General features: G+C 70.2%; 34 protein-coding genes, 2 tRNA genes and 1 pseudogene. 22 read left to right on the top strand and 15 right to left on the bottom strand.

Annotated elements, in window-relative coordinates; translation table 11 throughout:
• Positions 1-156: 156 nt before the first annotated feature.
• A complete protein-coding gene (locus tag AB0M48_RS45080; protein WP_363855396.1) occupies positions 157-1,500 on the top strand; it encodes an SLC13 family permease in 1,344 nt (447 codons plus the stop codon).
• An 8-nt stretch (positions 1,501-1,508) separates the two neighbouring features.
• Complete coding sequence (locus AB0M48_RS45075; RefSeq protein ID WP_363855393.1) at positions 1,509-2,645, top strand: glycerate kinase; 1,137 nt, start codon at positions 1,509-1,511, stop codon at positions 2,643-2,645.
• Here AB0M48_RS45075 and AB0M48_RS45070 read toward each other — a convergent pair.
• The gene (locus AB0M48_RS45070; RefSeq protein WP_363855390.1) at positions 2,635-3,246 is read right to left on the bottom strand and encodes a hypothetical protein; all 612 of its coding nucleotides are present in this window, start codon (positions 3,244-3,246) and stop codon (positions 2,635-2,637) included. The genes AB0M48_RS45075 and AB0M48_RS45070 overlap by 11 nt on opposite strands.
• Positions 3,247-3,265: 19 nt before the next feature.
• Here AB0M48_RS45070 and AB0M48_RS45065 point away from each other — a divergent pair, with 19 nt between their 5' ends.
• The 8 genes from AB0M48_RS45065 to AB0M48_RS45030 all read left to right on the top strand — a co-directional run bounded on the left by AB0M48_RS45065 (position 3,266) and on the right by AB0M48_RS45030 (position 8,680).
• Positions 3,266-3,430: a hypothetical protein gene (locus tag AB0M48_RS45065; protein ID WP_363855387.1), complete on the top strand. Its 165-nt coding sequence runs from the start codon at positions 3,266-3,268 to the stop codon at positions 3,428-3,430.
• A gap of 508 nt (positions 3,431-3,938) precedes the next feature.
• Positions 3,939-4,412 carry a response regulator transcription factor gene (locus AB0M48_RS45060; protein ID WP_363855384.1) on the top strand — a complete coding sequence of 158 codons (474 nt, stop codon included), beginning with the start codon at positions 3,939-3,941 and terminating at the stop codon, positions 4,410-4,412.
• A gap of 322 nt (positions 4,413-4,734) precedes the next feature.
• Complete coding sequence (locus AB0M48_RS45055) at positions 4,735-5,490, top strand: lysozyme (protein WP_363855381.1); 756 nt, start codon at positions 4,735-4,737, stop codon at positions 5,488-5,490.
• Positions 5,487-6,662: a putative glycoside hydrolase gene (locus AB0M48_RS45050; protein ID WP_363855379.1), complete on the top strand. Its 1,176-nt coding sequence runs from the start codon at positions 5,487-5,489 to the stop codon at positions 6,660-6,662. Before AB0M48_RS45055 ends, AB0M48_RS45050 begins: the two co-directional genes overlap by 4 nt.
• Positions 6,663-6,806: 144 nt before the next feature.
• Entirely contained in the window at positions 6,807-7,376 is a 570-nt protein-coding gene (locus AB0M48_RS45045) for a hypothetical protein (RefSeq protein ID WP_363855377.1), read from the top strand.
• A 229-nt stretch (positions 7,377-7,605) separates the two neighbouring features.
• Positions 7,606-7,842: a hypothetical protein gene (locus AB0M48_RS45040; RefSeq protein WP_363855374.1), complete on the top strand. Its 237-nt coding sequence runs from the start codon at positions 7,606-7,608 to the stop codon at positions 7,840-7,842.
• Between the two features lie 131 nt (positions 7,843-7,973).
• On the top strand, positions 7,974-8,321 hold the full coding sequence (locus AB0M48_RS45035; RefSeq protein ID WP_363855371.1) for a hypothetical protein: 348 nt from the start codon (positions 7,974-7,976) through the stop codon (positions 8,319-8,321).
• Between the two features lie 188 nt (positions 8,322-8,509).
• Entirely contained in the window at positions 8,510-8,680 is a 171-nt protein-coding gene (locus AB0M48_RS45030; protein WP_363855368.1) for a CsbD family protein, read from the top strand.
• A gap of 104 nt (positions 8,681-8,784) precedes the next feature.
• Here AB0M48_RS45030 and AB0M48_RS45025 read toward each other — a convergent pair.
• Positions 8,785-9,251: pseudogene (locus AB0M48_RS45025) on the bottom strand (response regulator transcription factor).
• 337 nt (positions 9,252-9,588) lie between these two features.
• On the opposite strand from AB0M48_RS45025, the gene AB0M48_RS45020 reads away from it, so the two are divergent.
• The 3 genes from AB0M48_RS45020 to AB0M48_RS45010 all read left to right on the top strand — a co-directional run bounded on the left by AB0M48_RS45020 (position 9,589) and on the right by AB0M48_RS45010 (position 11,598).
• On the top strand, positions 9,589-10,728 hold the full coding sequence (locus AB0M48_RS45020; protein WP_363855365.1) for a DUF4386 family protein: 1,140 nt from the start codon (positions 9,589-9,591) through the stop codon (positions 10,726-10,728).
• A complete protein-coding gene (locus AB0M48_RS45015; protein ID WP_363855362.1) occupies positions 10,725-10,859 on the top strand; it encodes a hypothetical protein in 135 nt (44 codons plus the stop codon). The genes AB0M48_RS45020 and AB0M48_RS45015 overlap by 4 nt, the downstream gene beginning before the upstream one ends.
• A gap of 229 nt (positions 10,860-11,088) precedes the next feature.
• Positions 11,089-11,598, top strand: a complete 510-nt coding sequence (locus AB0M48_RS45010; protein WP_363855359.1) for a hypothetical protein — start codon at positions 11,089-11,091, stop codon at positions 11,596-11,598.
• Positions 11,599-11,679: 81 nt separating this feature from the next.
• On the opposite strand, the gene AB0M48_RS45005 is transcribed toward AB0M48_RS45010, so the two are convergent.
• Entirely contained in the window at positions 11,680-11,880 is a 201-nt protein-coding gene (locus tag AB0M48_RS45005) for a hypothetical protein (RefSeq protein ID WP_363855357.1), read from the bottom strand.
• A 401-nt stretch (positions 11,881-12,281) separates the two neighbouring features.
• Here AB0M48_RS45005 and AB0M48_RS45000 point away from each other — a divergent pair, with 401 nt between their 5' ends.
• The 3 genes from AB0M48_RS45000 to AB0M48_RS44990 all read left to right on the top strand — a co-directional run bounded on the left by AB0M48_RS45000 (position 12,282) and on the right by AB0M48_RS44990 (position 15,128).
• Positions 12,282-12,836 carry a TetR/AcrR family transcriptional regulator gene (locus AB0M48_RS45000; protein WP_363855354.1) on the top strand — a complete coding sequence of 185 codons (555 nt, stop codon included), beginning with the start codon at positions 12,282-12,284 and terminating at the stop codon, positions 12,834-12,836.
• A 137-nt stretch (positions 12,837-12,973) separates the two neighbouring features.
• Complete coding sequence (locus AB0M48_RS44995) at positions 12,974-13,852, top strand: ArsR family transcriptional regulator (protein ID WP_363855352.1); 879 nt, start codon at positions 12,974-12,976, stop codon at positions 13,850-13,852.
• Positions 13,853-13,868: 16 nt separating this feature from the next.
• Positions 13,869-15,128, top strand: a complete 1,260-nt coding sequence (locus tag AB0M48_RS44990) for a tetratricopeptide repeat protein (protein ID WP_363855349.1) — start codon at positions 13,869-13,871, stop codon at positions 15,126-15,128.
• A 161-nt stretch (positions 15,129-15,289) separates the two neighbouring features.
• Here AB0M48_RS44990 and AB0M48_RS44985 read toward each other — a convergent pair whose 3' ends face one another.
• The 8 genes from AB0M48_RS44985 to AB0M48_RS44950 all read right to left on the bottom strand — a co-directional run bounded on the left by AB0M48_RS44985 (position 15,290) and on the right by AB0M48_RS44950 (position 33,920).
• Positions 15,290-17,095 carry a hypothetical protein gene (locus AB0M48_RS44985; protein ID WP_363855346.1) on the bottom strand — a complete coding sequence of 602 codons (1,806 nt, stop codon included), beginning with the start codon at positions 17,093-17,095 and terminating at the stop codon, positions 15,290-15,292.
• Positions 17,092-18,195 carry a VWA domain-containing protein gene (locus AB0M48_RS44980; RefSeq protein WP_363855343.1) on the bottom strand — a complete coding sequence of 368 codons (1,104 nt, stop codon included), beginning with the start codon at positions 18,193-18,195 and terminating at the stop codon, positions 17,092-17,094. The genes AB0M48_RS44985 and AB0M48_RS44980 overlap by 4 nt, the downstream gene beginning before the upstream one ends.
• The gene (locus tag AB0M48_RS44975) at positions 18,192-20,435 is read right to left on the bottom strand and encodes a DUF5682 family protein (RefSeq protein WP_363855340.1); all 2,244 of its coding nucleotides are present in this window, start codon (positions 20,433-20,435) and stop codon (positions 18,192-18,194) included. Before AB0M48_RS44975 ends, AB0M48_RS44980 begins: the two co-directional genes overlap by 4 nt.
• Positions 20,393-21,463 carry an AAA family ATPase gene (locus tag AB0M48_RS44970; RefSeq protein ID WP_363855338.1) on the bottom strand — a complete coding sequence of 357 codons (1,071 nt, stop codon included), beginning with the start codon at positions 21,461-21,463 and terminating at the stop codon, positions 20,393-20,395. Before AB0M48_RS44970 ends, AB0M48_RS44975 begins: the two co-directional genes overlap by 43 nt.
• Positions 21,460-25,026 carry a DUF4132 domain-containing protein gene (locus tag AB0M48_RS44965; protein WP_363855335.1) on the bottom strand — a complete coding sequence of 1,189 codons (3,567 nt, stop codon included), beginning with the start codon at positions 25,024-25,026 and terminating at the stop codon, positions 21,460-21,462. The genes AB0M48_RS44970 and AB0M48_RS44965 overlap by 4 nt, the downstream gene beginning before the upstream one ends.
• 114 nt (positions 25,027-25,140) lie before the next feature.
• Entirely contained in the window at positions 25,141-28,707 is a 3,567-nt protein-coding gene (locus AB0M48_RS44960; protein ID WP_363855332.1) for a DUF4132 domain-containing protein, read from the bottom strand.
• 88 nt (positions 28,708-28,795) lie between these two features.
• Positions 28,796-32,287 carry a DUF4132 domain-containing protein gene (locus AB0M48_RS44955; RefSeq protein WP_363855330.1) on the bottom strand — a complete coding sequence of 1,164 codons (3,492 nt, stop codon included), beginning with the start codon at positions 32,285-32,287 and terminating at the stop codon, positions 28,796-28,798.
• A 91-nt stretch (positions 32,288-32,378) separates the two neighbouring features.
• Positions 32,379-33,920: a glycoside hydrolase family 13 protein gene (locus AB0M48_RS44950; RefSeq protein ID WP_363855327.1), complete on the bottom strand. Its 1,542-nt coding sequence runs from the start codon at positions 33,918-33,920 to the stop codon at positions 32,379-32,381.
• Positions 33,921-34,220: 300 nt separating this feature from the next.
• Here AB0M48_RS44950 and AB0M48_RS44945 point away from each other — a divergent pair.
• Both AB0M48_RS44945 and AB0M48_RS44940 read left to right on the top strand, forming a co-directional pair.
• Positions 34,221-34,293 (top strand) — tRNA-Gln (locus tag AB0M48_RS44945).
• 80 nt (positions 34,294-34,373) lie between these two features.
• Positions 34,374-34,445: transfer RNA gene (locus AB0M48_RS44940), tRNA-Ile, on the top strand.
• Here the strand turns inward: AB0M48_RS44940 and AB0M48_RS44935 are convergent.
• Complete coding sequence (locus tag AB0M48_RS44935) at positions 34,402-35,130, bottom strand: inositol monophosphatase family protein (protein ID WP_363855402.1); 729 nt, start codon at positions 35,128-35,130, stop codon at positions 34,402-34,404. The genes AB0M48_RS44940 and AB0M48_RS44935 overlap by 44 nt on opposite strands.
• Positions 35,131-35,199: 69 nt before the next feature.
• On the opposite strand from AB0M48_RS44935, the gene AB0M48_RS44930 reads away from it, so the two are divergent.
• Positions 35,200-36,174 (top strand): DUF5937 family protein, encoded by a 975-nt coding sequence (locus AB0M48_RS44930; RefSeq protein ID WP_363855399.1) that lies wholly within the window; start codon positions 35,200-35,202, stop codon positions 36,172-36,174.
• Entirely contained in the window at positions 36,171-36,911 is a 741-nt protein-coding gene (locus AB0M48_RS44925; RefSeq protein ID WP_363855325.1) for a DUF1684 domain-containing protein, read from the top strand. The genes AB0M48_RS44930 and AB0M48_RS44925 overlap by 4 nt, the downstream gene beginning before the upstream one ends.
• Here AB0M48_RS44925 and AB0M48_RS44920 read toward each other — a convergent pair.
• Positions 36,908-37,606: an aminoglycoside 3'-phosphotransferase gene (locus tag AB0M48_RS44920; RefSeq protein WP_363855322.1), complete on the bottom strand. Its 699-nt coding sequence runs from the start codon at positions 37,604-37,606 to the stop codon at positions 36,908-36,910. The genes AB0M48_RS44925 and AB0M48_RS44920 overlap by 4 nt on opposite strands.
• A 120-nt stretch (positions 37,607-37,726) precedes the next feature.
• Between AB0M48_RS44920 and AB0M48_RS44915 the strand changes: the two genes are divergently transcribed.
• A complete protein-coding gene (locus AB0M48_RS44915) occupies positions 37,727-38,071 on the top strand; it encodes a peptidase inhibitor family I36 protein (protein ID WP_363855319.1) in 345 nt (114 codons plus the stop codon).
• Positions 38,072-38,074: 3 nt separating this feature from the next.
• Here the strand turns inward: AB0M48_RS44915 and AB0M48_RS44910 are convergent, their stop codons facing one another.
• Both AB0M48_RS44910 and AB0M48_RS44905 read right to left on the bottom strand, forming a co-directional pair.
• The gene (locus tag AB0M48_RS44910) at positions 38,075-38,962 is read right to left on the bottom strand and encodes a hypothetical protein (protein WP_363855316.1); all 888 of its coding nucleotides are present in this window, start codon (positions 38,960-38,962) and stop codon (positions 38,075-38,077) included.
• 161 nt (positions 38,963-39,123) lie between these two features.
• Positions 39,124-40,140, bottom strand: a complete 1,017-nt coding sequence (locus tag AB0M48_RS44905) for a LacI family DNA-binding transcriptional regulator (protein ID WP_363855313.1) — start codon at positions 40,138-40,140, stop codon at positions 39,124-39,126.
• A 29-nt stretch (positions 40,141-40,169) separates the two neighbouring features.
• Here AB0M48_RS44905 and AB0M48_RS44900 point away from each other — a divergent pair, with 29 nt between their 5' ends.
• Complete coding sequence (locus AB0M48_RS44900) at positions 40,170-43,007, top strand: BTAD domain-containing putative transcriptional regulator (protein ID WP_363855311.1); 2,838 nt, start codon at positions 40,170-40,172, stop codon at positions 43,005-43,007.
• Positions 43,008-43,092: the final 85 nt, after the last annotated feature.

The raw sequence follows: 43,092 nt of genomic DNA, 5'->3' as shown, positions 1-43,092 counted from the left end.
CCATCACCAGCACCAACAAACAGAAACCCCAGCACGGCAACAAGAAGAAGTCCACCAACCCGAGACCCCGCCGAACAGGTTAAAACTCAAGCTAGATGAAGACTCCTTCATCCGGGCCTCACCTGTGGATCAGGGTGGCCGCGCACGATCGTTCTCGTGATCCTGACGCTGGTGGTCTTCGCGGTGGCGGTGGTGCTGTGGACGTGCACCCCGCTGGACGACACGTTCGTCGCCCTGGCCGCCGTCGTGGCCCTGCTGCTGTTCGGCGTCCTGCCCGCCTCGGCCCTGGCGGTGCTGGGCGGGTCGACGACGTGGCTGCTCATCGCGGCCTTCGTGCTGGCCGGCGGGGTCTCGGCGTCGGGGCTGCCCGCGCGCCTGGCGACCTCGCTGGTGGGGCGTGCCCGCTCGGTGCGCGGGCTGATGCACCTGACGGCGTTCGCCTTGCTGCTCACGGCTTTCTTCGTGCCGTCCACCTCAGGCCGTGCCGCCCTGACGCTGCCGGTGCACCGGGCACTACGGGTGAACGAGCGGGTGTCGCGGGCGCTCGGCGTGCTGTTCCCGTCGGTGATCCTGCTGACCGCGGTGGCGACCCTGGTGGGGGCGGGGGCGCACCTGATCACCAGCGCGTTGCTGGAACAGGCCACCGGGGAGGGGATCGGGTTCGGGCAGTGGATGCTGCTCGGGCTCCCGCTCGCGGTGGTCAGCGCGCACGTGACGGCCGAAGTGGTGTTGTGGCTGTTCACGAGCCGTGCGGACCGCGCGGAGCCGTTGACCGGCCACGCGGAGCCGCTGGACCCGAGCGACGAGCCCACGGTCGTGCTCGCAGCGCGGAGCGAGGGTCCCCTCCCAGGGGTCCCCTGTTCTAATTCTCCCAGACAGCACCGACAGTTTTCGGCGCTCACGAGGCCCGAGATCACCTCGCTGGTCATCGTCGGCATCGTCTCGGCGGGGTGGCTCACCGAGTCCTGGCACCACGTCCCGCCCGAGGTCACCGCCCTTGCCGGCGCCGTCGCCATCACCGCGCCCCGACTCGGCACCACGACGCTCAAAGCCGCGTTCGCCGAGATCCCGTGGTCGCTCCTGCTCTTCATGGCCGCGACCACGATGCTCGGCTCGGCCCTGGTCAGCTCCGGCGCGGCGCACACCATCGCCACCCTCATCAGCCCGTCGCACCTGCTGCCGACCGTGATCGCGGTGAGCCTCCTCGCGCACCTCCTCATCCAGTCCCGCTCGGCCCGCTCCTCGGTGCTGGTCCCGATCGTCATCCCGCTCGCCGCGGCCGCCGGCATGAACCCCGCCGCGCTGGCGTTCGCCTCCACCGCGGCCGCCGGCTTCTGCCACACCACCACGGCGTCCGCGAAACCGGTCGCCCTCTTCGCCGGCGCCTACAGCCCGCGGGACCTGCTCAAGCTCTCGGCGGTTCTGGCGCCGATCACCGGCGCGCTCGTCCTCGCGTGCGCCGTTCTCCTCTGGCCGCACCTCGGCCTGCCACTGAAATGAGGTCACCGATGCGTTTCCTGGTAGCTCCCAGCGGTTTCAAGGAGTCTCTGGACGCGTGCGACGTCGCCGACGCGATCGCACGCGGCATCTACCGCGTGGTGCCCGGCGCGATCGTGGACAAGGCACCGCTCGTGGACGGCGGCGAAGGCTCGGCCCGAGCACTCGCCGAAGCCACGAACGGCACGCTCGTCCCCGCGCTCGTCACCGGACCGGTCGGTGAGCAGATCCCGTCCCACTTCGCGTTGCTGGGCGGCCCCGGCCCTCGCGCGGCCGTGGTCGAGATGGCCGCGGCGGCAGGGCTGAGGCTCGTCCCCAAGCACCACCGCGACCCGGCGACGACCACCACGTACGGCGTCGGTGAGCTCATCCGCGCCGCGCTGGACCTCGGCGTCGACCGCATCCTGGTCGGCTGCGGCGACTCCGGCACGTCGGACGGCGGCGCGGGCGCGCTGCAGGCGTTGGGAGCCCGCATCACCGACGCGCACGGCCGCGAGATCGGACGCGGCGGAGCGGCCCTGGCCCGCGCCACCGCGCTCGACCTGTCCGAAGTGGACCCGAGGCTGGACAAGGCCGAGATCACCGTGGCCTGCAACCAGCACAACGTCCTGTGCGGCGATCGGGGCGTGGCGAGGGTGTTCGGCCCGCAGAAGGGCGCGACCCCGGCCCAGGTCGACCTGCTCAGCGCCGCTCTGGACAACTGGGCCGACCTGCTCGGCCCCGGCGTCCGCACCATGCCGGGCGGTGGCGCGTCCGGAGGGCTCGGCGCCGGCCTGCACGCGCTGGGCGCCACCCTGCTGCCGCGCTTCGACGTCGTCCTGGAGCACTCCGACCTCGACGCCCGCCTGCCCGAGGCCGACCTGGTGATCACCGCGGAAGGCGCCATCGACGGCCAGACCCCGCACGGCAAGGTGCCCGCGGAGGTGGCGCGCCGGGCCAAGAAGCACGGCAAGCCCGTCATCGCGCTCGCCGGCACGATCGGGGAGAACGCCCGCGCCAACCACGACGCCGGCATCGACGCCTACGCCAGCATCATCGCCGCACCCGTCACGCTCGACACCGCGATGGCCACCACGGCAGAGCTCCTCACCGACGCCACGGAGCGCACCCTGCGACTGCTCCTGGTCGGCGCGGCCCTCACACGATGATCTCGACCTCCTTGCGGAGCTCGGCGCCGTCCAGCAGTTCGAGGTCGTCGCCGCTCCAGAACCGGCCGGGGTCGTACCAGTTGGGCCTGCGCTTGGGCAGCAGCCCCATCTCCTCGTACGTCACGGCCACGATCTCCGCGCAGAACGCGCTCTCGATGCTCGCGTCACCTCTGGGCCCCAACGGAACCCGCCCGCGCAACCACCGCGAGGCGAGCTTCGCGGTCGAGGGGAACGGCGTGCCGTCGAGCCGCGCCACCGTCCGCAGCGCCGCGTCCTCCATCTCGCGCGTCACCTCGTGGTCGAGCTGCCGCAGCCAGGCCCGCTGCTTGTACTTGTCGTGCCACGTCACGACCGCGTCGCGCAGGTCGTGCAACTGGGCGCCGCGCTGGTGCGTACCGCTCCACATGTCCTTGAGGGACTTGCCGAGCTCGGCGTGCCACATCAACGGCGGCATGTCGTCGATCACGATCGCCATGCCGACGTGGTTGACGGGGCTGTTCGTCATGGCCTGGATCGCCCGGTCCGCCGCACTGCGCCCCCGGAACACCCACACGTCACCGGTGCGGGTCATCTCGACGGCTTTGTCCAGTGTTGTCGCCATGGCCCAGTAGCCTAGGCACATGAAGCTGTGGAAGGTGATCGGTATGGCCGCTTTCGCGGGTGTCGCGGCGAGCGGCGTGGTCGTCGCCCGCAACCAGCGCCGCCGCGCCGCCTACACCCCGGACCAGATCAGGGAACGTCTGCACCAGCGGCTGGCCGAGGCGTCCGCTCCCCGTTCGGAATGAGCCGGTAGGCACAAAGGACGCCACGAGCGCCGTCCCCAGCGTCGCCTCGGTGAAGGTGCCCGCGCGTGTCCACGCCGACAGCACGGTCCCGAGCACCGCGATGCCCAGCGCCGCGCCCGGTTCGCAGGCGCCACCGCGAGGGCGGGGCAACCCGGCAGCGGCACCGTGAACGCCAGTTGCCGCCCGGTCGGCGACCACTCGTGGCGCAGTACTTTCGCTTGGTGCGGTGGGACCACGGCGCCCCGCAGCGCGCGGGCTCCGCCCACCGGGATCGCCGGCCCCGGAGCTGCGAACAGCCGCTGCGCCCGGCCGGCACGGGCAGGCACGGTCCACACCTCGTCGGCACCGTCCCGCGAGGCGGGGTAGGTCAGCGAACGGCCGTCCGGACGCCAGCGCAGGTCGGTGATCCGCTCGGCGCCACCGGAGACCGAGACCACCTCCCGCGCCATCTCCGGCGCGGCCACATCCATCACCAGCACCCTGCTGGTGACCTCGTTCCCTGCCCACCATGGACGGCATCGAGGTCACCCGGCGCATCCTCGCCGCCGACGGCGCCACCCAGGTGCTCGTGCTCACCACCTACGACACCGACGCCCACGTGTACGAAGCGCTGCGTGCCGGCGCCAGCGGGTTCCTGGTCAAGGACGCACCACCGGAGCCGGTGATAGAGGCCATCCGTGCGGTCGCCACCGGGGACGCACTGCTTTCGCCGTCGGTGACCCGGCGACTGCTGAACACCGTCGCCGCCACCCTGCCCCGCAGCAACAGTTCGCACTTCGCTGGGCTGTCCACACAGGACGCGGAGTTGCTGAGGCTGATCTCGCGGGGCCGCACCAACGCCGAGATCGCCGGCCAGTTGAACCTCACGGCAGCGACGGTGAAGACGTACGTCTCCCGGCTGCTCACCAGGATCAACGCACGAGACCGGAGACATGCTGTCGTTCTCGCCTACGAGCACGGCCTGATCCGACCAGGCCAGTGAACACCCTGCTCGACCACGCCACCCCCGACACCCGCACCTCCAGGCGGCGCGAACGAGATCGAACTCGGGACGGAGGGGTCCCGATTGTGCGTGCCGCCGGATATGTGATCGACGGATCTGGGCGGGGCCGCCCATTTGGTTACCAGAAGTGCCTGAACACAACTGCGCTCACTCACTCGTGTCAACAAAGTGAGGTTCGGTTTTTCTCTTTTGGACACGGGTAGCTGGTTCTCAGGGCCATCGACGCACCTGGAGGTATCCGATGTTGTCCCAAGCACGTGCTTGTCGGCGCGTCGCAGGCGCTGCTGCGATCGCGGTGGTCATGAGCGTTCTGGTTCCGGTGGCCGCACACGCGGAGGAAGGTGCGGAGGACCACGCCGCAGGGTCGCAGATCGCCAAGCACGAAGGCACCGCTGAAATGCCCATGACACCACCGGATCTCGGGGTCGACAACGTGGGGCGGGTGGACGGCATCGACGTCAGCAGCCATCAGGGCGCCGTCGACTGGGGACACTGGTGGCGGGCGGGCAAGCGGTTCGTCTACATGAAGGCGACCGAGGGCACCGGCTACCGCAATCCCAAGTTCACCCAGCAGTACAACGGTTCCGCGGCCGTCGGCATGATCCGGGGCTCGTACCACTTCGCGCTGCCGAACCGTTCCGACGGCGCGACGCAGGCGCGGTTCTTCGTGCAGAACGGCGGCGGCTGGTCGCGGGACGGGCGAACCCTTCCGGGCACCCTCGACATCGAGTACAACCCGTACGGCGGCGACACGTGCTACGGCCTGAGCCCTGCCGCGATGGTGAACTGGATCCGCAGCTTCAGCGACACCTACCACGCACTGACCAAGCGCTGGCCGGTGATCTACACGTCCACGCAGTGGTGGGACAAGTGCACAGGACGCAGCGGCGACTTCAGCTCCACCAACCCGTTGTGGCTCGCCAGGTACGCGGCCACGGTCGGCCCCATGCCCCACAAGTGGCCGGTGCACACGATCTGGCAGTACACCTCGGCGCCGATCGATCAGAACGTGTTCAGCGGTGGGGTCGACCGGCTCACCGCGCTGGCTACGGGATGAACGTTCCACCGCGGAAGTTGGGACTCGTCCTGCTCGTTTTCCTCACCGCGGTGTCGTTCACCGTCGTGGCTTCTGCGTTGCACCTCAAGCGATTCGGGCTCGCCGTCGAAGGGCTTGAACATGGTGCGGTCTTGAAGGCGGCGGCCGTGCGCGAGGTGAGTGTCACCGCTGAGGACCCGCGCGGATTGGACAAGGTGGACGTGTTCGTCGACGACGAGCCCGTTCCGACTCGTCGTGACGGGGACAGGCTTCGGCTCGACGGCTTCGAACTGGTTGAAGGCATGCACACGCTGCGTGCTCGGGTCCGCGATGCCTCAATGCTATGGCTGGACGCCGAGATCGAGCACAGCTTCACGATCGACGACACCGCGCCATCGCTCACCATCGACCGGACCGAGGTGGCCGATCCGCGCACCTCCATCACTGTGCGCGGAACGACCGATGAAGCGGTGCTCGTACGGGTCGGTCAGAACTCCGCGCGACTGCTCGGCGGGACGTTCGAAGTGACCGTGCCGTCGGCGGCGACCGTGTTCGTGGAAGCACGCGATGCGGCGGGAAACGCGACGGGACAGCACGTGACGGTACCGGTCGTGTGCCCCGCGATGCGGGTGGCGCATCTCGACCCGGGGGAGTGGACGTCACCGCACTCACGCCGGGCGGTGTTCGCGATGGCCCGCAAGGACGAGATCGACACGGTCGTGCTCGACGTGAAGGACGAGACCGGTCAGATCCCTTACCTCTCGAACGTCGTGCTGGCCGGCCAGATCAATGCTGTGAGCGACCGCTACGACCCGCGAGCAGCCGTCGACCAGCTCCACCGGGCAGGGTTGCGTGCCGTGGCACGAGTGGTGCCGTTCCGCGACCCGCTGTTCGCGAAAGCGGCGTGGCACGCTGGATTGCGGAGCCACGTCGCTCACAACGGCGCCCTTGTCTTCACCGACTCGAGTCATCCCGAGGTGCGCGGGTACGTCGTGGCGCTCGCCCGTGAGGCGGCATCACTCGGCTTCGACGACGTCCTGCTCGACCACGGCGGAGACGAGCTGCCGGCGAGCTTCCTCGCTGAGGCGCGAGAGGGCGTGCGTGCTGCGGGCGCTCGCCTTGGAGTTGTTGCGACACAAGGCATCGCGGACGCGTCAGCCGACGTTGACTTCGTGGTGCAGCCTTTCGGCTGAGGCCGATGGCGAGCCCTCGGTGGTGACATTCGTCGAGCTGTGTCACCAGAGAGGGCGGTTGCCCGGTCAGAACCGGTTGCAAAGTCCTTCTGCGGGTACTTCGCCAGCACAGCGGCAATCGCGCACGTTCAGGAAGGACCGGCAATGACCATCGAAGACCTCCTGGACGGCGGAGAAGCCCTCACAGGCGAAGAACGGCCGACATTCCGCGCGCGATGGTTCGGCTATGACCGTGACCAGGTGCACGAGGAACTGGCCCGGCGTGAGGCCCAGGTAGCTCTCATCCGCGCCGACCGGGATTCGGCTCTCGCCATGGCCGAGGACCTCACCCGGTACCTCGAAGGAGCCCGGCTGGAACTCGGCGAGCACCGGACCCATCACGCCGGATACGCCAAGGGTGACGCCGTCTCGGGGTGCATCCGCTACCTGCTGCACACCAGGAGCCGCGTCGCCGGGGAAGCCGCTGATCAGCGGGTGCAGCTACCGAATGAGGCCGGACGGGAGTCCCAGCGCAGGCTCGCTGAAACCGGCGCACACGCCTGCGACATCGTCGGACGCGCTCTGCGGGAATCGCGTGCCACGCTCGACGATCTCTTCGAACGGCACCGTGCGCTGGAAGACTGGTACTCCTCCGCTGCGCACGCCCTGAAGTTGCCATTGCAGCCGTCTCGGACGTACGCCGAAGCATGCGCGGGGGACAGCTTCACCCGATAGCGGGATGCGAACGAGGCTTCAGCCTGTTTGGCCTGATCATCAAGCGAAACAAGTCCAAACGCCGGGACCAAACGCCACTCGAAGGTGTGATTCGAGTGGGCTCGACCAGGTCGAAGCATGATTGATGATTTGGTGTCCCTTGATCGTTTGGCTATGGTCTTGCCGGACTTGCGGAAGGTGCGCAATGCCGACACTTTCCTTTCTGAAGGATTCAACAGAGGAGATTTTCGTGCTGAAGAAGGCAGGGGCGGCCGTCGCTATCGCGGGCGCTTTTCTCGGTTTCGGTTCCACCGCGATGGCTGACGCCCCCGAGCTGGACCTGTCGCACCAGGTCGGCGGTGTCAACCTGGAGGACTCCGAGGTGCTCAGCGATCTGAACGCCTGCTTCATCGACGTCAACGTCATCGCGGTGCCGGTGCTGTCGGACAACGACAGCGGCCTGTGCGCCAACCCCGACGACAAGTGACGTGAGACGGCGCCCGTAATGACGACGCGCCGTCCTCGGACTGGGGAACGGAGCCTTGGCAGGGGTGCCTGGTTCCGTTCCCCACTCGTAGCACGCGCAGATCGAACGACGGTTCATGAGGAGAAATCATCATGCTGAGGAAGGCTTTCGCCGCAGCCGCTGTGGGCGCGGGTTTTCTGATGATGGGCACGCCCGCGTTCGCGACGCAAAGTGGCGCGATGGACGACCTGACGGACCTCGTCCCGAAGCACGACCACCAGGTGAGCCTGATCAACATGCAGGACGCCGAACTGCTCAGTGACATCAACGTCTGCCACGTCGACGCGAACGTCATCGCGGTGCCGGCCTTCTCCGGCAACGACGGCGAACCCTGCGTGGACCTCGACTTCGAGGATGAGCGCTCCCACGGGGAGCGACTCGGAACGCTGGCCCACGCCACAGCACGTCACGCCGTCGGCGCACTGACTCCTACCGGCTGACCACTTCTGTGGCCCGAGGCGACTACTCCACGATCGCCGGCTTGTCCTCATCCTTCTCGGGCGAATCCTGACGTTGTGGGTGCGGCGGGGTGGGCCCCGAGGCTGTGACGTGTTCGAAGATTCATGTCTGCCTGTGCTGGGCATCCGAAGCCACGTAATCCTGAGAATCAGGCGTTGAGGAGGACCGCATGGGCACCGACGACAAGATCGACGCCAAGGCCGACCAGCTCAAGGGCAAGGTCAAGGAAGGCGTCGGCGCCGCGACCGACGACGAGGCCCTGAAGGCCGAGGGACAGGCCGACCAGACGAAGGGTCACCTGAAGGAAGCGGTCGAAAAGGTCAAGGACGCCTTCAAGTAGGACTGACTCACTCACCACTTCGCATGAGCGTGCATCCTCGATGCACGCTCATGGCGTTTCTCCCGATCTGCAGTTCGGGTCGGCACCCGTCCCTCCCACGGCCCTCACCAGGACGCCGGTTCGGCGTCGTGCACGTACCGGGCGACCTGGACGCGGTTGGTGACCTCCAGCTTCGCGAACACGCTGCCGACGTGCGTCTTGACGGTGGCCAGGCCGAGGTGCAGCGATTCGGCGATCTCGGCGTTGGACAACCCCTCGGCGACCCCGGTGGCGACCTCGCGTTCACGGTCCGTCAAGCGGGCGAGCAACGCGCGGGCCGTGCGTTGCCGCGAGCCGTCGCCCTGCCTGGTGGCCACGGCGATGAGCCGGCTGGTGACGCTCGGCGACAGCATCGGCTCACCGAGCGCGACGCGGCGCACGGCGGCGACGATGTCGGCGGGCCGTCCATCCGGGGCATCCGGATGTCCATCAGGACGACGTCCGGTCGTTCGCGCGCGATCACGCCGATGGCGTCCCGCCCGTCGGCCGCCTCGCCGACGACGTCGATGTCGTCGGCGCCGCCCATGATCATCCGCAGGCCTGCTCGTACCAGCGGGTCGTCGTCGACGATGAGCGTCACCGCGCCGAACACGAGGTCGAGCACCAGCACCAGCACCGCGCCCACGACGTCCTGCTGCGCCGCGGTCAGTGGCCTGGACAGCACTACCGCGGTCATGGCGCCCCACGCCACCACGGCCGACGGCTGCCGCGAGCAGGGAGCGCCAGACGCGGGACCACGCACGCAGCAGTTCCGGCATGGCCGAACCCTAGAGGGCGCGAGGTACTTCGCGGGGAGTCGCTCGAGGCTCCGGCAGGACAGCGTTGGTGTCGTCATCACCGCTACCGGCGTTGCGCCACAAGGAGAAGCCATGACCAAGCCCACGACGCTCGCGAGAACAGCCGGTCTGTTGTACCTGGCTCTCGTCGTCCTCGGCACATGGGCGGAACTGGTCGTGCGCGACAGCGTGCCCGTGCCTGGCGATCCCGTCACCACCGCGGCCAACATCGTGGCCCACGAAGCGCTCTTCCGCTGGAGTCTCGCGGCGGACGTGCTGATGGCGGTGGTGTTCGTCTTCCTCGGACTGGCGCTGCAACGCCTGTTGCACCACGTCGACGAACGCGCCGCGACAGCGCTCCTGGTCTTCGTGTCGGTCGGCGCGGGCTCGATCCTGCTCAACCTCGCGTTCCACTACGGGGCACTGCGAGTCGCCACCGACCCCGCGCACGCCGACGGACTCGCGTTGCTGCTGCTCGACCTGCACGGGTACGGGTACACCCTCGGCGGCGTGTTCTTCGGCCTGTGGCTGCTGCCCATGGGCTATCTCGCCCTGCGCTTCACCCTGTTCCCGAAGCCGCTCGGCGTGCTGCTCGTCGTCGGCGGCTTCGCGTGGATCGCCGACCCGGTGATCGCGTTCGTCCTGCCCGGCGCCCCCGGCCTCGTCCGCGACCTCGTGTCGGTTTCCACGTCGCTCGCGGAGTTCGGCCTGATGCTCTACCTGCTCATCCGAGGGCGTCCGATCCCCGGTACCGGCCGTTTCCGTCAGGCCGCGAGGATGAACGAGAGGAAGAAGCCCCCAGCCGTGGCGAAGGCGTTGAGCGGCCGGCCGTGCTCGAACGCCTCGGGCATGAGCGTGTCGGCCAGCGATGCGATCACCGCCCCGCCGGCGAACGACAGCGCGACAGCCAGCACGGCGTCGCTCAGCCCGCCCGCGACCAGTCTGCCGAGCACCACCGCTGCTGCCAGCAGCAGGGCGCAGACCGCCCACGTCAGGATCACGGTTCGCTTGCTCTGGCCCGACTCGCGCATGGCGACGGCACCGACCAGCGACTCCGGAAGGTTGGAGAAGAAGATCGCCACGAGCAACGTCAACGAGACCCCGCTGGCCAGCGACACCCCGAGCGCCAGGTTCTCCGGCACCCCGTCCAGGGTCACCGCGGCCAGCAGCGCGAAGCCCACGCCACCGCGCGCGCCGGCCTTCGTCACCTCCCGCTGCTCGGGCCCGGAGTGACCGGTGACGTAGCGGTCCAGAGCGGAATCCACCAGCACGAACGTGGCCGCACCGGCCAGCAGGCCGAGCCCGGACCGCACCGCGCCACCGAGGTGGAACGCCTCCTCGAACAGCTCGAAGGCCAGCGCTGAGATCAACGCCCCACTGGCGAAGGCCAGCAGGACGCCGGTCAACCACCGCGGCGGCCGCCACAGTGAACCGGCGATCGACCCGACCACCAACGCACTCGATGCGGCCAGGCCGTACAGCACCGCCGTCAGCATGCCCATCAGATACCCCTCGGGGCTACCGGAAGAAACCCCGACACCGGCTACGTGAACGAACGCAGCGGTCACCGACATGGCTATGTAGGTTGAATCCGTGGTTCAGGTCTTCATCCAGCCCTCCTACGGGACTCCGGAGGCGCGCAGGCACTGGTCGCAAACCTTGGCGACACCAGTGTCGTTCGGGTCCACCGGTTTCGCCGAGCTGTTGGACCCGGTGGACCTTGCCCGGTTGAACGCCGTGCATCCCAGCGGCCGCGCGCGGTTCTGGGGCGCCACGGCGAGGCACGACAAGCGGATGGACAGCCTGGCCACCGGCGATGTAGTTCTGCTCACCGGTCAGAAACACGTGCTGGCCATCGGGGAGGTCGGCCACGGGTTCCGCAACCCCGCGTTCGCGCGGAGCCTGTGGCGTCCTGACCCTGCGAAGTGCTTGTGGAGCAACGTGTACAGCCTCCGTCGGCACTGGTTCGTGCGGATGCCCTACGAGGAGATCTGGGCGTTGCCTGGCTTCACCGTCGGCGACAACTTCATGGGGCTTCGTTTTCTCTCCCCGGACAAGGCCACTGTCGTCCTGGCCCACACCGCCTCGATCCGCGATCGGTGACGAGCTCGGACTTCCTGCCCGGCCGTCACCGCTTCATGCGCTCCAGGTGGCGAAGGGCGCGGCCGGCGGCGTGGTATCCGCTCATGCCGTGCACTCCGGCACCAGAAGGGGTGGCGGCGGAGCACAGGTACACGCCGGCAGGCCGGTGTCGTAGGGGTGGAAGGTCGGGCAGGGCCGGAACACCAGCTGGAACGGGTCGTTGGCTCCGGTGAGGATGTTGCCGCCGACGTAGTTCGGGTTGCTCCGAGCCGGCTCACCGGGATTCTTGGTGGAGGAGGCCACGACCTTCTCCGTGCCTGTGCCGGATTCACGTCACTGGGCACGTGAGCCGATGCTTCGGCCAGCTCTGCGCCGAGGCGGCGGACAACTCCGGCTGGTGACCTCGTAGCGTCCGGCGAGTTGTCGGTACTGCGCCCAGACGGACATGGCGGCCTTGCCTCGAAGGTTTCAGATGCCTTCTGAAGATCCGTTCCTGGTGGTGGTGAGTCGTTCCGTTCCTGCTCTGTTCCAGCACGTGCAGCCGCGCCAGCGACAAACACCCGCACCCCAGCTCGGAACTTCCCGCGCTTCTTGGCGTCGCGCAGCCGGGAGACCGGCATGACGAACGCGCTTAGCCGACCGAATGGTCTGTAAGTTGACGTACCGTCCAGGCGGTCGGCTGGGCAGGCGATAGGTTGATCACCATGCCCGGAGAGCAGCGCAACGCGCCCCGCACCCGCCGTGAGGTGCTCGCAGCCGCCGCGCGCGCGTTGATCGAGCAAGGCCCGAACGTCAGCCTCGACGCCGTGGCCAAGGAGGCGGGCGTCTCGAAGGGCGGCCTGCTGCACCACTTCCGCAACAAGCAGGCGTTGATCGTTGGACTGATCGAGGAGTGGTTCGACCACTACGACGCGACGGTCGAGAGCCTGCTCGAACCGGAGGACACACCCGGCCGCTGGACGCGCGCGCACATCAAGGCGACCTTCGCGGTGGACGACCTGTGGTCTCACCCGTCTGTCGTAACGGCGTTGCTCGGCGTCCCGGAACTGCAGCAGCGCCTGGACGTTGCCGCGACCCGGTGGAGGCAGCAAACCGATTCAGACGGCCTGCACCCACAACGTGCTGACCTCATTTCCCGTGCACTCGATGGAGTGACGCTGGCTGACCTGCTGTGGCGCGGCCAAGAGCCCGATGAAGAGCGCGAGCGCACCCGTGACCTGCTGTTGAAGCTCACCGAGCAGTCCGGGCCGCTTGTTTGAGTTTGTCCACCGAACGTTGTCAAGTGGAACGGCGCTGACACCGGACAACGAAGTCTGCGTACCTTCGGAAGTGGTTGCACTCCGGGGGGAAGCACATGCCGATCGTCATGTCCGAATCCGTGCCCAAGGGGCGCGGATTGACCATTCTCTTCGAGTTGGAAGATCTCGCGCGAACGCGGTTCGCGTCGGCTCCGCTGCCGATGTACGAGCTGGTGTTCACGGTGCACAGCGGTGACTGGGACCGCCTGCTGCTGCCGCAGATCCGCCCGCTGGCCGAACTGGTCAGGCCCGGACGGTTCATCCCCGACTTCTTCAACTCGGCGAAGCCCGACTTCGACCAGGCCGTGTGCCAGGTGCTGGAGGTGCCCTCCACGCGGGTGCGCGACCAGATCGCGAGCATGCTGGGCACCACGTCGCCGTGGCTGCGGTCGTTCGCGGCCGGCACTCCGGCCGCGCGCCAGGAGCTGAGATCGGCGTTCCGGTCGGGCTTCCGCGACCTGCTCGGGCCGAACTGGTCGCAGACGCGCCAGACGTTCGAGGCCGAGGTGCGGCTGCGGTCGTCGCAGGCGGTGACGCGCGGACTGGGGGACCTGCTCGGCCACCTGCACCCGTCGATCTCGTGGACCTCACCGGCCCTGCACGTCGAACTGGGCTGGGACACCGAGATCTCGTTGCGGGGCACGGGAATGCTGATCGTGCCGGTGCTCAACGGACTGACCCGCCCGGCGGTGGCGATGTTCGCCGAACCGCAGCCGCTGCTCTTCTACCCGGTCACGGCACCCCAGCCGAGCGGTGCCAGTCTCGAACTGGCACTGGGACGCACCCGCACGCTCGTGCTGCGGGCGCTCACCTCCGAACGCACCACCACCGAACTCGCCAAGCACGTGGGCATCAGCCTGCCCACGGCGTCGCAGCACGCGACGGCCCTGCGCACCGCGGGTTTCGTGTCGACCCACCGCAACGGACGGTCGGTCCGCCACCGCCTGACCCGCCGCGGCTGGGAACTGCTGAACTGACACCAGGGAGGCCAGCATGACCGCGATGCCGCGGTACCGCACCGACCCGAGTCCCCGCGCGCTGGCGACCCGGCTGCGCGCGCTCTGCACCGCCCGCGTCCCCGTCGCCTGTCGCGTCTACGCCGGACTTTCCGCCCCCGTGCGCGCTTCCGCGTTGCACGCGCGCATCACCCACGCCGTGGCTTCGGCGTTCGTGGCAGGCGCGTCGGCGAGCGTGCCCCGCTTCGAACCGCCACCCTCCGCCCAGCTCCGCCTGCTGACCGCCGCCAGCTGGGGCCGCCTCGACGGCGCGGGCCCGGACATGACGACGTTCCCGGTCGACCTGGCCTCCGAACTGTGGTGGCGCGTGCACGAACGCGCACTCGGCTCGCTGCGCCCGGCCGAACGCCGCGTCGCCGGCGACCTGCTGCTGCGCCTGGGATATCCGCAGCACGCGGCCACGGTGATCGGCCTGAGCGTCATCGACCCGCGCAAACAGGTCCTCTCGCCCGATCTGGCCCTCGAACAACTCGCCGTCCTGCGCTGCCACCTCCCGGCCTCCGCCGTGGAGGCGATGGCGTTGCACGGAGCCAGATCCGGCCTCCCGCCCGAGACGCGGCGCGACCTGGCCCTGTTCGTGGTGTTCCGCAACGCCGCCCGCGGCGCCGACTCCACCTCGATGCGCGCCGCTGCCGCACTGGCGACCAAGGCCTCGTCCGAACTGCCCCAGCAGGGCTTCTCCGGCCAGCTGGGGCGAGCACGCCTGCACCGCGCGATCGCCGCGGTCCCGTTCGTGCGCCGCGACATCGCCGAGACGCACCGCCTCCTGGGCCGGGCGCTGGAATCGCTGACGTCGATCACCCCGGCCACCGAGATGGAGCGCCTGGCCTGGGCGGACGAGGCCTACGCCCTGTACTCGTTCCTCGTGCGGACCCACCTCACCGTGGGCCTGAGCCAGCGCGCCGCCGGGTACGCCGCCGAGCTGGTCGAGCTCAGCCCGGGCGACGACAGGACGTGGGCCTTGCAGGGCGACGCGCTCGCCGCGTGTGGTCAGCTGGAGGATGCCCTTGATGCCTACGGCCGGGGGATCGCGCTCGGGGGCTGGGGCGCGGCCCGTGCTGCCCATCTCCGGGCCTTCGTGCTGGAACGGCTCGGGCGGGTGGGCGAGGCGGCCGAGGACTACGTGCTGTCCCAGCGGATCGATCCGACCTCGTCGGTGGTGGCCGGGCAGGTGGCGGGGGAAGTGGCGGGGCAGGTCGAACGGCCCGTGCCTGGCACTAGATATGCAGTGGGCTGACGCAGATATGCAGTGGGCTGACGCGGTGCCCACTGCTCCTCCGCGCGATTCCTCCTGACGCAACGCGCGAACCCCGGATTTGGTTCCCGCTCTGTCCACAGGCTTCGTCGGTTGTCCACAGGCCTTGTCGGCGAGAGCGGCCGCCAGTGGCTCGGGGCGGGTCAGCGGGCGTCGGCCGTCACTAGTAATCGCAGGTGTGCCGCGAGCCAGGTGGTCGCGGCCGGGGCGTCGGCGAACGCCGTGACGTGGGCTGCGGCTGTGCGCAGGCCTGCTTTGTGCAGGTGTGCGCCTACCTCTCGTGCACGGGTGAGCAGGCTGTCCGTCAGGTGGTCCAGGCCTCGGTGGGCGGCCTCGGCCAGCACTGTCAGGGCGCTGTCGACCGTCGCGCTCAGCGAGTCGGAGGCCGTGGTGCCCGGTGACAGGGGTTGTGGTGTCGTGTCCGTCGCCAAGTCGAGGACGACCACGCCTGTGGGGGTGAGGACGGCCAGGGGGTCGACCACCAGTGTGCCGCGGTGCCTGCGGACTGTGCCGGTGATCGTGGTCGGACCTGCTCGCAGTGCCATTGTCAGTGCGTCCAGTGCTTGTGGTGCTACCGCTCGGTGGTTTGACTCCAGCAGGCACGTTGTGCCGGTGGGGCCGTGCAGGGTTGCGGTCAGGCGTTGCGCGGCCGGGTCGTAGGCGAGGTCGGACACCTCGGCCACCCGGATCGCGCGGACCAGTTCGGCCTCGACCCTCGCGCGGACCTGGCGGGGCGGTAACTCGGCGAGGTGTGCGGCGGCCGCTTCGTAGTCGTCGATCACCAGGGCCTGCGGGAGGTGGTCCCAGGCCGTGCCGACCGGGGTCAGCGAGGTCTTGGCGACTCGGCTGGTCTTGAGCGTCACCGCGCGGCTCGCGCTGCGCGTTGCCGACTCGGACACCACGTTCGACGCCGCCAGCCGCTGGCCGGTGCGCAGGGGGGTGTCGCGCTGCACCAGCACGACGTCGCCCGACGCGAAGTAGACGTCGGCCGCGTTCTCCGCGCGCAGGCGGGCGCCGAGCGCGGTCAGCCGGACTCGCTTGAGCGGGGTCTCCGCGGGCTCGTCCGGGCCGAGGATCTCGGCACGGGGCCCGGTGGCGGTCGTGCGCGCGTGCAGTTCCGTCAGCAGGGCGGCGAACCGCTCCGCCTCGTAGTCGGCGCTGCGGCCGCGGTACGCGGCCAGCTGCGCGAGCAGGTCGGTGATCACGGCGGCGGGCCAGTGCAGGCGTTGCGCGGTCAGGTCGCGGTGCAGGCGCTGCCACGCGACGTCGAGCACCTCGCTCGCGTTCGTCGCGCCGTCGAGCAGCAACTGGTCGAGCAGGTCGGTCACGGCGGTCAGATCCGTTGCCGTGGTGGGAGATCCGCCCACGTCCACCGTGTCGGTGCCCTGCTCGTCCGCCTCCCGGAAGGCCCACACCGCGAGCGCTGTCGCCTCGTCCTTGTTCACCGCGTCCGTGTGGACGTAGGACAGGTCGCCGGGCACGAGGAACGTGACCGTGCAGGTCGGGAGTTCCGCCTGCGCCGTCTGGTCCTGGGCGGTCGGGCGGCGGAGCTTCGCGCGGTAGCCGGCCTGGTGCGCCCTGCGGGCGCGGCGCAGCGTGCGTTCGCCCATCAACGCCACCAGATCGGCGTCCGGCACCGAGCCCGGCGACCACAGCTCGGCAGGCGCGCTCGCCTCCTGCGTGCGCTGGTAGGCGAGGACTACGGCGATGCGGTGGCGGCAGACGCCCGCGGCTCCGCAGCTGCACCCGGCCGCGTCCAGCGCGACGCCCGGCGGCAGCGTGGTCGTGGTGCCGTCCGGGAACTTGCCCTGGACCGCACCGGCGGCATCGGTGTCGAGCACCGGGACGACGCCCGCGTCGAGTTCCTTGACGGCACGTTTCACCAGACCGCGGTTGGCCAGCGCCGCGAGCGCGTCCGGGGTCAGTGCCAGCAGGTCGGGTCTGGTCACTTCAGTTTCTCCGCAACGAATTCCGCGAGCTGGCCAGGGGTCATCGCGCCGACGTGGGCGCCGACGTTCGCGAGGCGCTGGCCCAGCGCCCTGTCGTAGTCCGGGTTCGCCTCGTCGTCCAGCGCGGCCAGGCACAGCACGTGCGTGCCCTGCTCGCACAGGCCCTTGACCGTGCGCACCAGGCGCTCCTCGCTGCCGCCCTCGTAGAAGTCGCTGATGATCGCCACGATCGACCGGCGCGGGCTGTCCACGAGCTCGGCCCCGTACACGACGGCCTTGGCGATGTCCGTGCCGCCGCCGAGCTGCACCTTCATCAGCAGCTCCACCGGGTCCGTGACGTCCGAGGTCAGGTCGACCACGTTGGTGTCGAACGCGACCAGGTGCGTCCTGAGCCCCGGCAGCCCCCACAGGCACGCCGCCGTGACGGCCGAGTGGATCACCGAGCTGGTCATCGACCCCGACTGGTCCACCAGCAGGATCACCTGCCACTGCTCCAGGTGCCGTTTGGTGCGCGAGACGAACTTCGGGTGCTCGATCGCGAGCTTGCGCTCGTCGGGCTGGTAGCGCTGGAGGTTCGCCCTGATCGTCGAGCGGAAGTCGAAGTTGCGCGAGTTCTTGTGGATGCTCGGCCTGCGCGACTTCGTGCCGCTGAACGCCGTGCGCACCTCCGTCTTCAGCTTCTCCATCAGCTGCTTCACGACCGCCTCGACGATCTTGCGGGCCATCGCGAGCACGGCCGGGTTCATCAGGTGCTTGGTCCGCAGCACCGCGCGCAGCAACGCCGGGTTCGGCTCGATCCGTTGCAGCACTTCGGGATCCGTGACGACATCGGTGATCTCGTACCGCTCGACCGCGTCGCGCTCCAGCCGTTCGATCGTCTCCCTCGGGAACAGGGTGTGCACCTCGTCCAGCCAGTCGACGGTCTGCAGCACCGAGTCCTCGCTGCCGCCCTTGCGCACACCGCGTTCGGCCAGCTCGGGATCACGCCCGTAGAGCCACTCCAGCGCCGTGTCGCGGCGGGCCGCGTCGCCCTGCAGGCCCCCTGTGCAGCGGGACGCGGGTTCGCCCAGGATCAGCCGCCAGCGTTCCAGGTCCGTCATGCCAGCCCGCCCTTCACCAGCAGCGCGTCCACGCGCTTCTCGATCGCCATCGCCTCCGCCACGGTGATCGGGTCGACCGTGAGGCGGGTGACGCCCTTCGCGCTGCCCTCGACGCCGCGATGGGCCAGGACGGTGGCCGCGATCGTTTCTCTTTCCCTGGGCGGGAAGTAGCTGAAGGCGAGCCGCAACGCGGGCAACGCCACCAGGAACTCCTCCTCGTCCATGGCGCTGATCAGCTCGTCGAGCACCCCGACCAGGCCGGGGCTCGCCAGCACCTCCTCGCGCGCGACCGCGAACAGCCCGGTGAGCCAGTCGCCGAGAGCTTTGATGCTCCTCACCTTGTGCACGTCCGGCTGGGAACCCAGCGTCCAGGCGAGACCGAGTGCCGCACCGCGCAGGTCCGGCGGCGCCTGCACGTCGTTGCTCACCCTGGTCGCGACGCCCGTGACGTCCACGACGTCCAGCGACAGCGCGGACCTGGCGTGCAGCACCGCGTCCCTGGTCGCCGCCATCGCCTTGAGGCGGTGCGGATCGGCCGGAGCCGGTCCGCCGTGCAGGCCCTCGATCAGCCACAGCACCCGCGCGGTGCCGACGTCGATCACCGAGCCCAGCAACGGGTCCTTCTTCGTGCCGAACAACCTGTCGTGCCGCCACAACCCGAGCACTCCGGTCAGCACGCTGCCCAGTGCCGCCAGGTCACCCGTCTCCCGGACGCCCTCGTTGAGCGTCTGCTGGACCCTGCCGGACAACGCCGAGATCCCGCACAGCACCGCGTCGAACAGGATCGCGGCCAGTTCTTCGAGCTGCGCGTCCCGGGACCGGCGTTCCAGCGCCACCCCGGCCGCTTCCTCCAGCGTGGCACCGTTCTCGGCGGCCTCGATCAACGCGGCCAGCCGTTCCTCGACGGGCCGCAGCGTCCACTGCTCCTCCAGCTGGGGCTGTGCGCCCCCGGACGGTCCGCTCGTGCGCTCGAAGCCGGGGATCCGCAGCACCCGCAGGCGGTGCAGGATCCTGCTGCGCTCCAGCGCTTCCGGGACCGTGAGATCGAGGGCGACCTTGCCCTCGTGGTCGAGCCCGTGCGTGCGCAGCAACTCCTGCACGGCGTTGACCAGCGGCGGCGCGGGCGTGCTCGGGTGCAACCGGCCGACCTTGCCTCCCCGCAGCGCCCCGATCATCTCGATCAACGCCGGGTGCGCGCCGGGCTGCAACGTGCCGCGCCGCGTCCACGGAGGCGGCTGCGTCAGGTCTTCCGAGATCAACGCGCTGGTCAGACCGTCGAGCACGTCCGTGCGCGCCAGGTTCTCGTGCCCGCGCAACCTCGCGAGCGCGCCGGCCTGGGTGCGCGCCGCGATGAGGTCGGCCGTCGACACGGACTGCTGCCTGCGGCGCAACCTCGTCGCCACCGACTCGACCAGCCAGTCCGCCGCGCGCTGCGACCCGGTCTCCCAGACTTGCTGGTAGTAGCCGGGCGACGGCATGCCCGACTGGTAGCCGGTGAACGCGTCCAGCCGCGCGTGCGAGTACGGCACGAGATAGCTCGCGCCCCGCTCGCGTTCGGGCACCTCGGGCCAGTCGGTGCTGCCGTCGAGCTGTGCCTTGAGAGCGGCCGTGTGGAAGCCACCGGTGATCACGACGACGGGCCGCTCGCCCGCGTCGTGCACCGCTGCCCGTACCCAGCGCGCCATGTACTCCTCGCGCGCCGAGTCGCCCTCGTCCGCCGTCGCAGTGCCGCGCAGCAGGTCGAAGTACTCGGCCATGCCCTTCGGTTCGGTCTCGCACTCGAAGAGGTGGTCCCACAGCACGTCGACGTTGTCGACCGAGAACTCCCGGCACAACCGCTCGACGACCTCGGTGTAGCGCAGCTCCGCGTCCGCGTACCTGTTGCTGACGTCGCGGAACGCCTCGTGCCACGCGGGCAGGTCGATGAACCTGACCTCGGCGCCGCACCGGCGTGCCTCGGTGATCGCCACCCACTCCGGCGAGTAGTCGCAGAACGGTGACCACGACGCGTGCTCGTCGGAGTAGCTGAACAACGCGACGGGCAGCTCGTGCCCGAGCAGCAGCTCGTCGATGCGCTCGTTGAAGTCGGCGGGACCCTCGATGAGCACGTACGCGGGCTGCTGTTCGGAGATGGTGGCGGCGACGATCCGGGCACACGCGGGACTGTGGTGCCGGACGCCGACGAACACGGCGCCCATCAGCCGGGCAGCAGGTGCCGGGCGCGGTGCAGCTCCTGCCACTGTTTCCCCTTGCGCCGCGACGCGTGCTGCTCCAGGTACCGCCGCAGCCGCGCCAGGTCCTCCGCGTTGTCCTTCGCGGCCGTGCCCGCCAGGCACTCCACGACGTCCGCGGCCGAACCGACCTCACCGCGCAGGAACCAGCCCCGCAGTCCCACCGCGTGCGCCACCGAGACCGCCTCGGCCGTGCTCATCACGGTCGTGAGCCTGTCGCTGCCCTCGCGCAGATCGCGGAAGGTGCGGACCAGGACCTCCAGCACGTCGCGCCTCGGCGCGAGCTCCACACCGGAGCGTTCGAGGAGCTTCGCGGCCTCCTGCTCGACCAGCGCGAGCTCGGTGTCGAAGTCGGCGATCGGGAACACCGTCTCGAAGTTGAACCGCCGCTTGAGCGCGGCGCTCATCTCGTTGACGCCCCTGTCCCGCGTGTTCGCCGTGGCGATCACGTTGAACCCGTCCTGCGCGAACACCATGCCGTCCGGGCCGCTCAGCTCACCGATCGCCATCACGCGGTCGGACAGCATCGACAGCATGCAGTCCTGGACCTCGAGCGGGCAGCGGGTGATCTCCTCGAACCGGACGATCTTGCCCTCGGCCATGCCCCGCAGCATCGGCGCCGGCACGAGCGACCGGGGCGACGGCCCCTCCGCGACCAGCAGCGCGTAGTTCCACGAGTACTTGATCTGGTCCTCGGTCGTGGCCGCGCCGCCCTGGATCGTGAGCGTCGACTCGCCGCACACCGCCGCCGCGATGAGCTCGGACAGCAACGACTTCGCCGTGCCCGGCTCACCGACGAGCATCAGGCCGCGGCTCGTCGCGAGCGTGACCAACGCGCGGTCCACAAGGGACGGATCGCCCACGAACTTCTTGACGATGCCCCGGTTCTCGTCGCCCACCACGAACTTGCGCGCGGCGTCGAGGCTCAGCGCCCAGCCCGGAGGCTTGGGCGCGGTGTCGGCGTCCCGCAGGCGCGCGAGCTCGTCGGCGTAGCGGACCTCGGCGGGAGGACGCTGCATCGTCTGGGTGCTGGTCATGACTGCAGGGACTCCAGTTCGGAGAGGAGTTCGGAGAGGGTGATCGGGTCGATGGCGTAGGTGGCGGGCGCGTCCGAGGGGGCGGACCAGGTGCCGTGGCCGCTGGGGGAGAACCACATGTCGCTGAAACCGACCTCGGGGAAGACGTCCATGGCGCCCACCGCGATGCCGGGCTCCAGCGAGGCGACGAGCGCGCCGCCGCCCGGGAACGGCCGGGTGATCCAGCACTCGACGCCCGCGTCCTGCGGTGTGCCGCGCACCCAGCCCTTCTTGGTGAGGCCGAGGATCTTGCCGATGGGGTACGGGGTGGCGCAGAACTTCTTCAGCCGCGGCAGGACGTCCTCGGCGGACGCCACCAGGTGGACCGGGCGGCCCAGCTGCGGGAACGGCTGGAGGATCTCGTAGTCGGCGAAGACCTCGCCCCACGCCGCGGCCGCGTCCCGAAGGTCGACCGCGTGCGCCACGCGCACGACCGCGTCCTCGGGCAGCGTGAACTCGTCGTCGTTCGCGTCGGCCAGCGTGCGGTCCTCGGCGAGGCGGAAGGAGGTGCCCTCGCCGGTGATCCACACCAGGCGGCGGACCAGGTGCCACAGCAGCGGATGGGCGGCGAAAACCGTCAGGAACTCCTCGGCGGACCACGTGCGCTGGTCGACCATGGCCCGTTCGAGCCGCTGGATCTGATCGGACGCGATCGTGCGGACGTCCTTCTTCAACGCCATGAACCGCTTGTGCTCCAGCGGCGCCCGCTCCTGGTCGTCCTTCGCGCCGGGCTTCGGGAGGTCCTTGCGGCGCTTGCCGTCCGAGTCCAGCACGAACGGCTTGAGCTGCTCGTCGAAGCCCACCGTGAACCGCCGCGGGCCGTAGTCGACCACCAGGGTCGCGGCGTCGTCCAGACCCAGGCGCGGGACCAGCCGGTCCGACAGCTGGTCGCGGGACAGGCCGAGCTCGGCCGCGATCTGGGAGACCTTCTCCTGGGCCTTGGTCTTGAGACCCTTGAACGACACCTTCTCGGCGATGCTGTTCAGATGGGACAGCGCGACCTCGGTGCCGATGTCGGCGAGCACGTCGAGCCCGGTGACCGCCCTGGCGTGCTGGCTCTCGCCCGGCCAGTTGCGGATCAGCGGTGACAGCGAGCGGACCGTCGAGTCGTCGCCGAACCAGCCGAGCGCGGTCAGCGCCCAGCCCTCCTTCGACGGCGCGCCAGCCTGCTCCCACGCCCGGAACGCGGCCCACGCGAACGCCGCCAGCGAATCCTTGTCGAGTGCCTCGCGGACGATCGGCAGCCCCGCGTAGAGCTCGCCGGGCTTGGACAGCGCGGCCGTCATCAGCAGATGACCGGCGGCCTCCGCGGGCAGGGCGTGCTTGCGGTCCGCCAGCAGGACCTGCGGCAGCAGGCGCGGGTCCGCCCACTCGCCGATCGCCGGCAGCTTCGCGGGCAGCACGTCGATCGGGTCGACCGACAGCACGACGTCGATCGCCGCCTCGGCGCCGCACTCCTTCGCGACGGCGGCCACGTCGACACCGACGGTGTTGTTCAGGTGGCGCAGCGCGGCTTCGGCGTTGCGGCGGGGGACACCGGCCTTCCCGGCGGCTGCCGGGATGAGCAGACGCGCGGCCTGCTCACGGTGCCGGGCCAGCCACTCGAGCCCCCAGCGCCGGGCCGTCTTGGTCCGGGCGAACCAGTCGGCCATCTGCGTGGCCACCTCGGCCGTCGCGAACGGCAGCAGCACCATGCCGGTGCCCGCGGGGGCGGACTGGACGTGCCGGATCAGCGCCGGTGCCGCGTCGACGCCGAACCGGGCGGCCAGGTTCTTGCCCCACTCCTCGACGCCGTAGCTGTAGTTCGGCTTCCAGTCCGCGAGCAGGTGCCGCACCTCGTCGTCGGGCGCGAGGAGGAACAGGTCGTTGTCGTAGTAGCCGATCACGCCGGCCAGGTAGTTCTCGAGGAGCTTGCGCCAGTCGTGGTGGTCCTGCCGCCACGCCGCGCCGGATGCCAGCCACTCGGCGTGCTCGCCGGGCAGCCAGTTCATCGTCGGTTCCGGCAGGGGGAGATCCGCCAGCACCACGGGCTTCACCGACTTGCGGCGGTGCAGCCACGGCGGCGAGGCCAGCAACGGCGGCAGCTGATCCGCACTCGCCTCCGGCACGATCGCCTCGATGGACTCGGCGAGCAGCGCCGCGACCTCGTCCGGCACGGTCAGATGCGGGTTGCTCCGCAGGTGGACGTTCAGCAGCCGGCGCACGGCGTCACTCGACGACGCGCGCTCGGCCAGCAGCCGCGCCGCCCGCTCGGGGAACGCCCTCATCGCGGACACCACGGCGGGCCACACGTACTTCCCGTCCAGCCGGTCGAGCAGGATCGTGAACGCCTCGTCGGTCGGTAGCGCCGCGAGCACGTTCAACGCCTGCTTCCGGCCTCCCGTCCGCTGGTAGTAGCTGTCGGAGTCGAGCTCTTCCGCGAGCAACGGCGCGATGGCCGGCCCCAACACGTACACGGCCGTGTAGAGCAGGAACGCCGACGTCGTGATCGACTCGTCGGCCTTCCTGAAGTCCTCGAGGCTGCGGGCGCTGCTCGGCAGCATCCACCACCGGCTCGGGGTGTACGGCTGCTTGCGCACCTCGGTGAACCAGTCCGCCCGCTCGGGCATCAGGTAGCACCGGACTTCCTTCTCGGTCTTCGACGTGCCGAGCTTCTCCAGCACGCTTTCGGCGGCCGCGCGCTCCTCGGGACCCGCGACGGCGATCGCGTACCGGACGGCGGTGAGCATCAGGCCTTCCGGTTCGCCGATCGACGTGTGGAAGTTGCCGGTCGCGTGCTGCAGGCAGATCCCGGTCCACCTGCCACGCTTCTGGTGGTACTGATCGGTGAACACGACGCGCGTGAGCTCGACGACCGCGGTGGTGGCGAAGGCGAGGCCGTGGTCGGCGATCCAGGCGTGCACGGCGGGCACGCCCGGCTTCGTGATGGCCGCGATCGCCGCCGCTCCCGCGGGGTTCGGCTGCCCGGCAAGGTATTCGCGGGCCGCGCTGACCAGCTCGGCCTTCGAATCCTTGCGCGAGAGGGCGTCCTCGATCGTCTCCGCCTGCTCGCTGATCAGCTGCCGTGCCTGCTCGGCCTTCGCCGGGTCGACCGCGAACTCCGGCTCCGGGGCGAACCCGCGCTGCCGCACCGCGTCGCGCAGCCACGCCTTGGGAATCACCCAGGTGTTCTCGTCGACGGGAGTCGCGGGTTCGGCGGTGCCAGGTGCGCCGGTGGTGGGTGGTCCGGCAACAGGTGCACCAGCGGCGGGCTGCGCGGAAGCGGGTTGTTCGGCCGCGGCAGGTGCACCGGAGGCGGCGGGCTGCTGCGCCTCGGCGGCGCCTTCCGGTCTGTAGCCCTTCTTCTCCTTCTCGGCCACCAGTTTCGCGACGTGCGCGCCGGCTGCCTCGGCGGAGGCCAGCTCCTTGGTCTGCGTCCGGCCCGTGGTGCCCAGCCGTCCGAACCGGACGGTCACCGCCGCGCCGTCCTGCTCGACCTCCCAGAACTTCGCGGAGCCGTCCGCGACGAGTTCCCACCTGCGCACTGCGTTACCTCCTGGGCCCCACAAGAAAGTTGATGTGCACCGGACGTTACTCAGGGGGTCTGACAATTCTTCCGCGCCGGCTCGAAGAGCTGATCAGACCCCCTGGTTCGGGGCCTACGACCGCAGTGACTCCAGTTCGGACAGCACTTCCGAGGCCGAGATGGCGTCGGCGGTGAAGGTGCTCGCCGCGGTGCGCTGGGAGGACCAGTAGCCCTGCCCGTCGGCGGAGAACCACAGCTCGGTGAACTTGAGCTCGGGGAAGATGTCGATCGCGCCCACCGCGATGCCGGGGTCCAGCGACGCGACCAGCGCGCCACCGGACGGCAGCGGGCGGGTGATCCAGCACTCCACGCCGCCGTCCTGGGGTTCGCCGCGGACCCAGCCCTTCTTGGTGAGGCTGAGGATCTTGCCGACCGGGAGGTCCACGTCGCAGTACTTCTTCAGGTGGGGCAGGAGATCCTCGCCCTCGGGCACCACGTGCAGCGGGCGGGAGAGCTGGGGGAACGGCTGGAGGATCTCGTAGTCGGCGAAGACCTCGCCCCACGCCGCCAGTTCCGCCTGGAGGTCGACCGGGTGGGCGACGCGGACGGTGGCGTCCTCGGGGAGGGTGAACTCGTCGTCGCCGGAGTCGGCGAGCGTGCGGTCTTCGGCCAGGCGGAAGGACCGGCCGTCGGTGGTGATCCACACCAGGCGGCGGACGATGTGCCACAGCAGCGGGTGGCCGGCCAGGACCGTGTGGAACTCCCCGGCGGTCCAGGTGCGCTGGTCGACCATCGCGCGTTCGAGGCGGTGGATCTGGTCGGACGCGACGGCGCGGACGTCCTTCTTCAGGGCCGCGAACCGCTTGTGCTCCAGCGGGGCCTGCTCTTGGTCGTCCTTCGCGCCGGGCTTCGGCAGGTCCTTGCGGCGCTTGCCGTCCGGGTCGAGGACGTAGGGCTTGAGCTGTTCGTCGAAGCCCACGGTGAACCGGCGCTGGCCGTAGTCGATCACCAGGCTCGCCGCGTCGTCGAGGCCCAGGCGCGGCACGAGACGGTCGGCCAGCTGGTCGCGGGACAGGCCCAGTTCGTCGGCGATCTGGGAGACCTTCTCCTGCGCCTTGGTCTTGAGGCCCTTGAACTTCACCTTCTCGGCGATGCTGTTGAGGTGGGACAGGGCGACCTCGGTGCCGATGTCGGAGAGCACGTCGAGACCCGTCACCGCCCTGGTGTGCTGGCTCTCGCCCGGCCAGGCCCGGATCAACGGCGACAGCGCTCGCACCGTCGAGTCGTTGCCGAACCAGCCGAGCGCGGTCAGCGCCCAGCCCTCCTTCGACGGCGCGCCGACCTCCTGCCAGCGCTGGAAGACCGCCCACGCGAACTCCGCCAGCGAGTTCTCGTCGAGCGCCTCGCGGGCGATCGGCAGCCCGGCGTAGACGTCGCCCGGCTTGGACAGCGCGGCCGTCATCAGCAGATGGCGCGCAGCCTCCGCGGACAGGGCCTGCCTGCGGTCGCGCAGCAGGACCTGGGGCAGCAGGCGGGTGTCCGCCCACTCGCCGATCACGGGCAGCTTGGCGGGGAGCACGTCGACCGGGTCGACGGCCAGGAAGGACTCCAGAGCGGCGGCCGCGGCCGGGCTCGGTGCCAGAGCGACCACGTCCACGCCGAGTCCGTGCAGGTGGCGGATCGCGGTCTCGGCGTTGCGCCGCTCGGCGCCGGGCTTGCCCAGGGCCGCGGGAACGAGGAAGCGCGCGGCCTGTTCCCGATGCCGGGCGAGCCAGCTCAGCGCGGTCTTGCGGACCTGCTTGAGCCGCACCAGCCAGTCCGCCATCAGCGCGGCCACCTCGGGCGTCGCGAACGGCAGCAGGATGGCCGCCGACCCCGAGTTCTTCTCCGCGATGCGCAGCAGTGGGGGCAACGCGTCGAAGCCGAACTTCGCGGCCAGCCGCTTGCCGGCCGACTCCGCGCTCCAGCCCAGTTTCGGCTGCCAGTCCGCGAGGAGGTGCCGCACCTTCTCCTCGGGCGCCCCGATGAGCAGGTCGGCCATGCGGTACCCGATCCGGCCCGCCTCGTACTCCGAAAGCCAGTGCTCCCAGGTCTTGTAGCGGTGGGTGTCCCAGTGGCCGTCCCTCAGCCACTCCTCCCGCTCACCCGGCTGCCACGTGATCGACCGGCTCGGCACCGGCAGATCCGGTACCACCACCGGCTTCACCGGAGGCTTGCGGTGCAGCCACGGCGGCGAAGCCAGGACGGGCGGCAACGCCTCCGCGGGCGCTTCCGGCACCGCCGCCGTTTCGATTTCGACGAAGCCGGCGGGTGCTTCCAGGTGCGGGTACGTCTTCAGGTGCACGCTGAGCAGCTGGCGGAACTCGTCGTTGCGGGCGGACCGTTCGCCGAGCAGCCGGGCCGCCCGCGCAGGGAACGCCGCCATCATGGACAGCACCACCGGGCGCACGTACTTGGTGTCGATCCGGTCGAGCAGCAGGGCGAACGCCTCGTCGGTGGGCAGCACGGAGAGGGTCTTCAGCGCCTGCTTGCGGGTGTCCGCACGCTGGTACTGGCCATCGAGCGCGTTCGCGAGCAACGGCGCGATCGCCGGACCCAGCACGTACAGCGCCGTGTGCAGGACGACCGAGTGGTTGGACACGAGATGCGGTGCGGCCTCGAACTCCGCGTACGTGCTGGCGCTGCAGTGGAGGACCCACCAGCGGGCGGTCGTGTTCGGCGCCTGGCACGCCTCCCGGAACCAGTCGGGCCTGCCCGGCATCAGGAACGCCCGGACCAGCTTCGTGCCGGGCTCGTCGATCGCGCCCAGCCTGTCGAGCACGGCTTCCGCGGCGCTGTGCTCGGCGTCCTCGGCGATGGCGAGTGCGTACCGGACCGCTGTGAGCATCTTGCACTCGACGCTGCCGATGGTGATGTGGACGGACCCGCCGCGCGACGCCAGGCGTTCCCTGCCGTAGGCGCGCTGCTGCCACTCCCGGCCGCAGAGCAGCCGCATGAACTCGGTGGTGGCCTCCGTCGCGAACACGAGGCCGTGATCGGCGATCCAGGCGTGCACGGACTGCTCACCGCTGGCGAGGACGGCCGCGATCGCCGCCGCGCCGGTGGGATTCGGCCGGCCGGCCAGGTGCTCGCGCGCGGCCTGGACGAGATCGGGGTCGGAGGTGGGCTCGGAGAGGATCCGCTCGATCGTGGTGTCCCGCTGCTCGACGATCCTCTGCCTGGCCTCCTCGGCCAGCGCGGTGTCGACGGAGAACTCCGGGGCGGGGTGGAAGCCGCGCTGGCGCACCACGTCGCGCAGCCACGCCTTGGGCATGACCCAGGTGTCCTCGTCGACGGCGGTGGGTTGGGCGGGAACGGCAGTGGCGATGGGCTGGGAGGACACGGGGGAGCCGGTGGGCTGGGTGGGGAGAGCCGCGGCGGGCTGGGTGGCAGCGGGCGCTGCGACCGACTGGGCGGCGGCGGTCTCGGCTGCGGCCTCGGTCGTGGCGGCGGCTGGGCCGACGGCGCGGTAGCCCTTCTTCTCCTTCTCCGTCACCAGCTTCGCGACGTGTGCCTTCGCTGCCTCGGCGGACGCCAGCTCCTTGGTCTGGGTCTGGCCGTGCGTGTCCAGGCGTCCGAACCGGACGGTGACCACGGCACCGTCCTGACCGATCTCCCAGAACTTCGCCGCGCTGCCCGAGACGAGCTCCCACCTGCGCACTGACTGCTCCCTGCTTTCGAACCGAGGTGTCCGGCGCCGATCGTGCCGAGCCGGTCTGACGTTGGAGGTCGATCAACCGTTCCCGCGATCACGCGTGCAGTGATTCCAGTTCCGAGAGGAGTTCGGAGGCGGTGACCGGGTCGACGTCGAAGGTGGCGGGGCCGCCACCGCGAGGGGCACCCCAGGCGCCTTGCCCGGTGGGGTCGAACCAGAGTTCGGTCACCTTCATCTCGGGGTCCAGGTCCACCATGCCCACGGTGATGCCGGGATCCAGCGCGGCGACCAGGGCGCCGCCGGACGGGAGCGGGCGCGTCATCCACGGCTCGCAGCCGTTGTCCTGCGGCTGGCAGCGCGCCCAACCCCGTTTGGTGAGGCCGAGGAGCTTGCCGACCGGGATGTCCCGGTCGAGGTACTTGTGGAGCTGCGGGATGGTGTCGCCCGGGGTGAAGGCGTAGGTGGGACGGCCCAGCTGCGGGAACGGCTGCAGGATCTCGTAGTCGGCGAAGACCTCGCCCCAGGACTCCAGCGAGTCGGCCAGGTCGACCGGGTGCGCCACCCGGACGGTGGCCCCTGCCGGAAGGGTGACCTCGTCGTCGGAGGCGTTCGCCAGGGTGCGGTCTTCCGCGAGGCGGAAGGTCAGGCCGCTGTCGGTGATCCACACCAGGCGGCGGACCAGGTGCCAGAGCAGGGGATGGGCGGCGAGGACCGTGTGGAACTCCTCGGCGGTCCAGGTGCGCTGGTCGACCATCGCGCGTTCGAGGCGGTGGATCTGGTCGGACGCGACGGAGCGCACGTCCTTCTTCAGCTGGGCGAAACGCTTGTGCTCCGACGGCGCCAGCTCCTGGTCGTCACGCGCTCCTGGTTTGGGAAGGTCCTTGCGGCGCTTGCCTTCCTCGTCCAGGACGTAGGGCTTGAGGTGCTCGTCGAAGCCCACGGTGAACCGGCGCGGGCCGTAGTCGATCGCCAGCGTCGCCTCGTCGTCCAGGCCCAGGCGCGGCACGAGGCGGTCGGACAGCTGGTCGCGGGACAGGCCCAGCGCGGCGGCGATGTCGGACACCTTCTCCTGGGCCTTCGTCTTGAGGCCCTTGAACTTCACCCTCTCCGCGATGCTGTTCAGGTTCATCAGCGCGACCTCGCTGCCGATCTGGGCGAGCACGTCGAGGCCCGCCACGGCGCGGGCGTGCTGGCTCTCGCCCGGCCAGGCGCGGATCAGCGGCGCCAGGCGGCGCACCGTCTCGTCGTCGCCGAACCAGCCGAGCGCGGTGAGGACCCAGCCGTCCTTGGCCGGCGCGCCCACGTCCTGCCAGCGGCCGAAGACCGCCCAGGCGAACTCCGCCAGCGACGCGCGGTCACACGCCTCGACGGCGAGCGGCAGGCCGGGGTAGACGGCGTCCTGTTTGGACAGCGCCGCCGTCATCAGGAGGGTGCGAGTGGCCTCGGCGGACAACGCGCCGGAGCCGTCGGCCAGCAGCACCTGGGGCAGCAGGGCGAGATCGGCCCAGGCGCCGATCGCCGGCAGCTTCGCGGGGAGGACGTCGAGCGGGTCGACCTCGATCAACGTGCGGATCGCCCCGGCCGCCTCGGCGCCGTGCGCGGCGGCGAGGGCGATGACGTCGACGCCCAGCTCCAGGTGGAGGTGACGCAGGGCGAACTCGGCGTTGCGGCGTGCGGGGCCCGCCGCGCCGAGAGCGGCCGGCAGCAGCAGGCGGCCCGCGGCCTCGCGGTGCCGGGACAGCCACGAGACGGCGAACGCGCGAGCGGTCTTGAGGCGGACGAACCAGTCCGCCATCAGCCCCGCGACCTCGGTGGTGGCGTACGGCAGCAGCACGACGCCGGACACGTGCGGGTTGCTCGCGGCGAGGCGCAGCAGAGCGGGCAGGGCGTCCATGCCGAACCGGGCCGCGATGCGCCTGCCCCAGAACTCGCTGCCCCACGTGTCGGCCGGCGTCCAGCCGGCCAGCAGCGGCCGGGCGAGCTCCTCCGGGCCGATCGCGAACAGGTTGTGGCTGCTGCGGTGGCTGCTTTCACCGGCACCGATGGCCTTGGCCAGCGATTCCCAGTTCTGACCGTGGCCCATCCACCAGCCAACGACCTTCGACCACTCCTCGTGCTCGCCCGGCAGCCACGCGACGTGGGCCGCGGGCACCGGAAGATCCCGCAGCACCACGGGCTTCGGCTGCGGGCGGCGGTGCGTCCACGGCGGCGAGGCCAGCACAGGCGGCAGCGCGCCGGCCGGTGCGTCGGGCACCGGCTCGATCAGCGCGGCGACCTCGGCCGTCAGGTCGAGGCCCGGATGCCGGCGCACGTGGGCGCGCAGCAGGTCGCGGACGTCCGCGTCGGCGGCCGCCCTGGCCGCCATGAGCCGCGCCGCCCGCACCGGGAACGCCGCCATCGCGGACACCAGCGCGGGCCGCACGTACCTCTCCCGCAGGCGGCCCAGCAACATCAGGAACGCCTCGTCGGTCGGCAGCGCCGCCAGCACCTCGAGCCCCAGCTTGCGGTTCTCACTGCCCCACTCCACCTTCGCGCGGAGCTCCGCGTCGATGACCGGTGCGAGCGCCGGGCCCACGACGTGCAGCGCGGAGTACATGCCGGTCGGCGACCAGATCAGGCCACCCCGCCGCAGGTCGCGCAGCTGCTGCACGGTGCTCGCCGAGGAATGCACCAGCCAGTACGCGATCGAGGTCGCGTTCGCTTCCTCGAACCAGTCGTGACGGGTGGGGGCGAGGAAGGCACGGGCGACCTGGCTGAACGGCGTGCCACCGGCCTTCTCCAGCCCTGCCAGCGCCGCGTCGTAGGTGGCGTCGTCCGCCGCCGCCAGCGCGGTGCGCACCTCGATCAGCGCCCGGGCTTCACCGCTGTGCTCGTGGAGGTGCTGCGGCCGGTACACCCTCAGTTGCGCGGCGCTCGTGCTCACCGACGGCTGGTGCACCGCCGCGAGCGCGGCGAACGGGAGGCCGAACTCCTCGATCCACCAGTGCACCGGTGACACGGCGGAATCGGCCGCACTGGCCAGCACGGCCGCGCCCAGTGGAGTCGGCCGGCCCTCGAGCTGATCCCGCAACGCCCGCACCAGGTCCGGCTCCGACGACGAGTGGGAGAGGCACTGCTCGATCCTCTCGGCACGCTCGGCGACCCGCTCGCGGAACCGCTGCGCCTGCGCGGCGTCGACCACGAACTCCCGCACCGGTGCGACATCCCTGCGGCTCATCGCCTGCCGCTGCCACTCCGGCGGCATCACCCAGGCGTCCTCGTCCCGGGCAGGAGCCTCGGCGGGAACGGCTGGAACGGCGGAGGAGGCGGCGGGCCTGGCGGGGACGGTGGAGGAGGCAGGAGCGGCCGGAGCGACGGGATCAGCGTGCGAGGCGGCGGGCTCGGCGGTGCGCCGGTAGCCCTTCTTCTCCTTCTCCGCCACCAGCTTCGCGACGTGCGCCACCGCGGCCGCCTCGGAGGCGAGCTCCTTGGTCTGGGTCTGCCCGGCCGCCCCCAGCCGTCCGAATCGGACGGTCAGCACGGCACCGGCCTGGGCGACCTCCCAGAACTTCGCCGAGCCACCGGAGACGAGCTCCCACCTGCCCACCGCAAGACCCCCTGAACTCGACCTGGAGCTGATGTCCACGGACCGTACCCAGGGGGTCTGACAGTTTTTGTCGATCAGGTGAAATCGCTGGTCAGAGCTTCCACCACAGCGCGGTGTCCGGCGGGAGGAGCAGCAGCCCGTCGCGCACCCCGTAGTACGACGAAGCCAGCAGCACCGAGCCCGGATCCGGCAGTTCCACGACGGCACCGGACAGGTTCACCGCGCACGCCACCCCGTCCCGTTCGAACCACAGCACGCCGTCCGGACCGTCGACCCAGGTGAGACCGGCGCCCAGCGCGGGGTTCTCGCGGCGCACCCGCAAAGCGTTGCGGTAGAAGGACAACATCGAGTCCTGGTCGCCCGTCTGCGCCTCCACGCTGAGCTTCGCCCAGTCCGCGGGCTGCGGCAGCCACGCACCGCCGGTGCCGAACCCGAGCGACGGCCCGGAAGCCGCCCACGGCAACGGGACGCGGCACCCGTCACGGCCGCGTTCGGTGTGACCGGACCGCTCCCACATCGGGTCCTGCAGCACCTCGTCCGGCAGGTCCAGCACCTCGGGCAACCCGAGTTCCTCGCCCTGGTACAGGTACACCGATCCTGGCAACGCCAGCATCAACGCCAGCGCGGCGCGCGCACGGCGCAAACCGGCCTCACCGCCGCCGTACCGCGTCACGTGCCGTTGCACGTCGTGGTTCGACAGCACCCAGGTGGTAGGCGCCCCAACGGGTTCGACGGCCGCCAGCGACGAGTCGATGACCGACCGCACCGCCTCGAAGGTCCACTCGGCGGAGAGGTAGTGGAAGTTGAACGCCTGGTGCATCTCGTCGGGACGCAGGTACATGGCCGTCCGCTCGGCCGAAGGCGTCCACGCCTCCGCGACGAGCACCCGCTCGCCGGGGTACGAGTCCACGACCGCACGCCACTCGCGGTGGATCTCGTGCACACCGTCCTGGTCGAAGAACGGCAACGGCTCCGTGCCCAGCAGCTTGAGCTGGTCGGCGTGGCCGATGTCGGGCAGCCCCGGTGCCTTGATCATCCCGTGCGCCACGTCCACCCGGAACCCGTCGACGCCCAGGTCGAGCCAGAACCGCAGCACGTCGCGGAACTCCGCGCGCACCTCGGGCAGCTCCCAGTTCAGGTCCGGCTGCTCCGGGGCGAACAGGTGCAGGTACCAGGACCCGTCGGCCACCCGCGTCCACGCCGGACCACCGAAGACGGACTCCCAGTCGTTGGGCGGCTGGTCCCCGACGCCCTCGCGGAAGATGTACCGCTCACGGTTGCGTCCGGCCAGCGCCTCCTGGAACCACGCGTGCTGGTCAGAGGTGTGGTTCGGCACGATGTCGACGATCACCCGGATACCGAGCGTGTGTGCGTCGTCCACCAACGCGCGCACGTCGTCGAGTCCGCCGAACTGCGGGTCGACCGCGCGGTAGTCCGCGACGTCGTAGCCGCCGTCGGCCATCGGCGACGAGTAGAACGGCGTGATCCAGACCGCGTCGACACCGAGGTCGCGCAGGTAGGGCAGGCGCGAGCGGATTCCGGGCAGGTCGCCGACACCGTCGCCGTCCGAGTCGGCGAAGCTGCGCACGTAGACCTGGTAGATGACGGCGTGGCGCCACCAGTCGTGGGACATGTCCCTGCCTTCCGATGGGGTGTGTCAGCGATCCAGGAAAGACGTTGCAAAAGTTTTCCGCAAGTCGGCTTGAGGATTGATGGAGAAGAGCCTCCAGGTCTGCAAAGTTTTGCAACCCCGAATAATGCGTTGCAAGCGCGCCACGCCATCCGTCAGAGTGGATCTCGACGAACCGGAGGAAGGGAGCCAGCCGTGATGCAACACATGCGCCATCAGCAGATCTGGTGCTCCTCGGCATGAACTGACTCATGTCTCCGGGGAGCCGTCCCGTCGCACTCAGCGACGAGGCGGCTTTTTTGATGCCCGTTGGTCCAATTGGCACGGACACCGCGCTCTGAACGCGGAGATCGAGGTTCGAGTCCTCGACGGGCAGCCGTGACCGAAGCCGAAGCAGTCGAGGCACCAGGTTGTGGTCCTGGTCGAAGCCGGTGCGAGTCCGGTCGGTCACTCCAGCGCGCGGGATCCGGCGATCACCCAGGCCTCATAAGCCTGGGGTGCCTGGTTCGACACCAGGACGCGCGACCAGGAGAGCGAGGAAGGCGTCGTGCAGGACACCGTTGGTGGCCAGCACGACGTCCTCCTCGACCACCGTCACGCGGCCGCCCGCCTCCTCGACGAGCACCGGCAGGCACGCCAGGTCGAACTCGTCCAGGCCCGCACCCGCCGCGATCACCGCGTCCGCCCGGCCCGTGATCAGGTCCAGCACCGACGTGGAGCCGTCCACGACGACACACTGTTCCAGGGACGGCTTCCTCCTGCCGTGCAAGCACACGCGCGCGCCTGCGACAGTGTCCTGTGAGGACACATGGGCGACTTCTTCTTCCTCGCCGCGGAAGATCCGGCAGCCGATGCCCCGTCCGGCCGCCATCGTGATGCCCAGCGACGGCATCGCGGACACGGCCAGCGCGTTCTCCAGCGCCAGGTCCACCGAGTAGGTCGGCCGCCCGGCCACGAAGTCGGCGGTGCCGCTGATCGGGTCGACGAGCCACCGCCGGCCGGAGGTTCCCACGCGCTCGGGACGTTCCTCGCCCACCACACCGTCCTCGGGCACCGCTTCGGCGAGCAGCCGGCGCACCAGGTCCTCGACCTGGAGATCGGCCGGGGTGACCTCGCTGCCGTCAGCCTTGAGCCGCACGTCGTGGTCGCCCGCCCGGAACGCGCGTTCCGCCACCTGCGCTGCCCGGCAGGCGATCCGCAACGCCAGCCGCATGTCGGTCCACATGGTCGCGAAGCCTGGCGCGCCTGCCGGACGGGTGTAACAGATGTAGCGTTCTGCTACATGATCGAGTTCGTGCTCGGCGAGTCCGACCTGGTGGACGTGCGGTTCGCCGTCTCACCGCTCAGCGAACTGACGCTCAGCCTGCGGGTGCTGAAGGACCCGGCGAAGTACCCGCTGCACCTGCCGTGGGTGCGCGGCATCCGTGGCGTCGACGCCGAGGTTCTCCTGGCGCTGTCCACCACCCGCGGCTGGACCCCGGACTTCCTCAGTCCCCGCCCGCTGACGCCGTTCACGCGGATCGAGGACGAGTTCGCCGCGCTGCGCGGGATCCCGGTCCGCACCATGCGGCGTGACTACCGCGCACTGTTCGGGGACGTCCCGGTCGCGTTGCGCGATCGCGGCCGGGTGCTCGACGCGCTGGAGCACTACTGGCACGCGGCGCTGGCGCCCCGGTGGGACCGGATGCGCGCGGTGCTCGAAGCCGACATCGCTCACCGGGGCCGCGACATGGCCCAGCACGGGCTGGCGGCGATGTTCTCGGGGATCTCCGATCGGATCACCTTCTCCGCTCCGGTGGTCCAGGTGCGGATCGCGGGCGCGCGGCCGCGGCGGGTGGAGGCCGCGGGACAAGGGCTGACCTTGGTTCCCAGCGTGTTCGCGCGTCGCTCGGCCGTGCCCGTCGACCCCGGCGCACCGCCGTTGCTGATCTACGCGGCCCGCGGCGCCGGCACGGTGTGGGAGAAGGGCCGCAGCCGTGGCCCCGCGGCGCTCGCCGGTGTCCTCGGCCAGGTGCGGGCGGACCTGCTGGCCGAGCTGGAGCAGCCGTGCTCGTCCACGGACATCGCGCGTCGCACGGGCGTCACGACCTCGGCGGTGAACCAGCACCTGCGGGCGTTGCGCGACGCCGGGCTGCTCGCCTCGCAACGGCACGGCCGCAGCGTCGTCTACGCCCGCACCGAACTCGGCGACGCCCTCGTGTCCCATTCCGTGGAACGGGGAAGCGGCGCCGCGAGTCCGTCGTTCGCAAGGACATGAGCTTCGCGGAGGACTGGCAGACCTGGAAGACGGAGCGGGAGACCACGCTGGCGGACCCGTACGGGTGGCTTGCGCTGGTTTCACTCGACTGGCTGGAGGCGAGCCCACGCACCTATGACGGCCTACCGGGCGAGTGGTGGCAAGACGACGACGCGGCGTACTGGCGCAACGAGGGAGAGACGCAGCGGTTCGAACTCGTCCAGAGCGGCGCCGGCACACGGGTCGCGGCGGGTGACGTCGAGATCGAGATTGCCCGGCGCGGCGGATACCTGATCCGCGTGCACGACCCGAAGGCCCCGGTGCTGCAGGACTTCAAGGGCGTGCCGTCGTACGAGCCGCAGGAGAAGTGGGTGCTGGAAGGCGAGTACGAGCCGTTCGACGCGCCCGTGCCCACGACCGTCGGTGCGGTGGTGGAGGGCCTCAGTCACGTGTACGAGGCACCGGGTCGTGTGCGGTTCAGCTACAACGGCACCGAGCACACGCTGACGGCGTTCAACGGCCGCAACGGCGGGCTGAGCATCCTGTTCACCGACGAGACCAGCGGCGTCACCACCTACGCGGCCAACCGGCAGCTCGCCGCCACCCCGCACGACGGCAAGGTCGTGCTCGACTTCAACCGCGCGACGAACCTGCCGTGCGCGTTCACCGACTTCGCCACCTGCCCGCTGCCGCCCGCGGGCAACCACCTGTCGTTCGGCGTCGAGGCGGGGGAGAAGACGCCGTACGAGCGCCACTAGAAGAACTCGTCGAGCAACTGGTACCAGGCGAGCAGCTCAGGACTGGGGGTGAGGCCGTAGGCGCGGTCGAACGCGGCTACGGCCTCTTCGCCCAGTTCCCGGTGCGCCAGCGCGATGTCGCGGTGCCGGTCGGACACGCCCAGCCGTGCCATATCGATGAGCACGGTCGAGCCGTCCGGGCGCAGCAGCACGTTCGCCGGACAGAAGTCGCCATGCGCCACCACGAGGTCCTCGGTGGAAGGGGCGCTGGCGACCAGGCGTTCCAGCAACTCCTCAGGTGTGACACCGAGGTTGTCGTCGTCGAAGTCGGCCGGGTCCACCAAGCCGGCCTCGACGTTGTGGCGAGCGCTTTCCAGCAGAACGGGAATCGTCGCGTCGTAGGGGCACGAGGCCACCGGCAACGAGTGCAACGACCGCAGCACGGTGCCCATCACGGTCGCCGCGACCACCGGGTCGGCGGACGCCAGCGAGGGGGCGCCGACATCGGCCAGGACCAGCCAGTCCTCGGCGAACGCCTGGACCTCCGGCACCTCGAAATGCCTGCCCAGCCACAGCAACCGGTCGCGCTCCTCCGCGCCCGAGCGCTTCACGTAGCTGGACCCGGCCCGCCACACGTCGCCGGACAGACCTTCGTGGTCGTCGGACCACGCGGCGGCCGGACCGGCCGCGCGCAGGACCTCGTCAGGGATGTTCACCTGATCATTCTCTCCACGTGGGGGCCGTCCGACCAATCGAGTTCCGGTACCGAAAATCCTTGACGTGGCAACGGGAAGAGCGGAAAGGTCGGGACTGAGGGGAAGACTGGGGAGGATTCCATGAAGAAGATCGCTGTTGTGGTGTGCGCGTTGGCGGGTCTCGTGATCACGCCCGCGGCCCACGCCGCCGAACCCGACTGCACGTTCACCGACGCGTTCTGCGCCTGGGACCAGACCGACTACGAGGGCGCCAGGTTCAACGTCTCGCCGATCGGCTCCTCGGCGTGCGTCGATCTGGTCGAACACGGCTGGGGCAACAGGATTCGCTCCGCCTACAACAACAGCACCAAGACCGCGTCGCTGTTCGCGAGCGACGACTGCACCGGCCGGCCCTACCCGATCGACGGCAAGACCGGCCAGCCCGGCATCACGTTCCAGGCGGGCAGCGTCTTCGTCCAGCGCTGACGCTCACTCGCAGGCGGTGCCGTCCTTGTCGTTGTCCAGCCCGTAGATGTCGGTACCGATGACGCGGATCGGGCCTGCCACGTAGGCCGGCCCGTTCCCGGTGCCGCCGGCACAGTCCACATCGGACGCGATCGGCACGCACCCGCTGTAGTTCGGGTCGCACGAGGGCTTCGGCGCCGGCTGCGGCTGAGGCTGCGGAACGGGCTGAGGCTTCGGCTGAGGTTGTGGCTGGGGTTGCGGCTTCGGCTGAGCGACCGCCGCAGGAGTGGTGGTCGTCGTAGTAGTAGTGGTCGTTGTGGTGGTGGTGGTCGACGTCGTGGTGCTGGTCGGTGCCACCGTCGTCGTGGTCGTGACGGGCGAGGACGTCGTGGTCAGACCGGCGGCGCTGCCCTTGTCCGGCGCACCACCGACGGCGGCCCCGATGATCCCGATCGCGAAGAAGAACGCGAGCAGGCCGGCCGCGCCGATGGCCACCGGCGCCACCCACGACTTGCGCGCCGTCGCGACCGGCACGATCGCGCCACGGGGGATCTCGCGCGGCATCCGCAGCGAGATCTGCAACAGCCCGTTGCCGCCGCGCTGGACGAACGCGGCGCAGCCGGTCGCCCCGCCGCCGGACTCCACGTGCATCAGCACGGGCGCATACCGTTGCGACATCAGGAAAGTCAGCTCGCCCACGCGGTAGCCGTCGAGCCGCACCTCGATCCCGCGCTGACCGCGGTGCTTGCCGGCGGCGATCACGCACCACGTCAGGTTCACGGCGACGTGCCGCGTCACGCCGTCCGGAACCGCGTACCGCGACAGCACGTCCTGGTGGTGCTGCTCGCCGGTGACGGTCACCGTCACCTCGCCGGGAACCATCACCAGACCGGCGGCCGAGTTCTCGATCACTGTCGCGACTCCCTCGAGGATGGGCTTGTACGCCTCACCATCGAGAACTCACTGCCGGTGTTACCGACGGCGCCTCGAAGTTGTACCGAACGGGTGAAAATCGAGCAGATTCGTCACGGACGGTCGACGATCGCCGATGTAAGTCCTTTCGGACGACCTGATCAGGCGCTCGACCGCAGCACCAGCGAGGTGGGCAGCAGCAGCGACGGGGGCAGCCCGTGCTCGCCCGCCAGCTCCGCGAGCAGCCGCCACGTCATCGTGCGCCCGAGCTCCTCGACGTCCTGCCGGATCGTCGTCAGCGGCGGTGTGGCCGTCGCGGCGAACACCGAGTCGTCGAACCCGACCACGGCGACGTCCTCGGGCACGCGCTTGCCCTGGGCGTGCAGCACCTGCAACGCGCCCAGCGCCATGATGTCCGCGGCCACGAACACCGCGTCGAGGTCGGGAGCCTTGCGCAGCAACAGTTCCATGGCCCGTGCGCCACTCTCCGGCGTGAAGTCGCCGTGCGCCACGAGGTCCGCGGAGAGCCGGGCCTCGCTGAGGCCGCGCTTGAACCCGCTCAGGCGATCGGCGCCGACGGCCATGTCCTTCGGCCCGGCGACGGTGGCGATGCGCTTGCGGCCCAGCGACGCCAGGTGCCGTGCGGCCTCCAGGGCGCCGGTGAAGTTGTCGGCGTCCACGAACGGGACGGTGGTGCCCAGCGGCCGTCCGCCGGACACGACGGGCAGGCCGATCTCGGCGAGCATCGGCACCAGCGGGTCGTCGCCGTGCAGGCTGACCAGCAACGCGCCGTCGACGTGGCCGCTGCTCAGGTAGGTGACGAGATCACCGGTGTCGGACGGCTGGCTCATCATCAGCAGCAGCTGCATGTGGCGGCCGGCCAGTTCGGAGTGGATGCCCCGCAGCACACCGGCGAAGAACGGGTCGGACAGCACGCGGCCGGTCGGTTCCGAGACGACCAGGGCGATGGCGTTCGCCCGGTTGCCGGCGAGGGAGCGCGCGGCCTGGTTGGGGGAGTAGCCCAGCTGCGCGATGGCGGCGTGGACGGCCTCACGCGCCTTGGCGCTGACGTACTGCTCGTCGTTGATCACGCGCGAAACGGTCGACTTGGACACTCCGGCGACCCGCGCGACCTCTTCGATCCGGGGGCCGGGACGTCGCTTCGCCGTCTCGGTCATACGGCCATCCTAGGCTGCTTGGCCGGACCATGATCTGTTCAGGTCCATCTTCGTTCCCCCTCTTCACGGCGGCGTGCGCCAAGTTTCCAAGATCGTCCGCACAAATTCCGCACAGCACCCCCGAGTTCTGGCACCATGCCCCCCGAGGAGGGCTAGTGCGGTATCGGCTTCTTGGGCCGCTGCAGATTTGGCGTGGGGGCGTGGAACTGCGGCTGGGCGGGCCCCGGCAAAGGGCACTGCTCGCGGCGTTGGCGCTGCATGCCAACGAGACGGTCAGTTTTGAACATCTGAGCGAGGCGGTGTGGGAATCTCCACCCGCGGCTCCTGAATCGAACATACGAACCTATGTCGCCGCCTTGCGCAAGCTCGTGCTGGACGACCTCGTCACCGTTCCGGGTGGCTACCGGCTCAAGGTGCCGGAGGGAGAGGTCGACGTCGGCGTCTTCGAAGCGCTGTGCGCGGCCGGCGACGAGGCGCTGAAGCGGGGCGACCACCGGGCGGCGGTCGCGAAGTACGAGGAAGCGCTGGCGTTGTGGCGTGGCCCGGCGCTGGACGGCCTCACCGTGGGGCCGCGGCTCGAAGCCGAGCTCACGCTGCTGCAGGAACGGCGGCTCACCGTCGCCGAGCAGCACGCGCGGCTGTCGATCGAGCTCGGCCAGGGCGAGCGGCTGATCCCCGAGCTGCGGCGGCTGACGAAGCAGTTCCCGTTGCGGGAACAGCTGTGGCTGCAGCTCATGCACGCGCTGCAACGGGCGAACCGGCCGGCCGAGGCGCTGCAGGTCTTCGACGACGTGCGGGTGCTGCTCGCCGACGAACTCGGCACCGATCCGGGCGGCGAACTGCGGGAACTGCACGCACGGCTGTTGCGCGGCGACCAGCCGCGGCCGGCGCTGAACACCCTGCCCCGCGACGTCGCGGACTTCACCGGCCGCATCGCCGAGATGGACCGGCTGACCAGGGCGGTCACCGGCAAGGCAGCGGTCGTGATCTCGGCGATCGACGGCATGCCGGGCGTGGGCAAGACGACACTCGCCGTGCACCTGGCGCACCGCCTGGAGTATCCGGACGGTCAGCTGTTCATCGACCTGCACGCGCACACCGCGGGCCGTGCGCCCGTGGAACCGACGGACGCGCTCGACGTGCTGTTGCGCGCGCTCGGCCTGGAGGAGATCCCGGTCAGCCTGGACGAACGGGCCGCCCTGTGGCGGGCCGAACTGTCCCGGCGCCGGTTGCTGGTCGTGCTCGACAACGCGGTGAGCGCCGACCAGGTCCGCCCGCTGCTGCCGGGCGTGCCGGGCTCGCTGGTGCTGGTCACGTCCCGTGCCCGGCTGGTCGAGCTGGAAGGCACCTCGACGCTCACGCTGGACGTGCTGTCCGAGGCGGAGGCGTTGCAGCTGTTCGCCACGATCGTCGGCGACGAGCGCGGCAACGACGCCGCCGCTCGTGAGGTCGTGGAGCTGTGCGGGCGGCTGCCGCTGGCCGTGCGCCTGGCCGCCGGACGGCTCCGCAGCCGTCCCACGTGGACCACCGCCCATCTCGCGACGCGGTTGCGCGAGGGACGATTATCCGAACTGGACGCGGTCTTCGCGTTGTCGTTCAGCCAGCTCCCCGCCGCTCACCAGCGGCTCTTCGGCCTGCTGGGCCTGCACCACGGCACCGACTTCGACGTCCACCAGGCCGCGGCGCTGGGTGAGCTCGACCTGCTCGAGACCGACGGGATGCTCGAAGACCTCGTCGACGTGCACCTGCTGGAGCCGACGTCGCTCGGCCGGTACCGGATGCACGACCTGCTCCGGCAGTACGCGCAGTCCAGGGTGGACAGCACCCGCGCGCCGCTGACCAGGCTGCTCGACCACTTCCTGGACACGGCGAACCAGGCGACGCGGCTGATGTCGCCCGCCGCGCGCAGGTACGAGGTCGACATCACCTACCGGCCCGAGTCGAGGCTCGTGCTGCGCGACTACGACCACGCGGTCGAGTGGCTGGAGACCGAACGCCAGACGCTCGTGGCCGCCGTGGCCCTGTCGCTCGACGGCGACTGGCGCACACACACGTGGCAGCTCGCACGCGCGTTGACGTTCTTCTGCATGGTGCGCGGACACACGCGTGACTGGGCCACGATCAACGAACTGGCACTGGAGGCCGCGAAGGACGAGCCGGTCGCGCTCGCGATCACCACGAAGAACTACGCGATGGTGTTCTGGCAGACCGCGCAGTACCCGAGGGCCATCCACTACAACGAGCGCGCGATCGAGATGCTCCGGGAGCTCGGCGACCTGCAGGGCGTGGCGGGCACGCTGAACAACCTCTCGCTGGTCTACCGGACCCTCGGACGGCACGCCGAGGCCGCTGAGCTGCTCGAACAGGCCATCACCGTGGCCCGTCAGCTCGGCGACCGGCACCTCGAGTCGCAGGCGATGAGCAACGTCAGCAACATCTACAGCGCGCTCGGCCGTTACGACGAGGCGCTGCAGGCGTGCACGTCAGCGCTCGCGTTGATGCGCGAGATGGGCAGCCGTCGCGACGAGGCGGACACCCAGAGCGCGCTGGGCATGATCCTGCACGCCATGGGCCGGCACTCCGAGGCGTTGGAGGCGCTGGAATCGGCGTTGGCCGCCGTGCGCGCGATCGGTGACGTCACGACCGAAACCGTGGTGCTCAACTACCTCGGTGAGGTGCTGACGGCGGCCGGACGTCCCGCTGAGGCCGTCACGCGGTTGCACGAGGCGTTGGAACTGGCCGAACGCATCGACGACCGGCGTGAGGCCGCGAACGCGCACAAGCACCTCGCTCGCGCGGTCTCGGATCCCGCCGAGGCGGCCCGGCACCGGAAAGAGGCGGACGAGAGGTTCGCGGCGCTAGCTTGAGTTTTAACCTGTTCGGCGGGGTCTCGGGTTGGTGGACTTCTTCTTGTTGCCGTGCTGGGGTTTCTGTTTGTTGGTGCTGGTGATG

It is taken from the genome of Lentzea sp. NPDC051208 (assembly GCF_040682435.1).
GTDB lineage: Bacteria > Actinomycetota > Actinomycetes > Mycobacteriales > Pseudonocardiaceae > Lentzea > Lentzea kristufekii.
The sequence above is the reverse complement of the archived record's forward strand: the minus strand, read 5'-3'. Positions and strand labels throughout refer to the sequence as shown.

Coding starts and splice junctions, on each gene's coding strand:
- AB0M48_RS45075 (WP_363855393.1), top strand. CDS start 1,509: ATGCGTTTCCTGGTAGCTCCCAGCGGTTTCAAGGAGTCTCTGGACGCG.
- AB0M48_RS45070 (WP_363855390.1), bottom strand. CDS start 3,246: ATGGCGACAACACTGGACAAAGCCGTCGAGATGACCCGCACCGGTGAC.
- AB0M48_RS45065 (WP_363855387.1), top strand. CDS start 3,266: ATGAAGCTGTGGAAGGTGATCGGTATGGCCGCTTTCGCGGGTGTCGCG.
- AB0M48_RS45060 (WP_363855384.1), top strand. CDS start 3,939: ATGGACGGCATCGAGGTCACCCGGCGCATCCTCGCCGCCGACGGCGCC.
- AB0M48_RS45055 (WP_363855381.1), top strand. CDS start 4,735: ATGAGCGTTCTGGTTCCGGTGGCCGCACACGCGGAGGAAGGTGCGGAG.
- AB0M48_RS45050 (WP_363855379.1), top strand. CDS start 5,487: ATGAACGTTCCACCGCGGAAGTTGGGACTCGTCCTGCTCGTTTTCCTC.
- AB0M48_RS45045 (WP_363855377.1), top strand. CDS start 6,807: ATGACCATCGAAGACCTCCTGGACGGCGGAGAAGCCCTCACAGGCGAA.
- AB0M48_RS45035 (WP_363855371.1), top strand. CDS start 7,974: ATGCTGAGGAAGGCTTTCGCCGCAGCCGCTGTGGGCGCGGGTTTTCTG.
- AB0M48_RS45030 (WP_363855368.1), top strand. CDS start 8,510: ATGGGCACCGACGACAAGATCGACGCCAAGGCCGACCAGCTCAAGGGC.
- AB0M48_RS45020 (WP_363855365.1), top strand. CDS start 9,589: ATGACCAAGCCCACGACGCTCGCGAGAACAGCCGGTCTGTTGTACCTG.
- AB0M48_RS45000 (WP_363855354.1), top strand. CDS start 12,282: ATGCCCGGAGAGCAGCGCAACGCGCCCCGCACCCGCCGTGAGGTGCTC.
- AB0M48_RS44990 (WP_363855349.1), top strand. CDS start 13,869: ATGACCGCGATGCCGCGGTACCGCACCGACCCGAGTCCCCGCGCGCTG.
- AB0M48_RS44980 (WP_363855343.1), bottom strand. CDS start 18,195: ATGACGGACCTGGAACGCTGGCGGCTGATCCTGGGCGAACCCGCGTCC.
- AB0M48_RS44970 (WP_363855338.1), bottom strand. CDS start 21,463: ATGACCAGCACCCAGACGATGCAGCGTCCTCCCGCCGAGGTCCGCTAC.
- AB0M48_RS44950 (WP_363855327.1), bottom strand. CDS start 33,920: ATGTCCCACGACTGGTGGCGCCACGCCGTCATCTACCAGGTCTACGTG.
- AB0M48_RS44935 (WP_363855402.1), bottom strand. CDS start 35,130: ATGCGGCTGGCGTTGCGGATCGCCTGCCGGGCAGCGCAGGTGGCGGAA.
- AB0M48_RS44930 (WP_363855399.1), top strand. CDS start 35,200: ATGATCGAGTTCGTGCTCGGCGAGTCCGACCTGGTGGACGTGCGGTTC.
- AB0M48_RS44925 (WP_363855325.1), top strand. CDS start 36,171: ATGAGCTTCGCGGAGGACTGGCAGACCTGGAAGACGGAGCGGGAGACC.
- AB0M48_RS44915 (WP_363855319.1), top strand. CDS start 37,727: ATGAAGAAGATCGCTGTTGTGGTGTGCGCGTTGGCGGGTCTCGTGATC.
- AB0M48_RS44905 (WP_363855313.1), bottom strand. CDS start 40,140: ATGACCGAGACGGCGAAGCGACGTCCCGGCCCCCGGATCGAAGAGGTC.
- AB0M48_RS44900 (WP_363855311.1), top strand. CDS start 40,170: ATGATCTGTTCAGGTCCATCTTCGTTCCCCCTCTTCACGGCGGCGTGC.